The sequence below is a fragment of the Halalkalibacter akibai JCM 9157 genome (genome assembly GCF_000513135.1).
In the GTDB taxonomy this organism is placed as follows: Bacteria; Bacillota; Bacilli; order Bacillales; family Bacillaceae_D; genus Halalkalibacter; species Halalkalibacter akibai.
On sequence record NZ_BAUV01000031.1, the window covers coordinates 1 to 52,383 of the forward strand.

The 52,383-nt window shown below is 38.7% G+C and carries 37 protein-coding genes, 8 pseudogenes and 1 riboswitch; of the genes and pseudogenes, 40 read left to right on the forward strand and 5 right to left on the reverse strand.

The features are described from left to right. From purQ to purD, 7 genes and pseudogenes are all read left to right on the forward strand, one after another. On the forward strand, positions 1 to 672 hold a 672-nt coding region (gene purQ, locus JCM9157_RS15400), incomplete at its 5' end, for a phosphoribosylformylglycinamidine synthase subunit PurQ (RefSeq protein WP_235715034.1). Continuing rightward, positions 656 to 2,880, forward strand: a pseudogene (purL, locus tag JCM9157_RS15405) (phosphoribosylformylglycinamidine synthase subunit PurL). The gene purQ and the pseudogene purL, both read left to right, overlap by 17 nt. After that, complete coding sequence (purF, locus tag JCM9157_RS15410; RefSeq protein ID WP_035666077.1) at positions 2,856 to 4,268, forward strand: amidophosphoribosyltransferase; 1,413 nt, start codon at positions 2,856 to 2,858, stop codon at positions 4,266 to 4,268. Before purL ends, purF begins: the two are co-directional and overlap by 25 nt. 20 nt (positions 4,269 to 4,288) lie before the next feature. Further along, positions 4,289 to 5,323 carry a phosphoribosylformylglycinamidine cyclo-ligase gene (gene purM, locus JCM9157_RS15415; RefSeq protein ID WP_035666080.1) on the forward strand — a complete coding sequence of 345 codons (1,035 nt, stop codon included), beginning with the start codon at positions 4,289 to 4,291 and terminating at the stop codon, positions 5,321 to 5,323. Next, positions 5,320 to 5,904 carry a phosphoribosylglycinamide formyltransferase gene (purN, locus tag JCM9157_RS15420; RefSeq protein WP_035666083.1) on the forward strand — a complete coding sequence of 195 codons (585 nt, stop codon included), beginning with the start codon at positions 5,320 to 5,322 and terminating at the stop codon, positions 5,902 to 5,904. Before purM ends, purN begins: the two co-directional genes overlap by 4 nt. Then, entirely contained in the window at positions 5,904 to 7,442 is a 1,539-nt protein-coding gene (gene purH, locus JCM9157_RS15425; protein ID WP_035666086.1) for a bifunctional phosphoribosylaminoimidazolecarboxamide formyltransferase/IMP cyclohydrolase, read from the forward strand. Before purN ends, purH begins: the two co-directional genes overlap by 1 nt. A 22-nt stretch (positions 7,443 to 7,464) precedes the next feature. After that, positions 7,465 to 8,735: pseudogene (gene purD / locus JCM9157_RS15430) on the forward strand (phosphoribosylamine--glycine ligase). On the opposite strand, the gene JCM9157_RS26120 reads toward purD, so the two are convergent. Both JCM9157_RS26120 and JCM9157_RS15435 read right to left on the reverse strand, forming a co-directional pair. Further along, positions 8,710 to 8,820 (reverse strand): EYxxD motif small membrane protein, encoded by a 111-nt coding sequence (locus tag JCM9157_RS26120; protein WP_369384762.1) that lies wholly within the window; start codon positions 8,818 to 8,820, stop codon positions 8,710 to 8,712. The pseudogene purD and the gene JCM9157_RS26120 sit on opposite strands and share 26 nt — an antisense overlap. Before the next feature lie 93 nt (positions 8,821 to 8,913). Continuing rightward, complete coding sequence (locus JCM9157_RS15435; protein ID WP_035666089.1) at positions 8,914 to 9,183, reverse strand: YgaP family membrane protein; 270 nt, start codon at positions 9,181 to 9,183, stop codon at positions 8,914 to 8,916. A gap of 135 nt (positions 9,184 to 9,318) precedes the next feature. On the opposite strand from JCM9157_RS15435, the gene JCM9157_RS15440 reads away from it, so the two are divergent. The 4 genes from JCM9157_RS15440 (at position 9,319) to ade (ending at position 14,642) form a co-directional block, all read left to right on the forward strand. Continuing rightward, positions 9,319 to 11,061 (forward strand): adenine deaminase C-terminal domain-containing protein, encoded by a 1,743-nt coding sequence (locus JCM9157_RS15440; RefSeq protein WP_035666092.1) that lies wholly within the window; start codon positions 9,319 to 9,321, stop codon positions 11,059 to 11,061. A 56-nt stretch (positions 11,062 to 11,117) separates the two neighbouring features. After that, positions 11,118 to 12,140, forward strand: a complete 1,023-nt coding sequence (locus JCM9157_RS15445; RefSeq protein WP_035666093.1) for a DUF3048 domain-containing protein — start codon at positions 11,118 to 11,120, stop codon at positions 12,138 to 12,140. Positions 12,141 to 12,194: 54 nt separating this feature from the next. Next, positions 12,195 to 12,506, forward strand: a complete 312-nt coding sequence (locus JCM9157_RS15450) for a YerC/YecD family TrpR-related protein (protein WP_035666096.1) — start codon at positions 12,195 to 12,197, stop codon at positions 12,504 to 12,506. A 399-nt stretch (positions 12,507 to 12,905) separates the two neighbouring features. Further along, positions 12,906 to 14,642, forward strand: a complete 1,737-nt coding sequence (ade, locus tag JCM9157_RS15455; protein WP_235715035.1) for an adenine deaminase — start codon at positions 12,906 to 12,908, stop codon at positions 14,640 to 14,642. A gap of 46 nt (positions 14,643 to 14,688) precedes the next feature. Here ade and JCM9157_RS15460 read toward each other — a convergent pair whose 3' ends face one another. Then, positions 14,689 to 15,912: a PucR family transcriptional regulator gene (locus JCM9157_RS15460; protein WP_035666102.1), complete on the reverse strand. Its 1,224-nt coding sequence runs from the start codon at positions 15,910 to 15,912 to the stop codon at positions 14,689 to 14,691. A 127-nt stretch (positions 15,913 to 16,039) separates the two neighbouring features. On the opposite strand from JCM9157_RS15460, the gene JCM9157_RS15465 reads away from it, so the two are divergent. The 22 genes and pseudogenes from JCM9157_RS15465 (at position 16,040) to JCM9157_RS15570 (ending at position 43,223) form a co-directional block, all read left to right on the forward strand. Continuing rightward, the gene (locus tag JCM9157_RS15465; RefSeq protein ID WP_035666105.1) at positions 16,040 to 16,573 is read left to right on the forward strand and encodes a helix-turn-helix domain-containing protein; all 534 of its coding nucleotides are present in this window, start codon (positions 16,040 to 16,042) and stop codon (positions 16,571 to 16,573) included. 14 nt (positions 16,574 to 16,587) lie between these two features. Further along, complete coding sequence (locus JCM9157_RS15470) at positions 16,588 to 17,529, forward strand: alpha/beta hydrolase family protein (protein WP_035666107.1); 942 nt, start codon at positions 16,588 to 16,590, stop codon at positions 17,527 to 17,529. Beyond that, on the forward strand, positions 17,522 to 17,728 hold the full coding sequence (locus JCM9157_RS15475; RefSeq protein ID WP_035666109.1) for a hypothetical protein: 207 nt from the start codon (positions 17,522 to 17,524) through the stop codon (positions 17,726 to 17,728). Before JCM9157_RS15470 ends, JCM9157_RS15475 begins: the two co-directional genes overlap by 8 nt. After that, a complete protein-coding gene (locus JCM9157_RS15480; RefSeq protein WP_035666111.1) occupies positions 17,709 to 18,023 on the forward strand; it encodes a YbjQ family protein in 315 nt (104 codons plus the stop codon). The genes JCM9157_RS15475 and JCM9157_RS15480 overlap by 20 nt, the downstream gene beginning before the upstream one ends. A 646-nt stretch (positions 18,024 to 18,669) precedes the next feature. Then, positions 18,670 to 18,853, forward strand: a riboswitch (cobalamin riboswitch). Positions 18,854 to 19,000: 147 nt separating this feature from the next. Beyond that, positions 19,001 to 19,861, forward strand: a pseudogene (locus JCM9157_RS15485) (ribonucleotide reductase barrel domain-containing protein); the annotation flags it as partial. A gap of 263 nt (positions 19,862 to 20,124) precedes the next feature. Continuing rightward, positions 20,125 to 21,504 (forward strand): annotated as a pseudogene (locus tag JCM9157_RS15490) (ribonucleoside-diphosphate reductase subunit alpha); the annotation flags it as partial. A gap of 29 nt (positions 21,505 to 21,533) precedes the next feature. Continuing rightward, positions 21,534 to 22,577, forward strand: a complete 1,044-nt coding sequence (locus tag JCM9157_RS15495; protein ID WP_035666114.1) for a ribonucleotide-diphosphate reductase subunit beta — start codon at positions 21,534 to 21,536, stop codon at positions 22,575 to 22,577. Positions 22,578 to 23,095: 518 nt separating this feature from the next. Then, complete coding sequence (gene pcrB, locus JCM9157_RS15500; protein WP_035666115.1) at positions 23,096 to 23,797, forward strand: heptaprenylglyceryl phosphate synthase; 702 nt, start codon at positions 23,096 to 23,098, stop codon at positions 23,795 to 23,797. Positions 23,798 to 23,895: 98 nt separating this feature from the next. Beyond that, a complete protein-coding gene (gene pcrA, locus JCM9157_RS15505) occupies positions 23,896 to 26,124 on the forward strand; it encodes a DNA helicase PcrA (RefSeq protein ID WP_035666117.1) in 2,229 nt (742 codons plus the stop codon). 68 nt (positions 26,125 to 26,192) lie between these two features. Further along, entirely contained in the window at positions 26,193 to 28,202 is a 2,010-nt protein-coding gene (gene ligA / locus JCM9157_RS15510; RefSeq protein ID WP_035666120.1) for an NAD-dependent DNA ligase LigA, read from the forward strand. A gap of 28 nt (positions 28,203 to 28,230) precedes the next feature. After that, entirely contained in the window at positions 28,231 to 29,403 is a 1,173-nt protein-coding gene (locus JCM9157_RS15515; RefSeq protein WP_035666123.1) for a CamS family sex pheromone protein, read from the forward strand. Between the two features lie 450 nt (positions 29,404 to 29,853). Beyond that, on the forward strand, positions 29,854 to 30,978 hold the full coding sequence (locus tag JCM9157_RS15520; RefSeq protein WP_035666126.1) for a BMP family lipoprotein: 1,125 nt from the start codon (positions 29,854 to 29,856) through the stop codon (positions 30,976 to 30,978). Positions 30,979 to 31,179: 201 nt separating this feature from the next. Continuing rightward, positions 31,180 to 32,715 carry an ABC transporter ATP-binding protein gene (locus JCM9157_RS15525; RefSeq protein WP_035666128.1) on the forward strand — a complete coding sequence of 512 codons (1,536 nt, stop codon included), beginning with the start codon at positions 31,180 to 31,182 and terminating at the stop codon, positions 32,713 to 32,715. After that, positions 32,708 to 33,769, forward strand: a complete 1,062-nt coding sequence (locus tag JCM9157_RS15530) for an ABC transporter permease (RefSeq protein ID WP_035666131.1) — start codon at positions 32,708 to 32,710, stop codon at positions 33,767 to 33,769. The genes JCM9157_RS15525 and JCM9157_RS15530 overlap by 8 nt, the downstream gene beginning before the upstream one ends. After that, positions 33,770 to 34,731 (forward strand): annotated as a pseudogene (locus JCM9157_RS15535) (ABC transporter permease). Positions 34,732 to 35,159: 428 nt separating this feature from the next. After that, positions 35,160 to 36,667: pseudogene (gene putP, locus JCM9157_RS15540) on the forward strand (sodium/proline symporter PutP). A gap of 159 nt (positions 36,668 to 36,826) precedes the next feature. Next, positions 36,827 to 37,117: an Asp-tRNA(Asn)/Glu-tRNA(Gln) amidotransferase subunit GatC gene (gene gatC, locus JCM9157_RS15545; protein ID WP_035666132.1), complete on the forward strand. Its 291-nt coding sequence runs from the start codon at positions 36,827 to 36,829 to the stop codon at positions 37,115 to 37,117. An 18-nt stretch (positions 37,118 to 37,135) separates the two neighbouring features. Continuing rightward, positions 37,136 to 38,593, forward strand: coding sequence for an Asp-tRNA(Asn)/Glu-tRNA(Gln) amidotransferase subunit GatA (gene gatA, locus JCM9157_RS15550; RefSeq protein WP_035666134.1), 1,458 nt, complete (start codon positions 37,136 to 37,138; stop codon positions 38,591 to 38,593). A gap of 15 nt (positions 38,594 to 38,608) precedes the next feature. Continuing rightward, positions 38,609 to 40,039 (forward strand): Asp-tRNA(Asn)/Glu-tRNA(Gln) amidotransferase subunit GatB, encoded by a 1,431-nt coding sequence (gene gatB / locus JCM9157_RS15555; protein ID WP_035666136.1) that lies wholly within the window; start codon positions 38,609 to 38,611, stop codon positions 40,037 to 40,039. 171 nt (positions 40,040 to 40,210) lie between these two features. After that, on the forward strand, positions 40,211 to 41,113 hold the full coding sequence (locus JCM9157_RS15560) for a diacylglycerol kinase (RefSeq protein ID WP_035666139.1): 903 nt from the start codon (positions 40,211 to 40,213) through the stop codon (positions 41,111 to 41,113). Positions 41,114 to 41,289: 176 nt separating this feature from the next. Then, positions 41,290 to 42,369: a Gfo/Idh/MocA family protein gene (locus JCM9157_RS15565; protein ID WP_035666145.1), complete on the forward strand. Its 1,080-nt coding sequence runs from the start codon at positions 41,290 to 41,292 to the stop codon at positions 42,367 to 42,369. Between the two features lie 170 nt (positions 42,370 to 42,539). After that, complete coding sequence (locus JCM9157_RS15570; protein WP_369384764.1) at positions 42,540 to 43,223, forward strand: sugar phosphate isomerase/epimerase family protein; 684 nt, start codon at positions 42,540 to 42,542, stop codon at positions 43,221 to 43,223. A gap of 43 nt (positions 43,224 to 43,266) precedes the next feature. On the opposite strand, the gene JCM9157_RS15575 is transcribed toward JCM9157_RS15570, so the two are convergent. Beyond that, entirely contained in the window at positions 43,267 to 44,568 is a 1,302-nt protein-coding gene (locus JCM9157_RS15575) for an alpha-glucosidase/alpha-galactosidase (protein ID WP_035666147.1), read from the reverse strand. Positions 44,569 to 44,670: 102 nt separating this feature from the next. Here JCM9157_RS15575 and JCM9157_RS15580 point away from each other — a divergent pair, with 102 nt between their 5' ends. From JCM9157_RS15580 to JCM9157_RS15595, 4 genes and pseudogenes are all read left to right on the forward strand, one after another. Next, positions 44,671 to 45,561, forward strand: a complete 891-nt coding sequence (locus JCM9157_RS15580; RefSeq protein WP_052013186.1) for an AraC family transcriptional regulator — start codon at positions 44,671 to 44,673, stop codon at positions 45,559 to 45,561. Positions 45,562 to 45,639: 78 nt separating this feature from the next. Continuing rightward, positions 45,640 to 47,011, forward strand: a pseudogene (rlmD, locus tag JCM9157_RS15585) (23S rRNA (uracil(1939)-C(5))-methyltransferase RlmD). A 271-nt stretch (positions 47,012 to 47,282) separates the two neighbouring features. Further along, the gene (locus tag JCM9157_RS15590) at positions 47,283 to 48,101 is read left to right on the forward strand and encodes a MerR family transcriptional regulator (RefSeq protein WP_035666152.1); all 819 of its coding nucleotides are present in this window, start codon (positions 47,283 to 47,285) and stop codon (positions 48,099 to 48,101) included. A gap of 93 nt (positions 48,102 to 48,194) precedes the next feature. Continuing rightward, the gene (locus tag JCM9157_RS15595; protein WP_081734210.1) at positions 48,195 to 49,409 is read left to right on the forward strand and encodes an MFS transporter; all 1,215 of its coding nucleotides are present in this window, start codon (positions 48,195 to 48,197) and stop codon (positions 49,407 to 49,409) included. A gap of 114 nt (positions 49,410 to 49,523) precedes the next feature. On the opposite strand, the gene JCM9157_RS15600 is transcribed toward JCM9157_RS15595, so the two are convergent. Beyond that, on the reverse strand, positions 49,524 to 50,069 hold the full coding sequence (locus tag JCM9157_RS15600) for a helix-turn-helix domain-containing protein (RefSeq protein ID WP_035666156.1): 546 nt from the start codon (positions 50,067 to 50,069) through the stop codon (positions 49,524 to 49,526). A 316-nt stretch (positions 50,070 to 50,385) separates the two neighbouring features. On the opposite strand from JCM9157_RS15600, the gene JCM9157_RS15605 reads away from it, so the two are divergent. From JCM9157_RS15605 to JCM9157_RS15615, 3 genes and pseudogenes are all read left to right on the forward strand, one after another. Beyond that, complete coding sequence (locus JCM9157_RS15605; RefSeq protein ID WP_035666161.1) at positions 50,386 to 50,793, forward strand: DoxX family protein; 408 nt, start codon at positions 50,386 to 50,388, stop codon at positions 50,791 to 50,793. Between the two features lie 3 nt (positions 50,794 to 50,796). Further along, entirely contained in the window at positions 50,797 to 51,753 is a 957-nt protein-coding gene (locus JCM9157_RS15610) for a VOC family protein (RefSeq protein WP_052013187.1), read from the forward strand. Between the two features lie 296 nt (positions 51,754 to 52,049). Next, positions 52,050 to 52,355, forward strand: a pseudogene (locus JCM9157_RS15615) (GTP cyclohydrolase); the annotation flags it as partial. Positions 52,356 to 52,383: the final 28 nt, after the last annotated feature.

A 52,383-nucleotide genomic window follows, 5' to 3' on the forward strand; every position in this document is an offset into this window, starting at 1 on the left:
TTAATTGTCTTTCCAGGTTCAAACTGTGATTCAGACATGTTTTTTGCGATAAAAGACGCTTTAGGTGAAGAAGTGGAATATGTACGTCACGACGAGGCTTCATTAGAAGGCTTTGATGGTGTTCTTTTACCTGGTGGATTCTCTTACGGAGATTACTTACGTTCAGGGGCAATTGCTTGTTTCTCTCCTATTATGGAGGCAGTTAAGCAGTTTGCTACAGAGGGGAAACCTGTTCTCGGAGTTTGTAATGGTTTTCAAATGTTACTTGAATTAGGTTTACTTCCGGGAGCGATGAAGCGTAACGATGGATTAAAGTTCATTTGCCGTCCTGTTGAGTTAAAAGTAGAAAACAATGAAACGATGTTTACATCTGGATATACAAAAGGTGAGATCATTTCAGTGCCAGTTGCTCATGGTGAAGGAAACTATGAGTGTGACGAAGATACACTGGCACAGTTAAAAGCAAACAATCAAGTAGTATTCCGTTATGCACAAGCTATTAACGGATCAAAAGAGGATATAGCAGGAATTACGAATGAGCGCGGAAATGTATTAGGTATGATGCCGCATCCAGAGCGTGCTGTAGAAACGTTACTTGGAAGCGAAGATGGTTTACGTTTATTTCAATCGATCGTAAGAAATTGGAGGGAATCTCATGTCACTACTTCTTGAACCAACAGCTGAGCGAGTGAAAGAGGAAAAATTATATCGCGAAATGGGTCTTACAGATGACGAGTTTGCTATGATTGAGGGGATTCTTGGCAGAACTCCAAACTGGACAGAAACAGGTCTTTTCTCTGTTATGTGGTCAGAGCATTGTAGTTATAAAAATTCTAAAGTTCTATTAAAGAAGTTCCCAACAGAGGGAGAGCGTGTTTTACAAGGACCAGGTGAAGGCGCTGGAATTATTGATATTGGCGATCAACAAGCAGTTGTGTTTAAAGTTGAAAGTCATAATCACCCTTCGGCAATTGAGCCTTACCAGGGCGCTGCAACAGGTGTTGGCGGAATTTTACGTGATGTTTTCTCGATGGGAGCTCGTCCAATTTCGTTACTAAATTCACTGCGTTTTGGAGAATTAACGTCTCCGCGTGTTCGTTATTTATTTGAAGAAGTGGTAGCAGGTATTGCTGGTTACGGAAACTGCATGGGAGTACCAACAGTTGGGGGAGAAATTCAATTTGATCCTTGTTACGAAGGCAATCCGTTAGTTAATGCAATGTGTGTCGGTCTTATTGATCATAAAGATATTCAAAAAGGTCAGGCAAAGGGTGTTGGAAATACCGTTATGTACGTAGGTGCTAGCACGGGCCGCGATGGTATTCACGGAGCGACATTTGCATCTGAGGAGCTTGGTGAAGATTCTGATGAGAAGCGTCCTGCTGTTCAAGTAGGAGATCCTTTCATGGAGAAGCTTTTACTAGAGGCTTGTTTAGAGTTAATTCAAAATGATGCACTTGTTGGAATTCAAGACATGGGAGCAGCTGGTCTGACTTCTTCATCAGCTGAGATGGCAAGTAAAGCCGGATCAGGTATTGAAATGAACCTTGATTTAATTCCGCAACGTGAAAAAGGCATGACAGCTTATGAGATGATGCTTTCTGAATCTCAAGAGCGTATGTTAATCGTTGTTAAAAAAGGCCGTGAGCAAGAAATTAAAGAAATTTTTGATCGTTGGGGATTGTTATCTGCTGAAGTAGGTCATGTAACAGATGACAAACGCCTTCGTTTGCTTCATAAGGGCGAAGTGGTAGCAGACCTTCCTGTAGATGCGTTAGCTGAAGAAGCACCAGTTTATCATAAGCCTTCTAAAGTTCCTGCTTACTATGAAAAATTCCAACAACAAGAAGAGAAAACTCCTGTTGTAGAAGATTATAAAGAAACATTATTAAAACTATTAGCTCAGCCTACGATTGCAAGTAAGGAATGGGTTTACGATCAATATGATTATATGGTTCAAACGAATACAGTTGTAGAGCCGGGTTCTGATGCTGCAGTCGTGCGTATTCGTGGTACTAGAAAAGCACTAGCGATGACAACAGATTGTAACTCTCGCTATCTATATTTAGATCCAGAAGTAGGCGGACAGATTGCTGTTGCTGAAGCAGCTCGTAACGTAGTTTGCTCTGGTGGAGTACCACTTGGTTTAACAGATGGTTTGAACTACGGTAGTCCTGATAAACCAGAAATCTTCTGGCAATTAGAGAAATCAACAGATGGTATGAGTGAAGCATGTCGAGTGTTAGAGACACCTGTTATTGGTGGGAACGTATCTCTTTACAATGAAACGGCAGGCGTAGCGATTTACCCAACTCCTGTAATTGGGATGGTTGGTTTAATCGAAGATGTTGACCATATTACAACACAATCTTTCAAAAATGCTGGAGACGTTATTTATTTAATCGGTGAAACGAAACCAGAATTTGGTGGAAGTGAATTACAAAAGCTTGTTGAAGGAGATATTTCGGGTAAAGCTCCAACTTTAGATCTTGAGCTTGAGAAAAGACTTCAAAAACAACTATTAACAGCGATTCGTTCAGGTCTTGTTACATCAGCTCATGATGTAGCGGAAGGTGGAGTGAGTGTGGCTCTTGCTGAATGTATGACAACTGGTGAAGTAGGAGCTAGTGTAACATTAACTGGTGAAACAACAGCGGCTTTATTTGCTGAATCACAAACTCGTTTTGTTGTAACAGTGCCTGCTGAAAAAGCAGAGCAGTTCGAGCAATTAGTTTCAGCTACGAAAATTGGAGAAGTGACAAGTCAGAAGTCTCTTCAAATAAAAAATGATGAACAACAAGTGATCCTTGAAACTTCACAGGATGAAATTGTTTCGGCTTGGAAAGGAGCATCCCATGTTTGCTGAAATCAAAGGCCTAAATGAAGAATGTGGTGTGTTTGCCATCTGGGGACATAAAGATGCAGCGCACTTGACTTACTACGGTCTTCATAGTTTACAGCATCGCGGACAAGAAGGTGCTGGAATTGTTGTAACAGACGGTGAACAATTGAAAGTTCATAAAGGTTTAGGACTTGTTAATGACGTTTTTAGCCCTGGTGATTTTGAGCAGTTAAGCGGACACGGTGCCATTGGACATGTCCGCTATGCGACTGCTGGAGGAGGGGGATTTGCCAATGTGCAACCCCTTCTTTTCCGCTCGCAAACAGGGAGTCTAGCAATTGCTCATAATGGTAATTTAGTAAATGCCAATAGCATGAAACATCAGTTAGAAAGTCAAGGGAGTATTTTCCAATCTACATCAGATACTGAAGTGGTTGCCCATCTTATTAAACGAAGTGGTTATAGCAAACTTGAAGAGCAACTGCGCAATGCTCTTGAGATGCTAAAAGGAGCTTATGCCTTTGCTGTTCTAAATGAAAAGCAATTAATGGTTGCATTAGATCCTAATGGTCTTCGTCCACTTTCAATTGGCCGTCTTGGTGATGCTTACGTTGTAGCTTCTGAGACTTGTGCCTTTGATTTAATAGGGGCTAAGTATGAACGTGAAGTGGAACCAGGCGAATTAATTATTATTGATGATGAAGGTTTACGTTCTACAAGATTTTCTGGTACGGCGACTAGAGCTATTTGTAGTATGGAATATGTTTATTTTGCACGCCCAGATAGCAATGTCGATGAAATCAATGTTCATACGTCTAGAAAAAGTTTAGGAAAACAACTAGCGATTGAAGCCCCAGTAGAAGCGGATGTTGTAACGGGTGTGCCAGATTCTTCTATCTCAGCAGCGATCGGGTACGCTGAACAAACAGGTATTCCGTATGAGCTAGGAATGATTAAAAATCGGTATGTTGGGCGGACGTTTATCCAACCATCCCAAGAATTACGTGAGCAAGGCGTGAAGATGAAGCTCTCAGCAGTTCGTGGGGTTGTTGAAGGAAAACGTGTTGTCATGATTGATGATTCAATCGTACGAGGTACGACAAGTAGACGAATTGTCAATATGTTAAGAGAAGCAGGAGCAAAAGAGGTTCATGTTCGAATCAGTTCACCTCCTATTAAACATCCTTGTTTTTATGGAATTGACACTTCAAATTCCGGAGAATTAATTGCTGCTAATCATTCTCTAGAGGAAATGCGTGAGATGATGGGAGCAGATACGCTAGAATTTCTTTCACCAGAAGGATTGAAAAAAGGTATTGGTCGCCCTGATACAACGCCAAATTGTGGACAATGTTTAGCTTGTTTTACCGGGGAATATCCAACTGAAATTTATCCAGATACGTTACATCCATACGCAAAGGTTTAGAGGAGAAGGGAGCAAGAAGAATGTCAGAAGCTTATAAAAAAGCAGGTGTCAGTCTTGAAGCAGGATACGAGGCTGTTGAGCGAATGAAAAGTCATGTTGAAAGAACCAAACGCTCAGGTGTAATGGGTTCTCTTGGCGGTTTTGGTGGAATGTTCGATTTATCGACCTTGAACCTAAAAGAGCCAGTACTCGTTTCAGGAACTGATGGAGTAGGGACAAAGCTTATGCTTGCCTTTATGCTAGATAAGCACGATACAATCGGTGTCGATGCTGTTGCGATGTGCGTAAATGATATCGTTGTTCAAGGTGCAGAGCCACTTTATTTCCTTGATTATATTGCTTGTGGAAAAGCTGTTCCAGAACGCCTTGAAGCAATTGTAAAAGGAGTAGCAGACGGTTGCGAACAAGCTGGCTGTGCATTAGTTGGTGGAGAAACAGCCGAAATGCCTGGTATGTATAGTGAAGATGAATACGATTTAGCTGGATTTTCTGTTGGAGCGGTTGAAAAGCAAAACCTGGTAAATGGAGAAAACATTCAGCCTGGAGATGTAGTCATCGGTCTTACTTCTAGTGGACTTCACAGTAATGGTTTTTCTTTAGTTCGCAAAATTTTCCTTCATGACCACTCTTTCTCCTTAGATGATCATGTAGAAGAGTTGGGTAAAACACTTGGTGAAGAATTAATTACACCAACGAAGATTTATGTGAAGCCGTTACTTGCTGTCTTAAAAGAGCAAACGGTGCGTGGCATGGCTCATATTACAGGTGGAGGTTTTTATGAGAACATCCCACGTATGTTGCCTGCTGGAGTGGAAGTGAGCATTGAAAATGGATCTTGGCCAGTTCCTCCCATTTTCTCTTTACTGCAAAAATACGGAGAACTTACGGATAAAGAACTTTTTTCAACGTTTAACATGGGTATCGGAATGGTAGTTGTCGTTCCTGAAGCAGAAAAAGAAGATGTTCTGCGTGTCTTAAAAGAACATGGTGAATCGGCTTATGTAATTGGTCGTGTTCAAGAAGGTACGGGTGTAACAATCGGAGGCATTGAATAATGAGAATAGCCATTTTTGCTTCAGGAAGTGGTACCAATGCAGAAGCAATTATGAATGCAGCTAAGACGGAAAACCTTAAAGCTGAGGTTGCTCTTATTGTCACAGATAAACCAAAAGCAAAAGTGGTTGAGAGAGCAAGTAGGCATAACGTTCCTATCTTGATCTGTGACCCAAAACAATTTGAAACAAAAGCTGCTTATGAACAAGAGATTGTAAATGAATTACAAAAAAATGAAATCTCATTTATTGCGTTAGCGGGCTATATGCGTTTAATCGGGCCAACTTTGCTCAACGCTTTCCGAGGAAGGATTGTTAATATACATCCTTCCTTGCTTCCTTCTTTTCCTGGTCTTGATGCAATTGGCCAAGCCTTTCAAGCGAAAGTGAAAATAACTGGTGTAACGATTCATTATGTGGATGAAGGAATGGATACTGGATTAATTATTACCCAAGAGGCTGTCCGAATAGAAGTTGAGGATACAGTTGATACACTTCAAAAGAAAATCCAAAAAGTGGAGCATCAGCTGTACCCAAGTACATTACAAACAATCATTGAAGAGATAGGAAGGTTGAATAAGTAATGAGTAAAAGAAGAGCATTAGTGAGTGTGTCTGATAAAACAGGAATCGTGGAATTCGTTCAAGAGCTTGTGAATCAAGGATTTGAGGTTGTTTCAACGGGTGGAACGAAAAACGCATTATTACAAGCAGGGGTGCCGGTTATTGGGATCTCTGAAGTAACAGGTTTCCCAGAGATTTTAGATGGCCGAGTAAAAACGTTACATCCAAATATACATAGCGGGTTGCTTGCGATGAGAGAGCGCGAGGAACATCAACAACAGCTAAGAGAGCACAACATCTCTCCAATTGATTTAGTTGTCGTGAATCTGTATCCATTTAAAGAAACGATTGCGAAGCCTAACTGTACGTTTGAAGATGCTATTGAAAACATTGATATCGGTGGACCTAGTATGCTTCGTGCAGCAGCGAAAAACCATCAGCATGTAACGGTTGTCGTTGATCCTACTGATTATCAAACGGTTTTAGAAGAATTAGCGAATGGACAAGCTGTATCGATTGAAACGAAACGTCGTTTAGCTGCTAAAGTATTTAGACATACAGCTGCTTATGATGCTTTAATCGCTGAATATTTAACAGCTGCAGTAGGAGAAGAAGAACCAGAAACATTTACAGTTACCTATGAGCGTAAGCAAGGACTACGTTATGGAGAAAATCCACACCAAAAAGCTACTTTCTATAAAAAGCCATTAGCTGATCAAGGTTCAATTGCAAGTGCTACTCAACTACACGGTAAAGAACTTTCATATAACAATATTCATGATGCGGACGCAGCACTTGCTATTGTAAAAGAATTTTCAGAGCCAGCTGTTGTAGCGGTGAAACACATGAATCCTTGTGGAGTGGGAACTGGTACGACTGTTGGTGAAGCGTATGGTCGTGCATATGAAGCCGATCCTGTTTCTATTTTTGGTGGAATTGTTGCAGCGAATCGTGAAATTGACAAAGCGACAGCTGAAAAAATGAAAGATATTTTCTTAGAAATTATTATCGCCCCTTCTTTTTCACAAGAAGCGTTAGATGTTTTAACAACAAAGAAAAATTTACGACTATTAACTGTAGATACGAACAAAAAAGATCAACCAGAAGCAATGTTAACTTCTATTCACGGTGGTTTACTCGTTCAAGATGAAGATCATTTTGGTTTAGATGATGCAACTGTTTCTATTCCGACCAAAAGAGAGCCGACTGAAGCTGAGTGGGAAGCTCTTAAGCTTGCTTGGAAAGTAGTTAAGCACGTTAAATCAAACGCAATTGTGCTAACAAACGGTCAAATGACAGTTGGAGTCGGTGCTGGTCAAATGAACAGAGTTGGAGCAGCTGATATTGCAATTAGTCAAGCGAGTGAAAGAATAGAAGGCGCAGTTATGGGATCAGATGCTTTCTTCCCAATGGGAGATACGGTTGAACTTGCAGGAAAAGCTGGTGTTACTGCGATTATTCAACCTGGTGGCTCCATCCGTGACGAGGAATCCATTGAAATGGCCAATAAATGCGGGATTGCTATGGTTATGACAGGAGTCAGACACTTTAAACATTAATTGGATGAAGGGAGAATGACCGATGAAAGTTCTTATTATTGGTAGTGGTGGTCGTGAGCATGCAATGGCTTGGAAGATCGCTCAAAGCGAAAAAGTGGAACATGTTTTCGTTGCACCAGGTAACGACGGAATGACGGACGTAGCAACGTTAGTCGACATCAAGGAAACAAACTATGATGAGCTTGTTGCTTTTGCTAAAAAAGAAGAGATTGGTTTAACGGTCGTTGGTCCTGAGGTACCTTTACTTGGTGGAGTAGTGGATCGTTTCCAAGCAGAAGGACTTCGTATTTTTGGACCTAAGCAAAATGCGGCTATGCTTGAAGGTAGTAAATCTTTCGCCAAGTCAATCATGAAGAAATACGATATTCCTACAGGAAGCTATGAAACGTTTTCTGACTATGAAAAAGCGGTTGCTTATGTGAAAGAGCAAGGCGCTCCAATCGTTATTAAAGCTGACGGTTTGGCGGCAGGAAAAGGTGTAGTTGTAGCCATGACTGAAAATGAGGCTATCAACGCATTATCTTCGATGTTAAATGATCAAGCTTTTGGAAAGGCTAGCGAGCAGGTAGTTATTGAAGAATATCTTGAAGGAGAAGAGCTTTCTTTAATGGCTTTTGTTCACAATGATATCGTTCTACCAATGGTGGGTGCCAGGATCACAAGAGAGCTTTAGATGGTGATCAGGGACCAAACACTGGTGGAATGGGAGCTTACTCACCTGTTCCTCAATTTTCAGAAGCTGATGTAGCAGAAGCGGTCAAAAAAGTATTACAACCGACGGCTAATGCATTAATTAAAGAAGGAACACCATTTACTGGAATTTTATATGCTGGATTAATGATGACCTCTCAAGGGCCGAAAGTGATTGAGTTCAATACTCGTTTTGGTGATCCTGAGACACAGGTTGTTCTTCCAAGGCTTAAATCAGATTTGGTTGACGTATATACAGCGTTATTAGATGGTAAAATTCCTGAACTAGAATGGTATGAGGAAGAAGTAGTGGGCATTGTCGTAGCAAGTGAAGGATACCCAGGTGCTTATGAGAAAGGAACCGTCATAAACGGTCTTGATCGATTAGCAGATGATATTCTTGTATTTCATGCGGGAACTAAAAAGGTCAATGATCATTGGACGACAAACGGAGGACGTGTTCTCTTACTTGCAACGAAAAAAAGCTCACTTCTTGAGGCACAAAAACGTGTCTACAGCGAGCTAGACAAAGTAAGTAAGAATGGGTTGTATTACCGTACAGATATAGCAAACAAAGCTATCTCGCGCGTTTCTTTTTCATAAAAAAGAAAATAATAGCAATGATACTGCCTATAACCATAGCGTAAATAAAAAGGCTATCTGTTGCAAATTCTTGAATGTTAAACATGTACTCAACTCCTTACTAGCTTTAGGTTAATTCAATAAGCAGGATAAACCGTATAAGTTCACAAGGACTTATACGGTTTATTCATGTTACAAGTTAACTGAACAAGTCTTGTTGTTCATGTTGTTGTGTTTGATTTTGATTTTGTGTATGTTGCTGCATGTCGACCATCTTTTGTTCTGCTATATAGGTAAGCGGGCAGAAACGAGTGATTCCTTCTGCAACTTTCATACCACCGCACATAGCATAAAAAAGAGACATGCCTTCGTTTGGTTTTCGAACAAGCTTAGCGGTAGAACAAGCTAAAATCGTGAAACCCATTGAGATACGACATAAAGCATCAACTCGACCGATATTTGGTTTCATAATTGATCCACCTTTCACATGTTTGTCAATATTCCAATAAATGTTGTTAAAAGATTTCACATAACTAGTGAATTTTTTAACAATTCTGTGTTACGATTAGAAAAATAGGAATTGACAGAAATGGGTGATGACAGGATGACAGAGAGACTTTACCGCTGGACAAAACAACGATTACGACAGCAACTAGCTGTAGTACAAGGAGATCAGGCTCCATCACTTGTCCTCAAACAAGCTAATTACTTAAACTTTGCTCGGCGTAAATGGCTTAAGGCAAACATATGGATTGCAGGAGATCGCATTGTCTACGTTGGAAACGAAATGCCAGCCAACTTAACTGATACAGAAATTGTTGATTGTGAAAATAAACGAGTTGTACCAGGATATATTGAGCACCACGCTCACCCGTTTCAACTTTATAATCCCCATAGCTTTGGGAAGTATGCGTCATCGCGAGGAACAACAACTCTCATAAATGACAATATGATGTTCTTTTTGCATCTCGAAAAAAAGAAAGCGCTTACTTTGATTGAAGCACTTGATGAACTCCCAACTTCTATGTACTGGTGGGCACGCTATGATGCGCAAACAGAGTTAAGAGACGAGGAACCTTTATCAAATTCAAAGATGAAGGAATGGCTTGAGCATCCTTTAGTCGTTCAAGGAGGAGAGTTAACTTCTTGGCCAAAGGTATTAAATGGCGATGATTCCACCTTACACTGGATGCAAGAAACAACCAGGCTTCGCAAACCTATTGAAGGACATTTACCTGGTGCATCTGAGAAAACTCTTGCACAAATGGCCCTTCTTGGGGTGACTTGTGATCATGAGGCAATGACTGGAGAAGAAGCAGTACGCCGGTTAGATCTCGGCTATACCACGTCACTACGGCACTCGTCTATACGCCCTGATTTACCTAGGCTCTTAAAGGAAATGCAGGAACTCGGCGTTGATTATTTTGAAAGATGTTTAATGACAACAGATGGTTCTCCTCCTTCATTTTATGAAAATGGAGTTATGGACCATTTAATTAAGATTGCTTTAGAAAGTGGAGTTGATTCGATTGATGCTTACGCAATGGCTAGTTATAATGCAGCTAAGTATTACCACTTGGATCATAAGCTTGGAATGATTGCTCCTGGGCGAATTGCTCATATAAATATACTTGATGATGTATCAAACCCAAAACCTCGTTCTGTTATTGCAAAAGGCCAGTGGGTGGTTAAAGAAGGTATGTATTGTTGCGATTCTATGGAGTCTTTCCCTTGGGAAAAATTTGGGGTAAAACCATTTGAACTAAATTGGGATTTAACTGAGGATGATCTTCACTTTTCGATGCCAATGGGAATTGAAATGACAAACGCAGTAATTTTAAAACCTTACCAAGTATCAGTCGAGGGAACAACCGGTGTGTTAAGTTGTGATCATGATGAGAGCTTTTTTGTTATGATTGATAAAAATGGTAAATGGCATATCTCAACTATGATTAAAGGATTTGCTACACATGTCTCAGGTTTTGCAAGTTCATTCTCCAATACAGGAGACATTATTTTAATTGGGAAAAATGTAGCCGATATGGTTGCTGCCTTCCGTGCACTAAAAGAACAAGGTGGAGGCATGGCGTTAGTAGAGAACGGAGAAGTTATAGGTCGTATCGAATTAGAACTAATGGGCATTCTCTCGAACAAGACGATGGAAGGGGTTATGGAAGACGAAAAAAATATGGTGAAGTTGCTAAGAGATCGTGGGTATAAATATGAAGATCCCATTTACAGCCTTCTTTTCTTTTCAGCTACACATCTTCCTTATATTCGCGTAACTCAACGAGGAATTTATGATGTTAAGAAGAAAACTGTACTCTTTCCAGCGATAATGCGTTAAACTAGGAGAGAATACGTAATCGCTTTAATGTGTTAATTTGAAAAAGGTTGTGTACTATGAAGAAGAGTTGGATGATGTTTATAATAACAGCTTTCCTTATTGGGGGCTGTTCAAATAGTGAAGAGCAAGTTTTGGAACAAGAAGATTCTGAACCAGTCGAAGAGGAAGAGATTATTGAAGTTCCTACAGCTTTCTATCCATTTACTGGTTTAGCTACTGATGAAGAAGAAGTCAATCACCGGGTGATCGGGGTTACCATTAATAATCATCCGGCTGCAAGACCTCAATCGGGGTTGAGTGATGCTGATGTTGTATATGAGATCTTATCTGAGTATGAAGTTACTCGTTTGGTGGCTCTTTTTCATAGCCAACTACCAGAGAGAGTGGGTCCTGTTCGCAGTGCGAGACCTTATCATATTGATTTAGTAAATGGATATGAAGGAATACTCGTCCATCATGGTGGAAGTCCAGAAGCTAGAGAAAGAGTTGCCAGAGGAGAAATTAATTCCTTGGATGGGATGGTTTATGACGGCTCGTTGTTCAAACGATCGTCGGAAAGAAAAGCCCCACATAACTCTTATATCACAACAGAAAATATAATCGAAGGAATTACCTCTCTTCATTATGAAACTGTAGCGGACGTTCAACCCTTGCCTTTTTCTCAAGACGGAGAACTGAATGTGGAAGGGTTGGAAGCCAAAGATATAGAAATCAACTACTATAATATTAACCGTGTGCGCTATCAGTTCGATGAGCAATCAGGTATGTACCATAGATTTAATGGAGACGATCAAACGATTGATTATGAGACGAATCAGCCGGTTGAACTTTCTAATTTATTTGTAGTTGAAACAGCACATCAAGTTTTAGATGATAAAGGTAGACGAGCAATTGATTTAACTTCCGGTGGTCGAGCGATCCTGTTTATGAATGGAATAGCTAGTGAAATCAACTGGGAAAACCGCGATGGACAAATTGTACCAGTTAAAGATGGTGAATTAGTTTTATTAAAGCCAGGTCAAACCTGGATTAATGTTGTTCCAACAACTCCAGGTATGGAAGAAACAGTCACTTACTAAGGGGCAATGGATAAAGGGTGGATTTGGTTGTCCCCCTAGAAAGGTGTGAAACAGATGCAAATAGATAAATTACGTGGAAAAGAACTTGATCAATTATTTAAAGCCATTTTGTCATTAAAAGATCTTGAAGAATGCTATGAGTTTTTTGATGATCTTTGTACGATTAATGAAATTCAATCGTTAGCTCAGCGTTTAGAAGTAGCGAGAATGCTTCAAAATGGGTTTACGTATCATAAAATTGAGACAGAAACTGGTGCAAGTACTGCAACAATCTCACGCGTGAAGCGTTGCTTAAATTACGGAAATGACGGTTACAAGATGACGTTAGACCGTGTTAAAGAGGAAGAAATAAAAGTAGAAGAGTAACTCGCAGGGGGATCTGCGGGTTTTTTTTATTGGGTTGTTGGGTCGAAGGGTGATGAGGAGCGAAGGTGTTCTTATGATGAGGACTCAGAAGACCTTATCTGCACGAAAAAAGGTGTTTTACCAGATTAGGCGGACTCAGGTGACCTTATTAAGCAAAATAGCTCATGTTTTTCAAGGGATTTACTGATATAAGGTCACTGGTGTCCGTTTGGACGTGAAAATTGGCTTTATCTCTACGAATAACGACCTCTGTGTCCCCTTAACTAACTTGCCAACAAACCATCTCCGCAATTTTCTCGACATGCATGATTTGAGATTTGTAAGATAACCTATCCGATGACGTGTAATTTTTCCTCATTCATACTACAATAGATGAAATATAAAAAACGGGGTGGTAGGGTGACAAAGGAACAGCTAAGAAACAGACTGGCTGCAGCGACTAAGAGAAAAAAAGCTGAATTGGTTATTAAAAATGCGCAAATTGTGGATGTGTTCACACTTACGACGTACTCAGCAGATGTTGCCGTTACAGATGGCATGATCGTAGGGATTGGAGAATACGAAGCGGAGGCGGAACTGGATGCAAAGGGAGCTTATTTGGCTCCTACGTTTATTGATGGGCATGTCCATATTGAATCAGCGATGGTACCACCTGAAGAATTTGCAAAGGTCGTTGTGCCGCGAGGGGTGACGACAGTATTTGCTGACCCGCATGAGATTGCTAATGTCGGAGGGATTGATGCGGTTACTTATATGATTGATGCCTCAAAAGAACTACCTCTTGATGTGAAAATCATGGTACCTTCAAGCGTTCCAGCAACGAACTTTGAGCATAATGGAGCGGAATTAACAGCGGAGGACATTGAGGTATTATTTGATCAGCATAAGGCACATGGGTTGGCTGAGGTAATGGATTATCCTGCTGTTTTTGCAAGAGAAGAGAAGATGGTTTCAAAACTCCTGGCAGCAATTGAGCGAGAAAAGATTATAGACGGGCATGCTGCAGGACTTGATGAAACAGGATTAAACGCATACCGAGTAGCTGGCATACGTAACGATCACGAAGCCATTACAGGTGAAGAGGCTCTTGCCCGGATTCGTAGAGGCATGTATGTGTTAATGCGTGAGGGAACTGCTGCCAAGGATATTGAAGCATTGTTACCGATCTTGACAACTGAGAATGCGAGACGTTGTGTGTTTGCGACTGACGATAAGCACCTTGACGATCTTATTAACGAAGGTTCCATAGATGCTAGCATTCGTAAAGCGATTAAATTGGGTGTTAATCCACTACAAGCCATTCAAATGGCGAGTTTAAATGCAGCTGAATGTTTTGGTATCCAGGATAAGGGGGCGATCGCTCCTGGTTATGAGGCGAGCTTTGTTTTAATCACCGATCTAGAACAACTTAAAATTGAAGCTGTTTATATTAAAGGGAAGAAGGTGGCTGAAAAAGGAAAGATGATCGAGCCAATACGAGCGGCTGTCACTCCACCAGCCTCCCTTCTTCAAAGTGTAAGGCTCGCTCCATTAACGAATGAAAGTTTACAATTGCCCTTAACGACAAATAAGGCATACGTAATTGGGGTGAAACCAGGTTCAATTGTCACCCAAAAGTTAGAAGAGGAAATAGAGACTAATGAAGGCTTGTTTTCTCCTTCAGTTTCTAGAAACCAATTGAAATTGGTTGTAGCTGAAAGACATCATAACCTGGGGCATATTGGGGTAGGGATTGTAAAAGGAATCCCAATCACTGAAGGGGCAATCGTGGCCACTGTTGCCCATGATTCTCATAATATCGTCGCTTGCGGGTGTGATGATCATAGTATTAAAAAGGCAATTGAACATGTAGCATCACTCGAAGGCGGGATAGCCGTAGTTAAAGGTGAAACCATTCTTGCTGATCTTCCGTTACCATTGGCAGGATTAATGTCCCTTCAGCCATATGAGAGGATTAACGACTCTTTAAAGCAACTCGAATTGGCCCTTAAAGAAATTGGTTTTACAGAAGAATGGAATCCATTTTTGACACTGTCTTTCTTGGCTTTACCAGTGATTCCATCTTTAAAGTTGACTGATACCGGTTTATTTGATGTAGAACAATTTAAGCACATTTCTGTAGAAGTAATCGAATAAAAAAGAAAGAGCATTTCCCCTCACATAGTGAAGAAAATGCTCTTTGTTATTCTCGGTTTCTAATGGAGTGAAGAGTAATGTCTAAATAAAGACCTATTCGTTGAGCGGGATCTTTGAGTTGGACATTCGTAATTTCTTGAATACGTTTCAATCTATAACTAAGCGTATTTACATGAACATGAAGAGCTTTCGCCACTTCGTTCATGTTTCCGTCAAAATGAAGGATGGTTTCTAACGTTTGATAAAGAGAAGTGGAGTGTTGTTTATCATAAAGTGTAATCTGGTCTAGAACTGGGTTCGTCGGTAAGGTTCCTTCATGCTGAAGTAAAATATCCAAATGACGATAAATACCCAATTCATGAAAGAAAAAGCTGGATTTCCTTACTGCTAGGTGTTTTTGTTTAATATGAACCACTTTCTGTGCTTCGCGATAGCTATTTGTAAGAAACGAGAAGTCTTGATATAAATAACCACAGCCAATATTCATACTTGTTACGTTAAAACGGTCTTTCATCTGTACTTGTAATGTTTCCATAAAATAGATGAGATCTGCTTGTGGGTCTGCATCACCAGACGGACTAACGAGACAAATAATTTGATCCTCATCAATTGTATGAATGAGTAATGTGACCTTACTTGTCGTTTTACTTATGTACATCATATTTCGGTAGAGTTCATCTGACATGTCAGGAAAATGAAAGATCATAATGGCTAAGGAAGAAGCGCGAATACCAGCTTTATCTAACATGTTTACCGTATGTTCATGTGTGGTCGTATCGCCTGTGATAATTTGCCAAAGCAATTCTTGGTGATTTTTTTCGCGACGCTTTTTTAAGAGATTGAGTTGAAGTAATAAATTTTTTGCTTTACTTGCTGCATATTGCAACAGCTGCTTCTCATCTTGAGTTAGTTTATTGTCTACTTCAATGACCCAAATATAACCAAGCACTTCATTGTTTTTTCGAATAGAAACGGCTACCCTATTACGTAGACCCATTTCAGTGATACTCTGAATATCTAAGGGTTCATTACTTGAATTTAGAGCAGGAATGACCCCATCTTTCCAAAAACGATTCACCACTTTTTCAGGAACTCTTCTGCCGATGATTGTTGAAATTCGAGTGGCATCTGTCGTATCATCATGAGAACTGTAGGCAAGTAATTGATGATTGGCATCTTCAAGTGTAACCGGACAATGGAGGACATCACTAACAGTGTCAACGAAGTCTTCCAAAGAATCGAAAACACGGTCAAATTTATTCATATCCATATGCAAACTCCTATATTTTGACTAAAGTTAAGTTAACTATAGCACAAATTATTAAGATAAAACTTGCAAAAAAAGTAAATAACTATTATTATCATTATAGATAATGATAATAATGAAAGGATCGATTATGAATTCTAACAAAGCAGATTTGATTTTACATCCGGTTCGAATGAAGATTATTCAAACATTGCTTTCGTATGAGAGTATGACGGTTCAACAACTGTTAGAAAAACTTGACGATGTAGCTCAAGCAACTATGTACCGTCATTTGAAACAATTACTAGACGCTGATTTAATTGAAGTTATTGCTACGAATAAAGTAAGAGGCACGATTGAAAAAACCTATGCAGTTAAAAAGGCTAATATCATCTTATCTGAGACGGATTTAAAGGATACAACATCAGAGGAACATATCAGGTATTTCATGGCGTATCAAGCGAATTTGTTAAAAGAGTTTGAAAGGTACGTTACTCATCATCAAACTGAAGACTTTAAGGAAGATGGTTTAGGATATAGACAGATGACCTTACAATTATCAAAAGTCGAGATGGACCAACTTGGTATGGAACTAGCTGAACTTTTGCAAAAGTATGTCAATCATAAGCCTGACAAAGAACGCAGTGCAAGAACATTTTCGATGATATTCATCCCGCAAAAATAAACGGAGGGATTCCTGTGAGAGAAAAAGAAATTCAGTTTGGTACGGCACCTAAAATTTTCGGTACAATTATGTACCCTTCGCTCGCTGATGAAAAGAAACCCGCTATCTTACTTATCCCTGGTTCGGGGCCAATAGACCGTAATGGCAATGGTAAAAAGAAAAATCAAAAGTTGAATGTCTATAACCAGCTTGCTCATTTTCTAACTGAAAATGGATTTATTACGCTTCGATTTGATAAAAGAGGAACTGGAAAAAGCAATGCTTCGTTTATTGAAGCTGGATTTTGGGATTTAGTTGCTGACGGAAGAGCTGCTGTTGACGTATTAAAGCAGCAACAAGAAGTTGACTCAAATAAGATCTTTATTTTAGGTCATAGTGAAGGCTGTATGCTCGCTCCAGAAATAGCAAAAGGAAACGATATAGCAGGATTAATTCTGGTAGCTGGTGCTGCGCAGTCGATGCATGAAGCCATGATTTTTCAAAGAGAGCAGTCCGTTAAAGAGCTCCAAAATATAAAAGGGTTTAAAGGGAAGTTAATCTCTTTACTCAAAGTTCCGCAAAAAGCAGCAAAACAAGGACAGAAATTTGATGAAAAAGTCCTAAAGTCAGAAAAAGATGTTATAAGGTACCAAGGCATTAAAATCAATGCTAAATGGTTTAGAGAACATTTTCAGTATAACGTAAAAAGTGGATTAGAGGATGTTGAATGCCCGATTTTAGCTATAACTGGTTCAAGAGATGTTCAAGCACAGCCAGAAAAAGTTTTTGAAATAGCTCAATATACAAATGTAGAAACAGATGCCGTTATTGTTGAAGGTATGAATCATATGCTGAGAGACCAGGAAGAAGATTTGGGCATACTACAAATTAAAAGGGTATATAAAGATGTTGGGAATCAGCCTCTATCAAAAGAGTTACTAGACTCATTAAAGAAATGGTTAACTCAACATGTATGAGGGTTTAAAGCTTTTTTTGGTCGTTTTAGTCGTTTTGTTTCAGCTGACAGGAATTGCATTGCTGTTTTTTGATTGGCAATGGGCGATCATAGCTTTTGTTTTATATGGTATAACGGTTGTCATTTTAATTACAGTTTATATTGTGGAACGTAGGAAAGAAAAAAAGGAGGAAATAGATTATGATGATTGTGACTACTGATCAAGTGGCGGGATCTGAAATCACTGAAGTGAAAGGATATGTTAAAGGTAGTACGATTCAAACCAAACATATAGGTCGTGATATTACCGCAGGGTTAAAAGGGCTCGTTGGTGGAGAAATAAAAGGCTATAACGAGATGATGACAGAAGCACGTAAATTAGCTGTTCATCGTATGGTTCAAGAAGCAGAAGCTAAAGGGGCAAATGCGATCGTAGGGATGAGAATGCAAACCTCAACGGTTATGTCGAACGCGGCCGAGATTATCGCATACGGGACTGCAGTTATTATAAAGTAAGAAGTATTCTTAATTGTAGCATAGGAATAGGGATATTTTCTCTTAGTGAAATGGAGCGGAAGTCACTCGACTCCTGCGGGATATAGAGGAAGGCCACTGAAAAAGGTGTGTTTTTCACCTTTTCAGTGGTCTCTAAGCAATGAGCGAAACCGTTGCTATCTTTTAAAGCCTGCTATGAGTGGGTTTCTCATAGCAGGCGCGCAACGTGTGAAGCCATTGCTGCTTCCTTGAATCTGCTAAAAAGCACTTTTTCAGTGCCCTCATATAGAGGAAGCTCGGCACCTCCCCGCGGAAAGCGAGTGGCTGTAGCGCATTGGAACGGACGCATCATTTTTCTCCTAAACGATATAAAAGCATATGCGAAAACAACCTTAAGGTAAATACTGAGATAGGGTGATCTCCAAAGTCAAAATAAAGACTTTTGGAGATCACCTTTTTTTTAAAGGGGGGGGAAGATTTCACAGTTTTATTCTAAAGGGATTGTCGAAAAATAGTTCTTGCAATCTTTTAGTCTCTTCTATAACATATACAATATATTGAAAGTTTTTATTTTCGAATGACTATATATTGATTTGACGCTAGCTCAACATGTCGACCTTGCCCAAATAACGCGCAAAAAGTCGATTGGTAGTTAGGTAATTTCATATTGTTGTCCAATAAAATAGGTGTTGCTTTATCAACGTAAAAGGGAATCTGGTGAGAGTCCAGAACTGTACCCGCAACTGTAATTGCTGATGAAATAAGGAAATCCACTGTGAATGTTTTCATGGGAAGGCCTTAAAGTAAAATGACGCAAAAGTCAGGAGACCTACCTATTTTAGATCGTACTATTTTCTTCGGGAGGTGAGAGAATAGAACGTGGATGGAGAAAAAGGTCACGTGACTTTATCAACATTCCGTTCTGTTCACTCATCGTTCCTAGATGAGTGTTTTTTTATGAGGAGGAACTAAGGATGAATAGCACAGAACCTTTAAACATGGATCAAGTTACAGGAAACATGATTGAATTAGAACAACTCTTTCCGGAATTAGATTTTTCTTTTTATCGAGAGAAAGTCGGACAAGCGGTTAGGTCTAAAGTGAATATCTCAGACGATCAAATTAGTCAATTGCTAGTGTTGTCTGCCGTTGAAAATATTTCAATGGAAGAGCCGCAATGGACGTATGTTGCAGCTTCTATTCTTTTAAAACAATTATATAAAAAAGCTGCTTGTTCGCGTCAGTATGAAGCAAGTATCAGGTACGGTTCTTTTTATCAACTAGTCCAAAGCTTGACGGATATAGGAATCTACTCAGATAGAATTTTACAAGAATACTCAAGAGAAGAACTTGAAGAACTTGGCCAAATAATAGAACCAGAGCGAGATTCACTATTTACATATATCGGTTTGTTAACGTTAGCAGATCGCTATTTAGCTAGATCGCATAATGGTGATTTGTTTGAATTACCACAAGAGCGCTTTTTAATTATAGCGATTACGTTAATGATGGAAGAACCAAAAGAAACGCGGATAGAGCTTATAAAAGAAGCATACTGGGCTCTTTCCAATTTATACATGACTGTCGCAACTCCGACTCTAGCAAACGCTGGCAAAAGCTATGGACAGTTATCCAGTTGTTTTATTGAGACGGTTGATGATAGTTTAAGAGGAATTTACGACAGCAATACCGATATTGCTACTTTATCGAAAAACGGTGGTGGAATAGGAGCTTATTTAGGCAAGCTTCGCAGTCGTGGAAGTGATATTAAAGGATTTAAAGGCGTGTCATCGGGAGTTATTCCGTGGATGAAGCAGCTTAATAATACAGCAGTTAGTGTGGATCAGTTAGGTCAAAGGCAGGGTGAATAATTGCCCCTTTAGTGGGTGACCACTATAGCAAACTCCGAATATGCTGGAAAGCCGTCATACAGCCTTTCACTAGTCATTTTACAGGAAACTGTAAAACCAACTGAAAATGTGAAGGACAGGGTGGTAATCAGCAGGGCTGATTTCTAAGTCGTGTGACGATAGGAAATCCCCTCAACGACTGACGAGGAGCATCTTATAAAAGATGGTGATACAGTCTAGTCCCCTAATAAATATCGGGAAACCGAGGGTATAAAACGGCCATTAGTGTATATTTAGATGTTTGGCACCGTGACATTTTTAGCTTCTTAGCGGTGAAGTTAAATAACGGTGATGAAAGACAACGAACTCACGATTTGTTTACTGGGGTATGCATTCCAGATTTATTTATGGAAAAAGTAGAGGCGCGTGCAGAGTGGTTTATTTTTGATCCACATACGATTCGCCGTGTATTAGGGTTTAGCTTGGAAGATTTTTACGATCAAGAAAAAGGCGCGGGAGAGTTCCGTGATAAATACGAGCAGTGTGTAGAAGCGGCTGAAAAAGGCTTGTTCGGTGAGAAAGGGCTAGTATGGGATAAAGTTCCGGCTATTGATATTTTTAAAGATATTTTAAAAAGTCAGCTTGAAACAGGAACACCGTACATGTTCTACAGAGACACTGTAAATCGGGCAAATGCCAATCGTCATCAAGGAATGATTTATTGCAGTAACTTATGCACGGAAATTACTCAGAATATGAAAGCAACTACCGTAATAGAAGAGAAAACAGAAGATGGCAAAATAATCATTGTAAAAGAACCAGGCGATTTTGTTGTTTGTAACTTATCATCAATAAATTTAGCCAAAGCTGTGACAGAAAATGTATTAGAAAGATTGATCCCAATTCAAGTTCGGATGCTTGATAACGTGATTGATTTAAATGATTTACCTGTTCCGCAAGCTCAAATCACAAATCAAAAGTACAGGTCAATTGGACTTGGAACTTTTGGCTGGCACCACTTACTAGCTTTAGAAGGTATCAAGTGGGAATCAGAGGATGCGGTTAATTATGCAGATACACTGTATGAAAAAATTGCATTCCTAACGATTCACTCTAGTAAAGAGTTAGCGAAAGAAAAAGGAGCGTATCCACTTTTTAAAGGGTCTGATTGGGATAATGGGTCTTATTTTGAGAGTCGAGGGTACGTTGGTGATAAATGGAATGAGCTACGCCAATCGGTTAAAGAAAATGGCGTTCGTAATGGCTATCTAATGGCTGTTGCACCTAACTCTACAACGGCTATCATTGCAGGGACGACGGCCTCTATTGATCCTATTTTCAAAAAAGAATATTCAGAGGAAAAGAAGAATTATAAAATCCCGGTAACAGCACCAGACTTATCCCCAAAAACAACGTGGTTTTATAAATCAGCTTATGAAATCGACCAAATTTGGAGTATTAAACAAAACGAAGTTCGTCAGCGCCATATAGATCAAGCTATTTCATTTAATATTTATGTGAAGAACACGATTAAAGCTAAGGACTTGTTAAACATCCATTTAGAAGCTTGGAAATCCAATCTGAAGACCACGTATTACACGAGGTCCACATCACTGGTGGAAGTAGATGAATGTGAAAGTTGTTCTTCGTAAAATTATTTAAATGAGAGGATAGAGCAAATATGAATGTTAATTCTTTAAAAACTCGTAAACTATACGACCCTACAGCACCTAATGCTTCCACAGGAATTATTAATGGAGAAAGTTCGAATATATTGAATTGGGATGATGTTCGCTTTAAATGGGCTTACCCTATGTATAAAAACATGCTTGCTAATTTCTGGACACCGTTTGAAATCAATATGTCTAGTGATATTAAACAGTGGCTTCAACTTACGGAAGATGAGCGATATGCGTTTAAGAAAATTATCGGATTGCTTGCCTTTTTAGATAGTGTCCAAACCGATTATTCTGGTAAAGTTGCGGCGTATTTAACGGATTCTAGCCTAGCCGCCTTAATGCAAGTCTTATCGTTTCAAGAAGTGATTCATAATCAATCTTATTCTTATGTTTTATCAAGTCTAGTTCCTAAGCAAGAACAAGATGAAATTTTCGAATACTGGAAGCATGATCCGATCTTACGTGAGCGAAATGATTTTATCGCAGAAGGCTACCAACGTTTCGTAGAGAATCCGAATCCAAAAACGTTTATGGAGTCAATCGTCTTTGATGTCATATTAGAAGGGTTGAATTTTTATTCAGGATTCGCATTCTTCTACAACTTAGCTCGTAACCAAAAAATGGTCTCATCTAGTACGATGATTAATTATATTAATCGTGATGAGCAATTACACGTGAATTTATTTGCTCAAATTTTCAAAGAGTTGTTACAAGAAAACCCTGAACTTAATACAGAGGAAACGCATAGATTTGTCCAAGAAACATTTATTAAAGCAACTGAGCTAGAAATTGAATGGGGTAAATCAATTATTGGAGACAAAATGGACGGTATTACAATGTTCGAGCTTGAAAGTTATATTAAGTTTATCGCCAATAAACGTGTCAACCAACTTGGAATTGAACGTCCTTTCGAAGGCTACCGTCAAAATCCGATGAAATGGATTAAAGCCTATGAAGATGTAGACAGTGGAAAGAGTGATTTCTTCGAGCAAAAATCAAGGCAGTATGTAAAAGTATCAGACGCTAATGGATTTGATGAGTTGTAGGTGGAATGTGCGGATAATTGAGCACGAATTAATCTAAATTGTTGCGCAGTTGCCAGCCAACTAAATAGACAAAAACGCTTGGATTAGAAATTCCAAGCGTTTTTTCTGGTTATATGATTGGTTGAAAATTGAGGCTATTCATCCTTCATCCTTCATCCTAATCCAAACTACAGTTACAGTGGAATGGAGCGGAAGGCACTTGACTCCTGCGGGAATAGAGGGAAAGGCAAGACACCACAGACGGAACGGCGTGGGGGCTTGGCAACACCCCTTGGAAAGCAAGTGCCTGAAGCGCAATGGAACGGAGCCGGAGCTGATAACAAAATAGGCTGAGAAAAGGTGTACGTAAACAGCCACTCATACAAATCAATCAAACATTTGATTAATCCCAACCAACCCAAGTTTTACTATTGATAATAGGTAGGATCGTTGGGCGACAACAAACCCCAACTTTGATATAATGTCTACTCAGATATGTATTTTAGCAGGTAACTAGGATTGTACGGGAGTGGTAAAAAATGCTTGAGCTTAAAGAGTGGAGACATGTGTTTAAGTTAGATCCAAATAAGGAGATAACAGATGAGGCACTAGAGGCCATTTGTGAATCTGGAACAGATGGGTTAATCATTGGCGGGACTGACGGAGTGACGCTTGATAATACATTGCAATTACTTGCAAGAGTAAGACGCTTTACGGTGTCTTGTGCACTTGAAATTTCAAATTTAGACGCGATTACGCCTGGATTTGATTATTTCTTCATTCCATCTGTTATGAATAGTCCAGACTTAAAATGGGTTCAAGGCTATCATCATCAAGCTATAAAAGAGTTTGGGTCTATTATGAATTGGGATGAAATTGCTGTAGAAGGCTATTGTATTTTAAATCCAGAAGCTAAAGCAGCTAAGCTAACAGAAGCTAAAACCAATTTAACTAGTGATGACATTGTCGCTTATGCAAGAATGGCCGAGCATCTTTATCAATTCCCAATCTTTTACCTTGAATATAGTGGAACATACGGTAATCCTTCAATTGTTGAAAAGGTGGCGGAAGTTTTAGGAAGAACACAATTGTTTTATGGCGGAGGGATCCGCTCAGTAGACCAAGCTAAAGAAATGGCTGCTTTTGCTAAAACGGTTGTAGTTGGTAATGTCATTTACGATGATTTAGCAACGGCGTTAGCAACAGTTGCTGCTGTAAAACAAACGAGTTTGAATAAGTAATTGAATTTTCTATGTATAATTGTTTACGAAGATAAATTGTATTCATGAACAAAACAAGTTAAAATAAAAGTAAGAACATATGTTTGGGTGGTGGGGAAATGCAAGCGAAGATCATTGAAAAAATGCTTTCAGGGTTAAACCCGGAGCAAAGACAAGCAGTCCAGCATACAGATGGCCCATTATTACTAATGGCTGGAGCTGGCAGTGGAAAAACGCGTGTGCTTACACATCGGATTGCATATTTATTAAGGGAGAAAGAAATTGCGCCCTGGAGTGTACTGGCCATAACGTTTACGAATAAAGCTGCACGTGAGATGAAGGATCGTGTCGCACAATTAGTTGGACCAGTTGCCGAAGATATTTGGATCTCGACTTTCCATTCAATGTGTGTACGAGTATTAAGAAGAGATATTGACCGAATTGGTTACAATCGTAACTTTACGATTTTGGATTCTGGTGATCAATTGTCCGTGATTAAACAAATTTTGAAAAATAAGAACATCGACCCAAAGAAATTCGAACCTCGTAGTATTCTTGGGTCAATTAGTAGCGCCAAAAATGAATTAAAGAAACCAGACGTTTTCGCCAAAAGTGCAACAGGTCCCTATGATCAAACAGTTGCCGACGTTTATGTCGACTATCAAAAACAATTAAAGAAAAATCATGCACTTGATTTTGATGATTTAATTATGAAGACGATTGAGCTATTTAAGTTAGTACCAGAAGTATTAGAATTCTATCAACGTAAATTTCAGTATATTTTAGTTGATGAGTATCAAGATACGAACAGAGCTCAATATATGTTAGTAAAAATGTTAGCGGAACGGTTTAAAAACATTTGTGTGGTCGGGGATTCTGACCAATCGATTTATCGCTGGCGCGGAGCAGACATTTCTAATATTTTATCGTTTGAAGAAGATTATCCGAAGGCGAAGGTTATTTTACTTGAACAAAATTATCGTTCAACTAAAACCATTCTACAAGCGGCGAACCGTGTAATTGAGAATAATCCTAATCGAAAAAAGAAGAACCTTTGGACTGAAAACGATGCAGGGATGAAAATTGGTTATTATGCGGCTGACACCGAGCAATCAGAAGCTCAATTTGTAGTCGAAAGAATTAGAGAAGCAACTAGAGGAGATTATACCTATTCGGACATTGCGATCTTATATCGTACAAATGCTCAGTCTCGTGTAATCGAGGAATTTTTCGTTAAATCAAATATTGATTATAATATCGTTGGAGGAACAAAGTTCTATGATCGTAAAGAGATTAAGGACGTTCTAGCTTATTTACGTTTAATTGCGAACCCAGATGACGATATTAGTTTACAGAGAATTATCAATGTTCCGAAGCGAGGAATTGGTGCGACAACCGTCGATAAAATTGGAGCATATGCGATTGAACAAGGCATTTCAATTTTCGCTGCACTTCAAGAAGTTGAACAAGTCGGTCTTGCTGGTCGTACAGCGGATAAATTAAAAGACTTCTCTAAGCAACTTTCGCATTGGGTTGAAATGCAAGAATATTTATCTGTAACAGAGTTAGTCGAAGAACTACTTGACCGGACAGGCTACCGGGAGATGCTTAAAAACGAAAAATCGCTTGAAGCATTAAGTAGAATTGAGAACATCGACGAGTTTCTAACCGTAACAAATGAGTTTGAAAAGCAAAACGAAGACAAATCTCTTGTCGCCTTTTTAACAGATTTAGCACTTGTTGCGGACATTGATAAGCTTGATGAAGAGAATGAAGGTAAGCCGAAAGATGCCATTACCTTAATGACATTGCACTCTGCAAAAGGGTTGGAATTTCCACTTGTCTTCTTGATTGGATTAGAAGAAGGGATTTTTCCGCATAGTCGTTCTTTATTTGAAGAAGAGGAGATGCAGGAAGAGCGCCGGTTAGCTTATGTTGGCATTACACGTGCAGAAAAACAATTATATGTTACCAATGCTAGACTGCGGACTATGTTCGGTCGAACAAATACGAATCCACCTTCAAGGTTTATTAACGAAATACCTGAAGATTGTCTTGAATCCTTAAATGAAGTCCAGCAAAAACAAACACCTGATTGGATGAAGTCATCTCGTAAAGCAGCGCCAACAACTCCAACCCGAAACATTGAACGCCCGAGAACGATTCAAACGGGCGGTGATCAAATTGCTTGGAGTGTCGGTGATAAAGCAGCTCATAAAAAATGGGGTGTTGGTACGGTAGTTAGCCTTAAAGGAACAGGAGAATCATTAGAACTTGATATTGCTTTTCCTAATCCAACCGGTGTGAAACGTTTGTTTGCCAAATTTGCCCCTATTACAAAGCAATAACTGGTATTCAAACAGAGCGGATCAATCAACTTGCTCTGTTTGAATTTCTCTTAGAAAGGACGAAAGTTATGGAGCAACAACAAGCAGAAAAAAGATTGAATGAGCTTCGTAAGCTGGTAGAAGAACTTGGCTATCATTATTATGTGTTAGATCAACCAAAGGTTTCTGATGCAGAATATGATGCTTTAATGAATGAGCTGATTCAATTAGAAGACCAGTATCCAGAATGGTTTAGTGAAGATTCACCAACTGTACGAGTTGGTGGAGAACCATTGCCTTTTTTTGAAAAAGTGGAACATAGATCTCCGATGTTAAGCTTAGGTAATGCCTTTTCAGCAGATGATTTACGAGACTTTGACCGACGAGTTAAACAATTAGTAGAAGGTGATGTTAGCTATAGCTGTGAACTGAAGATTGATGGCTTAGCCGTATCTCTTGTTTATGAAAATGGAAGATTCGTCAGGGGAGCAACTAGAGGAGATGGCACAGTCGGCGAGGATATTACAGCCAACCTTAAAACGATTCCAGCTATTCCATTGCGTTTAAACGAGCAGGTAAATATCGAAGTGCGTGGTGAGGCTTATATGCCAAAAGGCTCTTTTATTGCCCTTAATGTGCTGAAGGAACAAGCAGGGGAAGAGAAGTTTGCCAATCCTCGTAATGCAGCTGCAGGTTCATTAAGACAGCTTGATCCGAAACTTGCAGCAAAACGTAATTTATCGATTTTCGTTTATGCGATTGGACATCTCGAAGGAAAAGAAGTGTCATCGCATCATGAAGGCATTTCGTACTTAAGAGAACTTGGTTTTAGAACGAATCAGGAGAGTGAACACTGTTCAAACATTGAAGAGGTTATTGCTTTTACCGAAAAATGGGTTGAAAAACGCGGAGAGCTTCCATATGAAATCGATGGCATTGTCATTAAAGTTGACCGTTTAGATCATCAAAAGGAAATGGGCTTTACAGCTAAAAGTCCTCGCTGGGCAATTGCCTATAAATTCCCTGCAGAAGAAGTTGTTACAATACTTAAAGACATTGAACTGAGTATTGGACGTACTGGAGTTGTAACACCAACTGCGATTTTATCACCAGTTACAGTTGCAGGAACTACGGTGAAAAGAGCTTCACTTCATAATGAAGATTTAATTAGAGAAAAAGATTTAAAACTTGGTGATTCTGTTGTCATCAAAAAAGCTGGAGATATTATCCCTGAGGTTGTGAATGTGCTAACAGAATTGCGTGATGGCACAGAGCGGGAATTTAAAATGCCGACTCATTGTCCAGCTTGTGAAAAAGAGCTTGTACGTTTAGAAGGGGAAGTGGCATTGCGTTGTATCAATCCACAATGTCCTGCGCAAATCAGAGAAGGTTTAATTCACTTTGTATCCAGAAATGCGATGAATATTGATGGACTTGGTGAAAAGGTTATTAGCCAATTATTTGCCCATGATCTCGTGCGCGATGTGGCTGATATTTACAAACTAGAGCGTGATGAATTACTTAAGCTTGAGCGAATGGGAGAGAAGTCAGTCGATAAGCTTTTATCTTCCATTGAAAAAACGAAAGAAAACTCGTTAGAAAGATTGCTATTTGGTCTTGGAATTCGTTTCGTTGGAGCAAAAGCTGCTAAAACGTTAGCGATGGAATTCGAAACGATAACTCGAATTAAAGAGGCTACAGAAGAAGAACTAATAGCTGTTAATGAAATTGGAGAAAAAATGGCTGCTTCTGTTAAGCGTTATTTTGAAACTCCAGAGGTGCTTGAATTAATAGATGAGTTACTGGCTCTGGGGGTTAACACTACATATAAAGGTGCTAAAGCTCCTGTTGAAAGTGAAGTAAAAGATAGTCCTTTCTTAGGAAAAACGGTCGTGTTAACCGGAAAACTCGAGCAACTAACTCGCGAAGAGGCAAAAGAAAAGATTGAAGCACTTGGTGGAAAAGTGACCGGAAGTGTGAGTAAGAAAACGGATCTAGTTATAGCGGGGGAAGAGGCTGGGTCTAAACGAACAAAAGCAGAAGAATTAAATATTGAGATATGGGATGAAGCTAAGTTAGTAGAAGAGTTAGGACAATAAAAAGAGTAAGCCGAGAGGAGGGGAGTATATGATGAAACGTATAGTAATGGCTTCTTTCATGTTACTCCTTTTATCAGGTTGCTTTCCGAGTTTGCCACAAGAGGAAGAGCAACTTGTAGAGGAAATGAACGAACAGGAGCAAGAGCAAGTAGTGGAAGTTGTCCCACAAATTATTACACCAGATAACTATTATCAAAGTGTGTTATACGATGGATCTTACTTGCACGGTGAATCAAGGGGATTTGGTAATTCGGTTATGTACAATAGACTTGATCTAGATCAATTGGAAATAGGCTTAACTCGAATCGCCCAACAACATTTTGACATAGAAAACTACTATTTTAGAGAAGGTCAGTTTATTAAAAGAAACGTCTTAAACAGTTGGCTAATGAGATATGACGAAGAATCAAATCCTGATGGCTTAAATCCTGCTCTTGGTGAAGAGGGGAACTTACGAGAAAGAGAAGAAAGTCAACCACGCTATTTATCTCATATTTTAGAGCATAATTATTTAGTCGAAGACTCTAATGGTCAGCTTGGTCTAGGTGGTATCGTTATTGGCCTTTCTATGAATAGTGTTTATAACTTCAGAATTGAAGACGAGCAAGGAAGGTATAACTTTTATGAACTGCCTTTAACCGAGCAAAATATTGAGCAAGAAGCTGATCGGATTGCGAAAGAGATTTTAACAAGGTTAAGGACTATGGAAGAAGGTGCTTATCAAGACATCCCAATTCTTTTTGCAGTTTTCCAAGAACAGCCGCGTGACTCTGTTATCCCAGGTAAATTCATCGCTAAAGCGATGGCTGATCCTAAAAATGACTTAGATCGTTTCCAACGTATTAATGAACGTTATTTTTTGTTTCCTTCAAACGAAGCGAACCAAGAAGCTCGTAATGAAGCCGATCAGTTTCAACGCTTTAAAGATGATATTCAAGAGTTCTTTGATACTTACCTGGGGGTAGTTGGTAAAGGAAGATATGTTGATAACCAAATTCAAGAATTAACAATTGAAATCCCTTTACGTTTTCAAGGGAAAGCTGAGATCGTAGCTTTATCTCAATATGTAGCCAGTCAATTGCAATTAAGGTTTCAAGGGAATTATAAAGTTAGTGTTGAAATAACCTCTGTTGCTGGAAACACAGAAAGTGTAGTCGTACAAAATCCAGACGAAGAGCCGTTTATTCATGTTTTTAATTAAGGTATTATGAGTTAATGATAAATTGAACGGAGAGCTTAGCAAATAGTTGGGTTATTCCAAAGGGTCAGAGAGTTTAGACCTTTTGGAATAACCCTTTTTTAAAGAAATCAATAAGTATAAAAAAAAGACAGCTTTCTGTAAAGATGTTAAAATAAATGTCGAATATGATCGACATTTGCTAGAAAAAACTATTTATTAATCTATGTCAACATGATATATTTATCTCGGTCGAATGACATTTCATGAGGTCAGATGTCTGACCAGTAATGGTATGCACTACAAATATTAAAGTGATGACAGATAAGGTTCTTCTGTATATGGATAGAAATGATTGAATGTGCCATCCTAATACATGAAAAAGAACCTTCTTTAGGCGCTTTAATATGTTTTTAAAGTGTGTACGTACATATATGGAACGTTCGCACAAAAGAAAAAAAGGGGGATTTAAAAATGAAGAAGTGGTTACGTACATTAACGATGACAGCAGCGGCTGTTATGACTTTAGCTGCTTGTGGTACAGCAGATGAAACACCTCCTGCTACAGAGGATGCTGCACCTGGAGAAGACACTGAACAAGCTGTTGAAGCAACAGATTTTACAGTTGGAATGGTTACAGATGTAGGTGGAATTGATGATAAGTCTTTTAACCAATCTGCTTGGGAAGGGTTATCTCAGTTCGGACAAGAAGTTGGCTTGGAAGAAGGTACAGGATACCGTTATGTTCAATCTGGATCACTAGCTGATTTTGAACCAAACCTTCGTAATTTAGTGCGTGAAGATGTAGAACTTGTTTGGGGTATTGGTTATTTAATGGCAGATGCTGTTCGTACGATTGCTGAGCAAGTCGAAGATGCACAAATTGCTATTGTTGACTCCGTTGTAACAGACGATGAAGGTCAACCATTGCCTAACGTTGCCAACATTACGTTTAAAGAGCATGAAGGTTCATTTCTTGTAGGTGTAGCAGCTGGTTTACAAACACAAGGAAATAAAGTTGGTTTTGTCGGTGGTGTTGAAGGAGCTTTAATTAAAAAGTTTGAAAATGGATTTAAAGCTGGTGTTAAATCAGTAAATCCTGATGCTGAGATTATTGTTCAGTATGCAGAAAGTTTCAATGATGCTGACCGTGGACAGCAAATTGCCAATACAATGTATAGCCAAGGTGTAGACGTTATTTATCAGGCTGCTGGTGGTACTGGTAATGGAGTATTTACTGAAGCAATCAACCGCGCACGTAATGGTGAAGCAGTATGGGTAGTCGGTGTTGACCGTGACCAACATGAAGAAGGTATCTTTGGAGACGATAATCAATCTGTTACATTAACGTCAATGGTTAAGCGTGTAGATAGAGCTGTGTACTTAGTTTCTGAGCGCACAATGAGTGGTGATTTCCCTGGTGGTGAAATTCTTGAATACGGTTTAGAGGATGAAGCTGTTGGTATTGCTCCAACAACGGATAACCTAACTGATGAATCGGTACAAGCTGTAGAATCTTACTTTGGACAAATCCAAGCTGGAGAAATTGCAGTACCACAAACAGATGAAGAGTATGAGGAGTTTCTTTCTTCTCTTTAATGAATAAAAAAGAGGATGTCTCAAAAGGTTAATTTTCACCTTTTGAGACATTGTTTCTCTTTTGGTCAATGTTGTTGAAGCTTTTTTTATTTACTACATATTTGTTTTTTAGTAAGAGACAATGAAGAATTGATCCTTGCCCAATTCTTCATTGCCTCTTCAATAACGTTTTTTTAGAAGAACGGTTAGGAGTGGTAAAACGTGAGTTATGTGATTGAAATGAATGATATTCGAAAAGAGTTTCCAGGTATTGTGGCAAATGATAATATAACGCTTCAATTAAAAAAAGGAGAGATTCATGCTCTTCTTGGTGAGAATGGAGCAGGTAAGTCAACATTAATGAATGTCTTGTTTGGTCTATACCAACCTGAAAAGGGAGAAATTGTTGTTCGTGGGGAAAAGGTTAAAATCACTGACCCGAATGTTGCGAATGACCTTGGGATTGGAATGGTCCATCAGCATTTCATGTTAGTAGACAAATTTACTGTGACTGAGAATATCATTTTAGGTAATGAGCCTAAAAAAGGCGGTAGAATCAACATAAAAAAAGCCGCCAAAGATGTTCAGGAAATTTCCAATCGCTACGGATTAAGGGTGGATCCACATGCCAAAATTGAGAATATCTCAGTGGGTATGCAACAACGAGTAGAGATATTAAAAACACTTTATCGAGGGGCAGATGTTTTAATTTTTGATGAACCTACTGCTGTGTTAACACCGCAAGAAATTCAAGAGCTTATCGGCATTATGAAAATGTTAGTACAAGAAGGTAAATCAATTATCTTGATTACTCATAAGCTAAAGGAAATTATGGCGGTTTGTGATCGTTGTACCGTTATCAGAAGAGGTAAGGGGATTGGAACGGTTAATGTAAGTGAGACGGATCCAGATAAGTTAGCGGCGATGATGGTCGGTCGTGAAGTGAACTTTAGTATAGAAAAGAAGCCAGCAGAACCAAAGGAAACGGTTCTAAGCGTTCAGAATTTAACTGTACAAGGTTCTCGTGGTGTGACTGCGGTTAATAACCTTAGTTTAGACATGAGAGCCGGGGAGATCATTGGTCTAGCTGGTATTGAGGGGAATGGGCAATCAGAGTTAATCGAAGCGATTACTGGTTTACGAAAAGCTGACTCAGGAACGATTACTCTAAATGGTGAAAAGATCACTAATTTAAAGCCAAGAAAAGTAACGGAAGCTGGAATTGGCCATATTCCCGAAGACCGTCATAAACACGGACTTGTTCTTGATTTCACTATTGGTGAGAATATTGTTTTGCAAACGTATTACCATAAGCCTTATTCCAAAAATGGAATCTTAAATCATAATGAAGTTTATAAAAAGGCAAGAAGTTTAATTGAAGAGTTTGATGTTAGGACTCCATCAGAGTACACATTAGCTCGAGCTTTATCAGGAGGAAATCAACAAAAAGCAATTATTGCCCGAGAAGTAGACCGCTCGCCTGATTTCTTAATTGCAGCTCAACCAACGCGTGGCTTGGATGTAGGTGCGATCGAGTCGATTCATAAACGGTTAGTGTTGGAACGTGACAAAGGAAGGGCTGTTCTTCTTATGTCATTAGAACTCGATGAGATTCTAAATGTTAGTGACCGAATTGCCGTTATGTATGAGGGAGAAATTGTAGCAATAGTTGATGCAGACCAGACGAATGAACGAGAACTTGGCTTACTAATGGCTGGTGGAAAGAAAGAGAAAGAAGGTGAAGCAAAAAATGATTAAAAAGTTGCTTCCGAAAAGCCGATTAGTTTCAATGGCTGTCCCGCTTGTAGCGGTTTTCTTAGGAATACTTATTGGGGCAATCGTTATGCTCTTCAGCGGATACAACCCAATAAGAGGATACTCAGCTTTATTAAGTGGAATTTTCAGTGACACCTACTACATGGGTGAAACAATTAGAACGATGACACCGCTTATTTTATCTGGTTTGGCTGTTGCCTTTGCGTTCCGAACAGGGTTGTTCAATATTGGAGTCGAGGGCCAAGTAATTGTGGGATGGTTGGCATCGGTTTATGTTGGGATTGTGCTGGATTTACCAGCGATGATTCACTTACCGGTAGCGATCCTTGCAGGTGCTTTAGCTGGGGCACTATGGGGGTTTATTCCCGGAATACTAAAAGCTCGTTTTCAAGTGCATGAAGTTATTGTCACAATTATGATGAACTATATAGCTCTTTATACAGCCAATTACTTAATTCGAACATTTTTACTTGTTCCCGGAGAGAGAACAGAAACCATTTCGCCATCAGCGTCACTGGCTTCACCTTTTCTACAATCTTTAACTGATTACTCTAGACTACATTACGGCTTTTTGATTGCTCTTGCAGGATGTGTACTTATGTGGTTCCTATTATGGAAAACAACAAAAGGTTTTGAGCTGCGAGCTGTAGGTTTTAATACACATGCGTCTCATTATTCGGGTATGAATGTACAAAAGAATATCGTTCTTTCCATGGTAATTTCAGGTGGCTTTGCTGGGGTTGCTGGTTCTATGGAAGGTCTAGGAACTTACGGATATATGAGCATCTTATCTGGATTCACGGGTGTTGGTTTTGATGGAATTGCTGTTGCTTTATTAGGAGCTAATACTGCGATTGGTGTACTACTATCTTCATTCTTGTTCGGTGGTTTACAGATCGGTGCGTTGAACATGCAATCAAGAGCAGGTGTACCAACTGAATTAGTTGATATTGTGATTGCTTTAATTATTTTCTTTGTAGCTTCGAGCTATATTATTCGCTGGATTATGAATCGAATTAAGAAGGAGGGGATTTAAATGGATTTAATGCAGGTGTTAGCTCTAGTTATTCCTGCAGCAATTTTTGCGGCAGCCCCTCTTATTTTAACTGGTTTAGGTGGTTTATTCAGTGAACGCTCAGGTGTTGTTAACATTGGGTTAGAAGGTTTAATGGTCATTGGTGCGTTCACAGGTATTGTGGTAACGTTAACCCTTGAAGGAATGGGAGTAGGAGCAGCATCACCATGGCTTGCGATGCTTGCTGCTGTCATAGTGGGAGCTCTATTTTCTTTATTTCATGCGGTTGCCTCCATTACGTTTCGAGCAGATCAGATTGTAAGTGGAGTAGCACTAAACTTTCTAGCTGTAGGACTTAGCGTCTTTTTAATAAGATTAATGTATGGAAAAGGACAGACAGATTTTATCCGAAATCGAATTTATCGTTTTGACGTACCGGTGTTAAGTGACATTCCAATTATCGGTCCACTCCTTTTCTCAAATGTTTATATAACGTCTTATCTTGCCATTGTGATTACGTTCATCGTTTATTACGTTGTTTTCTATACTCCATTTGGATTAAGACTTCGTTCTGTCGGTGAACATCCGATGGCGGCAGATACAATGGGGATTAATGTCATTCGCATGCGTTATATCGGAGTTATGCTTAGTGGCGCGTTAGCAGGGTTAGGTGGAGCTGTATTTGCGGTTACGGTTGCAGGTAACTTCTCTGGAACGACAATTGTTGGTCAAGGGTTCATGCACTTGCCGCTTTAATCTTTGGAAAATGGAATCCACTTGGAGTTTTAGGTGCAGCTTTATTCTTTGGTTTAGCCCAAGCGTTAAGCATCACTGGACAGCAGATTCCTTTACTAGCTAATATTCCATCTGTCTTTTTGTTTATCGCTCCATATGTTCTTACTATTTTAGCTTTAGCAGGATTTGTAGGACGTGCGGAAGGACCTAAAGCAATTGGTAAGCCTTATATAAAAGGTTCGAGATAATCTATCTATAAGGTTGTTTTAGCATCAGTATGAAAATTTGAATTTTAAAAGGCAATTTCCCTCCGTCATTGGATGAGAAATTGCCCTTTTTATTTGTTATACTTTATTATGTCAAAAATTAGTTTTTTAGAATATTTATTCGTGATAGCAAACAAGGAATACTTAAACAAGCGAATAAGCTGTATAAAGATTAGTTTTAACTAGTAAAAAGACTTCACGAACATCACATATTTACTCACGACAACGAGTGGTCCGAGTAATTAAATAGGAAGAAACCGCATAGGTCTCTGCTAAGCCCTTTAATTAAAGGAGGTGCAAAGAATGGACTTTTCTTTAACGACAGCAACTTGGTTTTTGTTGTACATTCCAATGCCTTTATTAATCGTTTTTTCAATCGTCTCATTACTAAAAAGGAGGAGTGAGTAAATATGGAACTAGCAACCATTATTACGTTTATATTTTATTTAGTTGGGATGCTTGCAATTGGTATTATAGCTTATCGTTTAACAAATAATTTATCTGATTATGTTCTTGGTGGACGTCGGTTAGGAGGAAGTGTTGCGGCTTTAAGCGCAGGTGCCTCTGATATGAGTAGTTGGTTATTACTAGGTTTACCAGGTGCTATGTATGTAGGCGGGATGGGTGAGATATGGATAGCGGTAGGGTTAGCGATCGGGGCCTATTTGAATTGGCAATTTGTCGCTACTAGACTTAGAACCTATACCCAAATAGCAAATGACTCGATTACACTTCCTGATTTTTTAGAAAATCGTTTTCGTGATTCATCAAAAGCATTGCGCATTATTTCTGCAATTGTTATTCTTGTTTTCTTTGCTTTTTATACTTCTTCGGGACTTGTTGGTGGGGCGTTGTTGTTTGAAGCTTCATTTGGAATGACCTATACGCAAGCCCTTTGGATTGGTGCTATTGTGATTATCTCTTATACATTTTTAGGGGGATTTCTAGCAGTAAGTTGGACCGACTTCTTTCAAGGGATCTTGATGTTCTTAGCTTTAATCATTGTTCCTATCGTTGCATCTCAAATATTGGTGGATGGAGTGAAACAGTTCAAATCGTAGGTTTAGTTGACTCATCTTATTTAGATGCCTTTGCCGGAGCAACCGTAATCGGCGTTGTTTCGTTGCTTGCTTGGGGTTTAGGTTATTTTGGCCAACCTCATATTCTCACAAGGTTTATGGCCGTAAAATCGGTAAAAGAAATTCCAAAAGCAAGAGCAGTTGGTATGACATGGATGGTTTTGGCTTTGTTTGGAGCGATTTTTACTGGCTTTGCAGGAATAGCTTATTTCTCTGCACAAGGGCCTGGAGGACAACCGCTACCAGATGGATCTCATGAAACGTTGTTTATTATGTTTACCCAAGTCCTTTTTAATCCGTGGGTGGCAGGCTTTTTACTCGCGGCAATATTATCTGCGATTATGAGCACGATTGATTCTCAATTGTTAGTTTCATCGAGTGCTTTAGCAGAAGATGTATATAAAGGATTCATTCGCAAGGATGCTTCTCAAAAAGAGCTCGTTTTAGTGGGAAGACTTGGGGTACTAGTTATTGCGCTACTTGCGTTAGTTTTAGCTTATAATCCTGAAAGTTCTGTTTTAGACCTTGTTGGATATGCGTGGGCAGGTTTCGGTGCAGCGTTTGGACCAGTGATTATTTTAGCTCTTTTCTGGAAACGGATGACTAGAAATGGAGCTTTAGCAGGGATGCTTGTCGGGGGGATCACCGTCATTATGTGGGCGGAGCTTGATAACTGGTTTGGATTATCTGCAGAACAGTTTTCACTACTCGGTCTTTACGAAATTATCCCAGGCTTTATTCTAGCTTGGATTGCGATTGTAGTAGTGAGTCTTCTAGGGAAAGAGCCGGTACAGGAGATTCAAGAAGAATTTGAAAGAGCTAAAACGGAAGTATTATAGTGAGATATTAACCCTTTCTTTTTATTAATAAAGAGGGGGTTTTATTATAACGAATTTTAAGGTCTTGTAACCTTGGGGTTTGTTGCCTCTGTATGTGTTATTTGGTATTATTAATCATATTGTCAAAATGATCGAACTTTTTTCGGGGGTGAAGGAGATATGTCAAGAATTCAAGAAGAACAAGTGAAACATGCTGCTAACTTAGCTAGGCTTGCGATCACAGAAGAAGAGGCAAAAATGTTCACTGAACAATTAGATAAGATTATTACTTTCGCTGAACAGTTAAATGAGTTAGATACAACAGGTGTGGAACCAACTACACATGTTTTAGATATTAAGAATGTTCTACGTGAGGACAAGTCATCTGAGGGATTACCAATTGAAGATGTATTAAAGAATGCACCAGATCATGAAGATGGGCACTTTCGTGTACCGTCGATTATAGAATAGTAGGGGAGGACAAGCTTCATGTCTTTATTTGACCATAAGATGTCAGAGCTTCATACGATGCTTCAAAACAAAGAATTAAAAGTCTCTGATCTCGTTGATGAATCTTACAAGCGTATTGCTGAAGTTGAAGATAAGGTAAAAGCGTTTGTTACTTTAAATGAAGAAAAAGCACGCGCATATGCCAATGAATTAGACGAGACGCTTGGTTCAAACAGTGAGCGCGGCCTTCTATTTGGAATGCCAATTGGCGTCAAAGATAATATTGTGACGAAAAACTTGAGAACGACTTGTTCAAGTCGCATGCTAGAAAACTTTGATCCTATTTATGATGCTACCGTTGTACAAAAGCTAAGAGAAGCTCAAGCGGTTACGATCGGTAAGCTTAATATGGACGAGTTTGCGATGGGGTCTTCTACGGAAAACTCTGCTTTTCAAGCAACGAAAAACCCTTGGAATTTAGAAACTGTTCCAGGTGGCTCTAGTGGTGGATCAGCAGCAGCTGTTGCTGCGTTAGAAGTGCCGTTCTCATTAGGTTCTGATACAGGTGGATCAATTCGCCAACCAGCAGCATTTTGTGGTGTAGTTGGATTAAAACCTACATATGGACGTGTTTCTCGTTTCGGATTGGTCGCGTTTGCTTCTTCATTAGATCAAATTGGCCCAATCACACGTAACGTAGAAGACAATGCATATTTACTGCAATCCATCACAGGGGTTGACCCAATGGACTCGACTTCTGCGAATGTGGAAGTACCAGACTTTTTATCTGCTCTAACGGGAGATGTAAAAGGCCTTAGAATTGCCGTTCCAAAGGAATACATAGGTGAAGGGGTACAAGAAGAAGTAAAACAATCTGTTCTAGATGCGCTAAAAGTACTTGAGGGACAAGGTGCTACTTGGGAAGAAGTATCTCTTCCACATTCGAAATACGCGCTTGCAACCTATTACCTTCTTTCTTCTTCAGAGGCTTCAGCGAACTTGGCTCGTTTTGATGGTGTTCGTTACGGTTATCGCACTGATAATGCTGAAAATTTGATTGAGATGTATAAACAAACACGTGCAGAAGGCTTTGGTGATGAAGTAAAACGCCGCATTATGCTTGGGACGTTTGCGTTAAGTTCTGGTTACTATGATGCTTACTATAAAAAAGCACAACAAGTCCGCACATTAATAAAACAAGACTTTGAAAAGATTTTTGAGAACTATGATGTCATCATTGGACCAACAACCCCGACACCTGCATTTAAAATTGGTGAAAATACAAAGGATCCGATGACCATGTATGCAAATGATATTTTGACGATTCCAGTTAACCTTGCAGGGGTTCCAGGAATCTCTGTACCATGTGGCTTTAAAGATGGATTGCCTCTTGGTTTACAAATTATCGGAAAGCATTTTGATGAAAGTACAGTTTATCGTGTGGCTCATGCATTTGAACAAGCAACAGATTACCACACGCAAAAACCTACACTGTAAGGGGGAAGACAAGCGATGAATTTCGAAACAATTATTGGGCTTGAAGTCCACGTAGAATTAAAAACTGAATCGAAAATTTTCTCTGCTAGTCCGAACCATTTCGGATCAGAGCCGAATGCCAATACAAGTGTAATCGACCTTGGATATCCAGGTGTTTTACCTGTATTAAATAAAAAAGCTGTTGAATTTGCGATGAAAGCAGCGATGGCCTTAAATTGTGAAGTTGCAACTGTTACGAAATTCGACCGTAAAAATTATTTTTATCCAGATAATCCGAAAGCTTATCAAATCTCTCAGTTTGATAAACCAATCGGTGAAAATGGTTGGATTGAAATTGAAGTGAATGGTGAAAAGAAACGAATCGGCATTACGAGAATTCATATGGAAGAAGATGCTGGTAAGTTAACGCACTCTGGCGGTGGTTATTCGTTAGTTGATTACAATCGTCAAGGAACGCCACTTGTTGAGATTGTATCAGAGCCAGATATTAGAACTCCAGATGAAGCGTATGCGTATTTAGAGAAATTAAAAGCCATCATTCAATATACTGGAGTTTCAGATTGTAAGATGGAAGAAGGTTCTTTGCGTTGTGATGCAAATATCTCTCTACGTCCGGTAGGGCAAGAGAAGTTCGGTACAAAAACAGAGCTTAAAAATTTAAACTCGTTTAACTTTGTCCGTAAAGGACTTGAATATGAAGAAAAGCGCCAAGAGCAGGTGCTTTTATCTGGAGGCGTCATCGACCAAGAAACACGTCGCTATGATGAGGCTGCAAACAAAACTTTGTTAATGCGTGTTAAAGAGGGCTCTGATGACTATCGTTATTTCCCAGAGCCTGACTTAGTAGACATCCACATTGATGAAGAATGGAAAGCTCGCATTCAAGCGGAAATTCCTGAGCTTCCTGATGCTAGAAAGAAGCGTTATGTAGAAGAGCTTGGTTTGCCTGCTTACGATGCTGCTGTTTTAACCTTAACAAAGGAAATGTCTGACTTCTTTGAGGAAACAGTGGAACAAGGGGCAGGAGCTAAACAAGCTTCAAACTGGTTAATGGGTGAACTATCAGGTTATTTGAACGCTGAACAAAAAGAGCTTCATGATGTAGCGTTAACACCGAAAAACTTAGCAGGAATGATTGAGTTGATTGAAAAGGGCACGATCTCTTCTAAGATTGCTAAACAAGTGTTTAAAGAGCTTGTTGAAAACGGTGGAGAAGCTAGTCAAATTGTTGAAGCTAAAGGACTTGTTCAAATCTCAGATGAGGGTGAGTTACTTAAAATGGTAGCTGAAGTACTTGATAACAACCCTCAGTCGGTAGATGATTATAAAAATGGAAAACAAAAAGCAATTGGGTTCCTAGTAGGTCAGATTATGAAGGCTTCAAAAGGAAAAGCAAACCCACCGATGGTTAATAAACTGTTGCTTGAGGAAATAGCTAAGCGATAAAAATTATCTTCCTCTCTAATAGGACAAGAGGGAAGATGAAGCCTTAAAAGGGTAGAACCTTTTAAGGCTTTCTTTTTCTTTTTTTAATGAAGAATTTGCTGTTAAGGATTGATGTAAGGTACAATACAAGCATGTATGTCACAATCATGTTAACAAAGTAGGGGATCTGTAATGAAAAGAGCTCGACTTATTTATAATCCAACCTCAGGGCGTGAACAAATAAGAAAAAGTTTAGCTTATATATTAGAAAGACTTGAACAAGCAGGCTATGAAACGTCTGCTCATGCTACTACAGGTGAAGGTTGTGCGAAACGGGCTGCTCGTAAGGCTGGAGAAAATGGCTATGATCTCGTTATAGCTGCTGGTGGAGACGGAACTATTTTCGAGGTGGTCAATGGACTTGCTGACTTACCGAATAGACCAAGCCTTGGACTTATCCCAGCTGGAACGACAAATGATTTTGCAAGAGCGCTTCACATCCCAAGAGACATTGAAAAAGCATGTGATATCCTGTGTGGTGATCACTTTGAGCCAATTGATATTGGAAAAGTGGATGATCGCTATTTTATTAATATTGCAGCAGGTGGGACATTAACCGAACTTACATATGAAGTTCCTAGCAAGTTAAAAACAGCGGTTGGTCAATTGGCTTATTATATTAAGGGGCTAGAGAAACTTCCTCAAATTACACCGAGAATGGTTCGGATTGAGTATGACGGGAAATTGTTTGAAGGCGAGATTATGTTGTTTTTAGTGTCCAACACCAACTCAGTTGGAGGGTTTGAGAAATTAGCTCCAGACGCTTCGTTGCAAGATGGCATGTTTGACTTTATTGTCGTCAAAAAGCTTTCATTTCCAGAGTTTCTCCATCTTTGTACACTGGCACTTCGAGGAGAGCACATCCATCATCCGAAAGTGATGTATGTTCACGCGAACCGCATTAAAGTGGAAGTGCAAGGAGATATGCAACTTAACTTAGACGGTGAGCATGGAGGAGCGTTACCTGCACAGTTTGTTAGCCTTTATCAACATTTTCAAATGCTGACACCAAAGGATCGTAAGTCTAGAAAATAAGCGAATCGCTTCTCTTTAAAAAGGTTTTATAGTAAAAAAAGCGAATAAGTAGTAGTGAAGTAAAAAGATCTAATCGGTTGAACGGTTGGATCTTTTTGTTCGATTTTAGAAGGTTCTTCTATCCTGTTTAAGTAAAAGTTATAATAAAATCATACATAGATTATTGGAGGGTTAACATGAGTACACAAACAAAGATCTCAATTGGAGTTATCGGAGCAGGAAATATCGGGAATGTTCACTTAGAGAATTTTAATCAACTAAAAGAAGATGTAGAAATAAAAGCAATAACTGATGTGTATTTGCCACTTGCCGAAAAACGAGCGGAAGAATACCAAATTCCAACCGTTCATCAAAATGCAGATGAGCTTATTAATAATCAAGAACTGGATGCTGTCATTATCGCAGTCCCAAATAAATACCATGCACCTCTTACGATTCAGGCGTTAAAAGCAGGTAAGCATGTTTTATTAGAAAAACCAATGGCGATAAATGAAAACGATGCCAAGGAGATCTTACTTACACAAAAGAAAACAGGAAAAATAGTTATGATACCACATCAAATGCGCTGGGAGTCATTAGCTCTTCAAGTGAAAGAGCAAGTAGAACGTGGTGAGTTAGGAAATATCTATCATGCTAAAGCTGGATGGCTTCGCCGCAAAGGGATACCTGGCTGGGGAACATGGTTTACTCAAAAGAACGAATCAGGAGGAGGGCCACTCATTGATATCGGAGTTCATTTATTAGATTTGTCGCTCTACTTAATGGGCAATCCAAAGCCAGTCTCTGTATTTGGATCGACTTACGCTGAATTTGGACCTAAAAAGAAAGGGATCGGTACGTGGGGAACTCCAAATTGGGACGGAGCGTATGATGTTGAAGATATTGCAACAGCTCTTATCAAAATGGAAGATGGAAGTACGCTTTCCTTAGATGTCAGCTGGGCTGTTCATATGGACACTGATAATCAACCTTATCTTCATCTACTAGGCTCTGAAGGAGGCGCCTCTATTCAAGGTAAAAAAGGAAAATTGCTAACGGAAATGTTTGATCGCCCAATTGATGTCGATTTAACGTCAGAAGATGAAAAAGAACGTTTAAGATTGAGTCAGCACTTTGTTGAATGTATCCGTGAAGGAAAAGAACCGATTAGCTCCGCGGTCACAGGCTATACGAATAATTTAATTTTAAGTGCGATTTACGAATCTTCAAGAACAGGAAGAGAAGTCCAACTAAATTGGGATGTAGAAGGAGAGTAAGCTGTCATGCTAAAAGGATTGTCTATGGCAGGGATTGGTAAGATTAATGACCTGAAACAATGGATAACATTAGCTTCTAAGCATCACTTCGAGGCAATCGATACAGATGGCGTAGCTTAGAACAATTCATACAGCAAGAAGGATTAGCTCAAGCAAAATCACACTTAAACATGCATGGTATTGAGATTGCCACAATCGGACTTTCAGTTGAATGGCGAACAACTGATGAGGAATTTGTTAACGGCTTAGAGCGCTTAGTATTAGATGCGAAAGCCGCCTCCACTCTTGGCTGTCGCACTTGTACAACTTACATTCTCCCGTCAACAGATCAAGATGCTGCACCGTTTATGGCAAAAGCTACAACTAGGCTTCGTACATGTGCTCAAATTTTAGCTAGCTACGGGATTCGGTTAGGACTTGAGTTTGTGGGCCCGCATCATTTGCGGACAACGTGGAAAAATCCTTTTATATGGAACTTACAACAAACGCTCGAATTCATTGATGCCATCAACGAAAGAAACGTTGGATTATTAGTAGACGCCTATCATTGTTACACAAACGAAATCAGTCATGAAGAGCTAGGTCGTCTAACAGCTGATCAAATCGTTCATGTTCACATAAACGATGCCAAGAACATTCCAGTGAAAGACCTACTAGACAACGACCGTTTGTATCTAGGAGAAGGAGTCATAGATTTAATTGGCTTTTTACAAACTCTACAGAAAATTGGCTACACAGGAGCCGTCTCTCAGGAAGTATTAACCATTGAACCACCAAAAGAAGACACTGAATCTTTAATAAAAAAGTCAGCTGAAAACTATGCAAAGCTATTTCATGCTGCCGGGATAAACTAAAAAAAAAACGGTTGTTTCAGTGTATGAAACAACCGTTTTTATATTACCGATATTCCGGTAAATAATCACCGTGAGCCTTAATAAGCTCATCACATAAAGCAATAATATCGTCCATAGACAATTCTGAATTGGTATGTGGATCAAGTAAAGCAGCTTGATAAATGTGTTCCTTTTTCAATGTGACGGCCGCTTCAATAGTTAGAAGTTGAGTGTTAATATTCGTACGATTTAACGCCGCTAATTGTTCAGGTATTTCCCCAACATAGCATGGAATAATACCATTTCGATCAACAACACATGGAACTTCAACACAAGCGTTTGTAGGTAGATTAGAAATTAAGCCACCTGTGTTTAACACATTACCACCGAATTTAAAGGGCTTATTCGTTTCCATCGCCTCAATAATTTGAGAACCATATTCATGTGTACGTTCGTGAGTTAACTGAGCGTTGTTGACAATTTCCTCGCGCATTTCTTCCCAACCTTTAATTTGGTTGATACAACGACGTGGGTATTCATCTAAAGGAATATTAAAGCGATCAATTAACTCTGGATATCTGTTTTTTATAAAGTAAGGATGATATTCTGCATTATGCTCGGAAGATTCCGTGACGTAATAACCGAATTTGTCCATCAGCTCAAAGCGGACCATGTCATCATGTTTTGTCTTTTGTTTTTCCTTCGCTCGTCTCTTAATTTCAGGGTAAAGATCTTTCCCATCCTTTTTCACTTCTAGTAGCCACGCCATATGATTAATACCGGCAATTCTTTCCTCAACACCTGTTGGATCCATATCTAGTGCTTTAAACAAGTGATCTGTACAGATCTGAACACTATGACATAAACCAATCGTCTTTATTTTTGTATGGCGCAGCATAGCGCCTGTTAATGCAGCCATTGGATTCGTGTAGTTGAGTAGCCAAGCATCTGGACATACTTCTTCCATATCGCGGGCGAATTCAAACATCACTGGAATCGTTCTTAAACTACGGAAGATCCCTCCAATTCCAACTGTATCGGCAATGGTTTGACGCAATCCATACTTTTTAGGAATCTCAAAATCAATAACGGTGCTAGGTTCATAGCCCCCGATTTGTACAGCATTAATGACATACTTTGCCTGTCTTAAAGCTTCTTTCCGATCACTATAAGCTTTCACTTTGATAGACGGATTGTATTTTTTAGAGAGATTAATTAACATTTGCTCAGAGTCTTTTAGCCTTTTTTCATCAATATCAAACAAGGCAAATTCAAAGTTTTCTAATGCAGGTACAAACATGCAATCACCTAATACGTTCTTAGCGAATACTGTACTTCCTGCACCGATAAACGTAATTTTTGACATGGAATAGCCTCCCGTTGGTAAAATATTGTTAGATATAATACTATGATAAAGCGGTTACTTTAATTGAACAATGGTAATATGGTGTGAATGGAGGGTAATATATTGCGCTCAGATAAAGAGAACATAATCTATGAAACAATTGCATTCCGAACACAGGAGCAAGCGATAGAAACATTAGTTGATGTATATGCAACTGGGAGAGAAAGAACAAGTTCAACATCTTACCGCTGGGATGGAATGCGACGAGAAAAAGAAGAAAATTTTGTTTTTCAGTATACGTTGCAGGGGGAAGGATCCATTGATATAAAAGGAAATACATATTCATTACTACCAGGCCAAGCATTTATGGTTCAAGTACCAGATGAGCATTGCTATTACCTTCCTGAAACAAGTGAAGGCTGGGAGTTTATCTTTCTCACTTTAAGAGGACAGGCCGCTTCTACTTGTTGGGAAAAAATAACGAGTCAATTTGGACACATTCTTCAAATTCCTCTTAATTCTAACTTGATTCAACTCGTCATGAACATTTATCAACAGGCATGTGATGAAGATTTAATCGATCAATACTATGCATCGTCTCAAGCCTATGCGTTTATTATGGAATGCTACAGATATAGTAAACAATTAAGATCGAGCGGGCATTTACCAGATAGTGTGCTTCGCGCTGTTCATTATATTGAAATGTATTATCAGCTACCCCTAACAATTGAGGATATTGCTAATTCAGCTAATCTATCTAAATACTATATCATTAGACTTTTTCGTGAAACGCTAAATATGACACCTATTCAATACTTACAGAAAATACGACTACAACAAGCCATTCATCTTCTGAGAAATTCTGATTTAACGATTAAAGATATTGCAGGAAAAACTGGCTACTCCAACGATAACTACTTTAATAAAGTTTTTCGGAAGGTCATCGGAATTTCTCCAGGTGATTTTCGCAAACGTAAACACTCAATTCCGTTTGACCGCTTAGTCATTCAGTAAGGTTCACTAGCGATTTCGACTAATCGTTTGGTTGTGGTACAATAACTACCAGTATACGAATAAAGGACGGACCAACTCATGAAACAGCAATTACCTGTAAAAAAGAATGATCAACTTCAAGTAACGATCGAGGATCTGACCCATGAAGCGCTGGAGTCGCCAAGGTGAATGGTTACACTCTTTTTGTTCCGAAGGCGTTACCGGGTGAAATAGTCGATATAAAAGTAACAAAAACAAATAAAGCTTTGGTTTCGCACGTTTAATGGAAATAAAAGAAGCGAGCGAGCATCGCGCGGAACCTCCATGCCCAATTTACCATCAGTGTGGTGGTTGTCAGATTCAGCATCTTAGTTACGAGGCTCAGCTTCTGACAAAACAAAAACAAGTCAAAGACGTGTTAGAAAGAATCGGTGGCTTAAAAGATGTGGTTGTCCATCCTACTCTAGGAATGGAAGAACCATGGCGTTACCGCAATAAAGCTCAAGTTCCAGTTGGTGAAGAGGGCGGGTTAATCATAGCGGGCTTTTATCAAGAAAGAAGTCATCGCATTATTGATATGGACGAGTGTCTCATTCAACACGAAGAAAACGATCAAATCATTCGAGTCGTCAAAAAAATTGCTAATAAATATGGAATCAGAGGCTATGATGAAGAAAAGCACCGCGGTACGTTAAGACATGTTGTTGCCCGAAAAGGAAAAGTAACGAACGAAGTCATGGTTGTGTTCGTTACACGTGGGAAAGAATTACCGAATAAAAAAGCGATAATCGAAGAAATCATCGCAGAGGTACCAAATGTAAAATCAATTGTGCAAAACATTAACACAAAAAGAACCAATGTCATTTTTGGGGACGAGACAACCGTGCTTTGGGGTGATGAGTACATTCACGATTATATTGGTGAGATTAAGTTCGCCATTTCCGCACGCTCATTCTATCAAGTGAATCCGGAACAAACAAAAGTGCTTTATGATAAAGCATTAGATTACGCCAATTTAACAGGAAACGAATCTGTTATTGATGCTTATTGCGGAATTGGTACAATCTCGTTATTTTTAGCTCAACGAGCAAAGCATGTATACGGAGTGGAAATTGTTCCAGATGCAATTGCAGATGCCAAACGAAATGCTGAGTTAAATGGGTTTACCAACGTTGATTTCGCGGTAGGAGAAGCAGAAAAGGTCATGCCTTGGTGGTATGCACAAGGAATACGCGCTGATGTGATCGTAGTCGATCCTCCACGAAAAGGCTGTGATGAGGAATTATTAGAAACGATTGTTTCGATGAAACCAAAACGAGTCGTTTATGTGTCATGTAACCCAGCAACATTAGCTCGGGATTTAAAGTTTCTAGAAGCTGGTGGATATAAGACGAAGGAAGTACAGCCGGTGGATATGTTTCCGCATTCGACGCATATAGAAAATGTTGCGGTACTTGAATTAAAGAACTAAGTAAAATGAGCCTATTTTAGGCTCATTTTTTATTTTTATAAAATATATCTAACAAAACGTTAATTTTTATAGTTGTTATAGAAGTTTAATTGATAGATTAAGAAAATGGAATTCCGAAAAAAGTAAAATGAGTTGGTTACATAAAAGAGACGATTACGTTCAAAGTGATTGTCTTTTTACGTCTGTAGTCCTTAAGGAAAAGATAGTGATGTTTTGGAACAAAAAGTGGATATGATAGTGTAAAAAAAGATAATCGGGAAAGGATGCTAAAATGAAAAATCTGTTTACAATAGGAGAAATGGCTAAACTTCATAATATGACGATGAAAACACTGAGATATTATGATGAAATTGGAATACTAAAACCAATTCAAATTGATGAAAGTAATGGATATAGGTATTATTCAACAGAACAGTTTGAGCAATTAAATACAATTCAGTATTTAAAAAAATTAGGTTTTTCTTTAAAGGAAATTAAGGATCACCTTGATCATAGGGATATTGATGGTTTCTTAGAATTATTAGAGAAGCAAAAAAAATTAACAGAGCAAAAAATAAAGGAACTCGAGCAGGTGAACCGTAGATTTCAAAACCGTATCCGTGATATAACAATAGCTCGAGAAATTATGGAAGTTGGAGTGGTGAAATTAGTTGAAAAAAATGAGAGGAAGGTACTGAGATTGATGGGGGAAATGGGTTCAGATCCCGAAATAGAGATTTCATTGAGGCAATTAGAGAATATGGCGAATGTAAATTCTTCCATTTTTATTGGTGGTGTTGGGCTGACAATAGATATAAAGAATATTAGAGAAAAAAAGTTTCATGAATATAACTCTATTTTCATCTTAACGGAGGAAGATGATATTGAGAGCCCTTTAATTACAAATTTTCAAAAAGGAAAATATGCAAGTATTTACTATCGGGGAGACCACAGCGAATCGTCTCGATATTACAATGTGCTACTAGATTACATCAACAAAAATGGTCTTCAAATTATGGGAGATTCTATTGAAAGAATGATCATTGACCATTACATATCAAAAAACAAAGAAGATCACCTGACAGAAATACAAATTCAAGTTGCCTATTGACCTTCCCCTAAGGGGAAGGTTTATTATTTGTCTTGCTGCTTGAAAAAACCTCGATAGATTTTGGACTAGACAATCAAATAAAGGAGGATGGAAATGACTAAGATGAGTCATAAAGTTTGGTCACTGTCATTTATTTTCGTATTGGTTTCTAATGCTTTAGTCTTTATGATTTTTGAAATGCTTTTACCAACCCTGCCTTTATTCATCACGACCTTAGGTGGAGGAGCAAGTCAGGTTGGTTTAGTAACAGGGATTTTTATGTTATCGGCTATTTTTATCCGTCCGTTTGCGGGTATTCTTGCAATGAAGGTTGATAAAAAGCTACTTTTAGTTTTAGGGATTTTCATTATGGCCCTATCTACAGGTGCCTATTACCTCTCTAACCATATCTCAACTTTATTACTTATTCGTTTGATTCACGGGGCTGGATTTGGTTTAGTAACAACTTACTTTGCGACACTTGCGGCTGAAATCGTTCCCAGAGATCGTCGTGGTGAGGGGATTGGTTATTTTGGTGTTGGAGAGACGGTAGCCATCTCGATAGGGCCAATGATTGGAATTATGACGCTAGAATTATATGACTTTCAACGATTATTCTTTGGGGGAATGGCCGTTCTTTTCTTAGCTGCTATTATGGCTATTTTCATCAAAAGAGCACCTATTGGTAAAGATTTAGATAAACAAGTAAGTGGGCAATTTAAGCTCTTGGAGAAACGAGTCCTTTTTCCGGCAGTACTTATCTTATTAATTGGAATTGCAGCAGGAGGGATTATGTCTTTCTTTTCTCTGTACGCGTTAGAAAAAGATTTTACTCAAGTAGGATTATTTTTCTTATTAATAGCTGCGGCAAGTTTTATGATTCGATTAATATCAGGGAAAATGTTTGATGTGTATGGGCCAGCCATTATTCTCATACCGGGATCGATTCTGTCGATTACAGGTTTGATTATCCTATATGTAGCAGTCAGTGATAGCATGTTTTTAATAGCAGCTATCTTTTATGGATTGGGTTTTGGTGCTATTTTCCCAGCTATTCAAACATGGTGTCTGAACTTAGTGGAGGAACATGAACATGAGGATGCAATGGCTTCATTTTTCAACTTTTTTGATTTAGGTATTGGAGGAGGTTCCTTTATCCTTGGACTAGTTGCTACAGTTACATCTTATCAAGTAGTATATCTGGTTGCATCCATTATGTATGGTGTGGTTCTGATAATTTATCTTGTTTACTTTGTTATAAAAAGACAATTAGCTAAACACAGCGAAAAAAATGGAGAAGTGAAAAATCAGCAATCCAGTAGTCTTTGATGTTAGAGAGGCTTTTGGTACGTTTGGTGATAGGTTCAATGCAGTCAAAAAATAGGTTAGCAATTTCACTTGCTAGCCTATCGACCTGTATGTAAGGAAGCTCAACCACATCCGTTATAGTAGATCTTCTAATTTGGTATCTGAATAAATTGCGATTAGGATGACGGATTTTGTATCACCAATATTTTTTACACTATGTGGAACACTTGCATTCCAGCTAAAAGAATCACCTTCTTCTGCGATAATAGAGTCTTCCCCTTGTTCAGCTAGGACTTTTCCTTCTAGCACTAAATGGCACTCTTCTCCTTCGTGGGCATGAGTCTCATCTTCTCCAATGGCAAAACCTGGTGGGGATTCAACGATCATGATTCGTAACGGGCCTTTTGAGGTTATGTGCTCGATTTTTAAATTTTTCAATGAAGAGGTTCTTCTCTCATCTTTACGAACAACACGCATATGCTGCTTTTTCTCTAATAATAAATAAGGTAATGGTACCTTCAGATACTCGGCAATCGTATTCAGTGTATTAATCGAAGGTGACGTATTATTGTTTTCGATGTTACTTATAAAACCTTTTGATAGGCCTGTACCCTCACACATTTGCGCGATTGTAATCTTTTTTCTTTTTCTAATTGAGCGAATTTTAGTTCCTATGTCCAACCTAATCACCTCTAAGTGTTTTCATTTAAGAAACTAATAATAATAGTAGCAAAATCATTGACAGTCTACAAGTCTATTGTTACCATACAAGAAACAATTATTCTTATGACAAAACAATGAGTGTTTTATTTTTTTGATTATTTGTTTTTAAATATGAATATTTTTTCGGTATTAAGCTACTATTGATCTTCGTTTACATGAAAGATAAACGTCTAGATCCTTTTAAATAGAGATTGTAAGGAGGATAGATAAAATAAGGTGTTACTAAATAAACTTTTGCATTATAGATTAAATATAAATTTCAGGAGGAACAAAAATGAAAAACAAACAAGAAATCGGTGCGTTATTATTAAGAGTAGTTTTAGGAATCATTTTTATTGGACATGGTACCCAAAAATTTCAAGGTGGTATTGAAAACATTGCTGGCTGGTTTGATAGTATTGGGTTGCCTGGAGTCTTGGCTTATCTAGTAGCGAGTATCGAGTTGGTTGGTGGAATTGTGATATTACTTGGTTTAGCGACTCGAATCGTAGGAGGACTTTTCGTCATAGTACTATTAGGGGCAATCGTGACAGTTCAACTAGCAGCAGGTTTTATTGGAGGATACGCGTACGATCTTGCATTACTGGCCATCTCTGTATACTTACTACTAAATGGAAGTAAATTATATTCTCTAGATAGTTATATAGTAAAACGTAAAGGGGACAGACCTTTCTGGTTGTAATAAATGAAAAATATAAAAAGCATTACGGTAATGTTTATTATTGCTATTGTCATTGCACTAGTTATATTTCAAAAAAAGGAAGGACACAAAGAGGAGATGAATATGGAAACTTATACAGGTAACATGGAACCTAGAATTGGATATGTCGAGTTGAAAGTTTCTAACTTAGATCAATCTTTAACCTTTTATAGACAATTAATCGGGTTTCAAGTATTAGAGCGTGATGATAAAACAGCGAAACTAACTACAGATGGTTTGGTACCGCAACTTCTATTGATAGAAGAAGAAACATATGTTGAAAGACCGCTTAGAACAACAGGTCTCTACCACTTTGCGATTGTTGTTCCTACTAGACAAGATTTAGCATTGTCCACAATACATTTAATTGAAAATAATTATCCGATACAAGGGGCTTCTGATCACCAGTATAGTGAGGCAGTTTACCTAGCTGATCCAGATAATAACGGAATTGAAATATATGTAGATAGAGATTCAAATCAGTGGAAAAGAGACGGAAATGGTGGTTATGTTGGAGCAACCGATGCATTAGATGTCGAGGGTTTATTCGCTGAAATAAAGGATAAGACTTGGACTGGTTTACCAAGAGGAACAAGAATAGGTCATATGCATCTACAAGTATCAGACATTGAGGAATCAGAGAAATTTTATGTGGAAGCTCTTGGGTTCCAGATTGTTGCCAAAGAAACTCATATGCTTTTTGTATCGAAAGATGAATATCACCATCACATAGGAATGAACATTTGGGCAGGAAAAGAGTTACCTGCTCCTCCAAAAAATGCATTAGGCTTAAAATACTTTACCTTTCATTTGACTGAAGAAGAGTATGATCGTGCAAAGGAGAATCTAGGTCGTTTAGGATTCAATTATAGTGAGGGCCAACAAGAAATGTTTGTTGAAGATCCTTCCGGAAATACCATTAAATTTCTAATCAAAAACTAACCTTTTTTAGGAAATAAATTGAATAATAAGCAAACCTGTATCACTAATTACTATGTAATGAAGATACAGGTTTTATATGTAAACCATTAATTATGTAAGTTCTATTGTTTCTAGTGTGGATGATGTTGCACTAACAGGTGGCATTATACAGTTGATTAGGTTAGAAAGATCATTAATTTTTGAAAAGTGGAAAGGAAAGCACCTAAAATGGTCACGCTAAGGGGAGATCTAAAAAAACACTAGTAAAACAGTCTTACTCATCATCAATAATCTAATTACAAAGGAGTATCAAATATATGCAAACAACTTATGATTCTAAAGTTCTTTCTATTTTAGAGGATAAAATTCAGCTAATTGAAACAGATAAAGGAGCAATTTATCTAGTGGGTCCGATACGGCTTCCCGTTAATTTGGATAGAGAAACAGTAGTATTTCAGTGGTATTGTTGGTTAAACTGTGATGAAGTGACAACAAAGTATGAAAGAATTATTAATAAGCTAGCATCTACAAATTTAGCTGAATTACAGCAGTCAAGTGTTTTAGTATTTGGAGACTTTGCTAATGCGGAAGAAGCTGTCATTAGAATGCACTCTATTTGTCATTTACTGGTGTACGATTTTTGGATTTGAG

Excerpts from the sequence above, each read along its gene's own strand:
- pcrB (WP_035666115.1), top strand. The coding sequence starts at position 23,096 with ATGCTTGAGCTTAAAGAGTGGAGACATGTGTTTAAGTTAGATCCAAAT.
- purF (WP_035666077.1), top strand. The coding sequence starts at position 2,856 with ATGTTTGCTGAAATCAAAGGCCTAAATGAAGAATGTGGTGTGTTTGCC.
- JCM9157_RS15440 (WP_035666092.1), top strand. The coding sequence starts at position 9,319 with ATGACAGAGAGACTTTACCGCTGGACAAAACAACGATTACGACAGCAA.
- JCM9157_RS15435 (WP_035666089.1), bottom strand. The coding sequence starts at position 9,183 with ATGAAACCAAATATCGGTCGAGTTGATGCTTTATGTCGTATCTCAATG.
- JCM9157_RS15605 (WP_035666161.1), top strand. The coding sequence starts at position 50,386 with ATGAAAAACAAACAAGAAATCGGTGCGTTATTATTAAGAGTAGTTTTA.
- purH (WP_035666086.1), top strand. The coding sequence starts at position 5,904 with ATGAGTAAAAGAAGAGCATTAGTGAGTGTGTCTGATAAAACAGGAATC.
- pcrA (WP_035666117.1), top strand. The coding sequence starts at position 23,896 with ATGCAAGCGAAGATCATTGAAAAAATGCTTTCAGGGTTAAACCCGGAG.
- JCM9157_RS15465 (WP_035666105.1), top strand. The coding sequence starts at position 16,040 with ATGAATTCTAACAAAGCAGATTTGATTTTACATCCGGTTCGAATGAAG.
- gatA (WP_035666134.1), top strand. The coding sequence starts at position 37,136 with ATGTCTTTATTTGACCATAAGATGTCAGAGCTTCATACGATGCTTCAA.
- purM (WP_035666080.1), top strand. The coding sequence starts at position 4,289 with ATGTCAGAAGCTTATAAAAAAGCAGGTGTCAGTCTTGAAGCAGGATAC.
- JCM9157_RS15495 (WP_035666114.1), top strand. The coding sequence starts at position 21,534 with ATGAATGTTAATTCTTTAAAAACTCGTAAACTATACGACCCTACAGCA.
- gatC (WP_035666132.1), top strand. The coding sequence starts at position 36,827 with ATGTCAAGAATTCAAGAAGAACAAGTGAAACATGCTGCTAACTTAGCT.
- JCM9157_RS15595 (WP_081734210.1), top strand. The coding sequence starts at position 48,195 with ATGACTAAGATGAGTCATAAAGTTTGGTCACTGTCATTTATTTTCGTA.
- JCM9157_RS15610 (WP_052013187.1), top strand. The coding sequence starts at position 50,797 with ATGAAAAATATAAAAAGCATTACGGTAATGTTTATTATTGCTATTGTC.
- JCM9157_RS15560 (WP_035666139.1), top strand. The coding sequence starts at position 40,211 with ATGAAAAGAGCTCGACTTATTTATAATCCAACCTCAGGGCGTGAACAA.
- ligA (WP_035666120.1), top strand. The coding sequence starts at position 26,193 with ATGGAGCAACAACAAGCAGAAAAAAGATTGAATGAGCTTCGTAAGCTG.
- JCM9157_RS15460 (WP_035666102.1), bottom strand. The coding sequence starts at position 15,912 with ATGGATATGAATAAATTTGACCGTGTTTTCGATTCTTTGGAAGACTTC.
- JCM9157_RS15445 (WP_035666093.1), top strand. The coding sequence starts at position 11,118 with ATGAAGAAGAGTTGGATGATGTTTATAATAACAGCTTTCCTTATTGGG.
- JCM9157_RS15565 (WP_035666145.1), top strand. The coding sequence starts at position 41,290 with ATGAGTACACAAACAAAGATCTCAATTGGAGTTATCGGAGCAGGAAAT.
- JCM9157_RS15570 (WP_369384764.1), top strand. The coding sequence starts at position 42,540 with ATGCATGGTATTGAGATTGCCACAATCGGACTTTCAGTTGAATGGCGA.
- JCM9157_RS15515 (WP_035666123.1), top strand. The coding sequence starts at position 28,231 with ATGATGAAACGTATAGTAATGGCTTCTTTCATGTTACTCCTTTTATCA.
- JCM9157_RS15530 (WP_035666131.1), top strand. The coding sequence starts at position 32,708 with ATGATTAAAAAGTTGCTTCCGAAAAGCCGATTAGTTTCAATGGCTGTC.
- gatB (WP_035666136.1), top strand. The coding sequence starts at position 38,609 with ATGAATTTCGAAACAATTATTGGGCTTGAAGTCCACGTAGAATTAAAA.
- JCM9157_RS15450 (WP_035666096.1), top strand. The coding sequence starts at position 12,195 with ATGCAAATAGATAAATTACGTGGAAAAGAACTTGATCAATTATTTAAA.
- JCM9157_RS26120 (WP_369384762.1), bottom strand. The coding sequence starts at position 8,820 with ATGTTTAACATTCAAGAATTTGCAACAGATAGCCTTTTTATTTACGCT.
- JCM9157_RS15475 (WP_035666109.1), top strand. The coding sequence starts at position 17,522 with ATGTATGAGGGTTTAAAGCTTTTTTTGGTCGTTTTAGTCGTTTTGTTT.
- JCM9157_RS15520 (WP_035666126.1), top strand. The coding sequence starts at position 29,854 with ATGAAGAAGTGGTTACGTACATTAACGATGACAGCAGCGGCTGTTATG.
- JCM9157_RS15480 (WP_035666111.1), top strand. The coding sequence starts at position 17,709 with ATGATGATTGTGACTACTGATCAAGTGGCGGGATCTGAAATCACTGAA.
- JCM9157_RS15575 (WP_035666147.1), bottom strand. The coding sequence starts at position 44,568 with ATGTCAAAAATTACGTTTATCGGTGCAGGAAGTACAGTATTCGCTAAG.
- JCM9157_RS15590 (WP_035666152.1), top strand. The coding sequence starts at position 47,283 with ATGAAAAATCTGTTTACAATAGGAGAAATGGCTAAACTTCATAATATG.